The 57671-nt window shown below is 67.0% G+C and carries 49 protein-coding genes and 1 riboswitch (2 of these 50 running past the window's edge); of the genes, 24 read left to right on the forward strand and 25 right to left on the reverse strand.

Translation table 11 applies throughout. The features are described 5' to 3' along the window. From Q9Q95_RS08375 to Q9Q95_RS08390, 4 genes are all read left to right on the forward strand, one after another. Nucleotides 1–523: the 3' portion of an alpha/beta fold hydrolase gene (locus Q9Q95_RS08375; RefSeq protein WP_306095917.1), read on the forward strand. 425 nt of this gene lie to the left of the window's left edge; the window shows 523 of its 948 coding nt (coding positions 426–948); the start codon falls outside the window, past its left edge; it ends in the stop codon at nt 521–523. Continuing rightward, a complete protein-coding gene (locus tag Q9Q95_RS08380; protein ID WP_306095919.1) occupies nt 520–1599 on the forward strand; it encodes an FAD-binding oxidoreductase in 1080 nt (359 codons plus the stop codon). Before Q9Q95_RS08375 ends, Q9Q95_RS08380 begins: the two co-directional genes overlap by 4 nt. A 38-nt stretch (nt 1600–1637) precedes the next feature. Continuing rightward, nucleotides 1638–1811, forward strand: coding sequence for a DUF1508 domain-containing protein (locus tag Q9Q95_RS08385; RefSeq protein WP_306095920.1), 174 nt, complete (start codon nt 1638–1640; stop codon nt 1809–1811). 120 nt (nt 1812–1931) lie between these two features. Next, entirely contained in the window at nt 1932–2342 is a 411-nt protein-coding gene (locus tag Q9Q95_RS08390; protein WP_306095922.1) for a thioesterase family protein, read from the forward strand. A 15-nt stretch (nt 2343–2357) separates the two neighbouring features. Here the strand turns inward: Q9Q95_RS08390 and Q9Q95_RS08395 are convergent, their stop codons facing one another. The 3 genes from Q9Q95_RS08395 to Q9Q95_RS08405 all read right to left on the reverse strand — a co-directional run bounded on the left by Q9Q95_RS08395 (nt 2358) and on the right by Q9Q95_RS08405 (nt 4435). Further along, the gene (locus tag Q9Q95_RS08395; protein WP_306095923.1) at nt 2358–2873 is read right to left on the reverse strand and encodes a GNAT family N-acetyltransferase; all 516 of its coding nucleotides are present in this window, start codon (nt 2871–2873) and stop codon (nt 2358–2360) included. Between the two features lie 34 nt (nt 2874–2907). Next, nucleotides 2908–3237: a hypothetical protein gene (locus Q9Q95_RS08400; protein WP_306095925.1), complete on the reverse strand. Its 330-nt coding sequence runs from the start codon at nt 3235–3237 to the stop codon at nt 2908–2910. Nucleotides 3238–3310: 73 nt separating this feature from the next. After that, on the reverse strand, nt 3311–4435 hold the full coding sequence (locus tag Q9Q95_RS08405; RefSeq protein WP_306095927.1) for an enolase C-terminal domain-like protein: 1125 nt from the start codon (nt 4433–4435) through the stop codon (nt 3311–3313). 86 nt (nt 4436–4521) lie between these two features. On the opposite strand from Q9Q95_RS08405, the gene Q9Q95_RS08410 reads away from it, so the two are divergent. Next, nucleotides 4522–6156 (forward strand): glycoside hydrolase family 28 protein, encoded by a 1635-nt coding sequence (locus Q9Q95_RS08410; protein WP_306095929.1) that lies wholly within the window; start codon nt 4522–4524, stop codon nt 6154–6156. A gap of 206 nt (nt 6157–6362) precedes the next feature. Here Q9Q95_RS08410 and Q9Q95_RS08415 read toward each other — a convergent pair whose 3' ends face one another. Then, nucleotides 6363–7103, reverse strand: coding sequence for a FadR/GntR family transcriptional regulator (locus Q9Q95_RS08415; protein WP_306095932.1), 741 nt, complete (start codon nt 7101–7103; stop codon nt 6363–6365). 174 nt (nt 7104–7277) lie between these two features. On the opposite strand from Q9Q95_RS08415, the gene Q9Q95_RS08420 reads away from it, so the two are divergent. The 6 genes from Q9Q95_RS08420 to uxaC are packed head-to-tail and all read left to right on the forward strand — an operon-like array spanning nt 7278 to nt 12949. Beyond that, nucleotides 7278–8579, forward strand: a complete 1302-nt coding sequence (locus Q9Q95_RS08420) for an MFS transporter (RefSeq protein ID WP_306095934.1) — start codon at nt 7278–7280, stop codon at nt 8577–8579. Next, nucleotides 8576–9229 (forward strand): RraA family protein, encoded by a 654-nt coding sequence (locus Q9Q95_RS08425; protein WP_306095935.1) that lies wholly within the window; start codon nt 8576–8578, stop codon nt 9227–9229. The genes Q9Q95_RS08420 and Q9Q95_RS08425 overlap by 4 nt, the downstream gene beginning before the upstream one ends. Beyond that, the gene (locus Q9Q95_RS08430) at nt 9226–9546 is read left to right on the forward strand and encodes an SAF domain-containing protein (protein WP_306095937.1); all 321 of its coding nucleotides are present in this window, start codon (nt 9226–9228) and stop codon (nt 9544–9546) included. Before Q9Q95_RS08425 ends, Q9Q95_RS08430 begins: the two co-directional genes overlap by 4 nt. Beyond that, a complete protein-coding gene (locus Q9Q95_RS08435) occupies nt 9539–10759 on the forward strand; it encodes a UxaA family hydrolase (protein WP_306095939.1) in 1221 nt (406 codons plus the stop codon). Before Q9Q95_RS08430 ends, Q9Q95_RS08435 begins: the two co-directional genes overlap by 8 nt. Then, the gene (locus Q9Q95_RS08440) at nt 10749–11519 is read left to right on the forward strand and encodes an SDR family NAD(P)-dependent oxidoreductase (protein WP_306095941.1); all 771 of its coding nucleotides are present in this window, start codon (nt 10749–10751) and stop codon (nt 11517–11519) included. Before Q9Q95_RS08435 ends, Q9Q95_RS08440 begins: the two co-directional genes overlap by 11 nt. A gap of 5 nt (nt 11520–11524) precedes the next feature. After that, on the forward strand, nt 11525–12949 hold the full coding sequence (uxaC, locus tag Q9Q95_RS08445; protein WP_306095943.1) for a glucuronate isomerase: 1425 nt from the start codon (nt 11525–11527) through the stop codon (nt 12947–12949). A gap of 109 nt (nt 12950–13058) precedes the next feature. Here the strand turns inward: uxaC and Q9Q95_RS08450 are convergent, their stop codons facing one another. Further along, complete coding sequence (locus Q9Q95_RS08450) at nt 13059–14426, reverse strand: glycoside hydrolase family 28 protein (RefSeq protein WP_306095944.1); 1368 nt, start codon at nt 14424–14426, stop codon at nt 13059–13061. A gap of 124 nt (nt 14427–14550) precedes the next feature. Between Q9Q95_RS08450 and Q9Q95_RS08455 the strand changes: the two genes are divergently transcribed. Further along, nucleotides 14551–17448, forward strand: coding sequence for a TonB-dependent receptor (locus Q9Q95_RS08455; RefSeq protein WP_306095947.1), 2898 nt, complete (start codon nt 14551–14553; stop codon nt 17446–17448). A gap of 79 nt (nt 17449–17527) precedes the next feature. Next, nucleotides 17528–18943 (forward strand): alpha-L-fucosidase, encoded by a 1416-nt coding sequence (locus Q9Q95_RS08460; RefSeq protein WP_306095949.1) that lies wholly within the window; start codon nt 17528–17530, stop codon nt 18941–18943. Between the two features lie 571 nt (nt 18944–19514). Here the strand turns inward: Q9Q95_RS08460 and Q9Q95_RS08465 are convergent. Both Q9Q95_RS08465 and Q9Q95_RS08470 read right to left on the reverse strand, forming a co-directional pair. After that, nucleotides 19515–21872 carry a glycoside hydrolase family 95 protein gene (locus Q9Q95_RS08465; RefSeq protein ID WP_306095951.1) on the reverse strand — a complete coding sequence of 786 codons (2358 nt, stop codon included), beginning with the start codon at nt 21870–21872 and terminating at the stop codon, nt 19515–19517. Beyond that, complete coding sequence (locus tag Q9Q95_RS08470; protein WP_306095952.1) at nt 21869–23266, reverse strand: hypothetical protein; 1398 nt, start codon at nt 23264–23266, stop codon at nt 21869–21871. Before Q9Q95_RS08470 ends, Q9Q95_RS08465 begins: the two co-directional genes overlap by 4 nt. Nucleotides 23267–23435: 169 nt before the next feature. On the opposite strand from Q9Q95_RS08470, the gene Q9Q95_RS08475 reads away from it, so the two are divergent. Beyond that, a complete protein-coding gene (locus Q9Q95_RS08475) occupies nt 23436–24662 on the forward strand; it encodes a S9 family peptidase (RefSeq protein ID WP_306095954.1) in 1227 nt (408 codons plus the stop codon). A 14-nt stretch (nt 24663–24676) separates the two neighbouring features. Beyond that, complete coding sequence (locus Q9Q95_RS08480) at nt 24677–27313, forward strand: glycoside hydrolase family 2 TIM barrel-domain containing protein (RefSeq protein ID WP_306095956.1); 2637 nt, start codon at nt 24677–24679, stop codon at nt 27311–27313. 244 nt (nt 27314–27557) lie between these two features. On the opposite strand, the gene Q9Q95_RS08485 is transcribed toward Q9Q95_RS08480, so the two are convergent. Genes Q9Q95_RS08485 through Q9Q95_RS08505 form a run of 5 tightly spaced genes read right to left on the reverse strand, consistent with a single transcriptional unit; the run spans nt 27558 to nt 31293 of the window. Beyond that, nucleotides 27558–27911, reverse strand: a complete 354-nt coding sequence (locus Q9Q95_RS08485; protein WP_306095958.1) for an L-rhamnose mutarotase — start codon at nt 27909–27911, stop codon at nt 27558–27560. After that, the gene (locus Q9Q95_RS08490) at nt 27908–28636 is read right to left on the reverse strand and encodes an SDR family oxidoreductase (protein WP_306095960.1); all 729 of its coding nucleotides are present in this window, start codon (nt 28634–28636) and stop codon (nt 27908–27910) included. Before Q9Q95_RS08490 ends, Q9Q95_RS08485 begins: the two co-directional genes overlap by 4 nt. A gap of 10 nt (nt 28637–28646) precedes the next feature. After that, on the reverse strand, nt 28647–29657 hold the full coding sequence (locus Q9Q95_RS08495) for an aldo/keto reductase (RefSeq protein ID WP_306095962.1): 1011 nt from the start codon (nt 29655–29657) through the stop codon (nt 28647–28649). Nucleotides 29658–29704: 47 nt separating this feature from the next. Beyond that, nucleotides 29705–30532: an amidohydrolase gene (locus Q9Q95_RS08500; RefSeq protein WP_306095964.1), complete on the reverse strand. Its 828-nt coding sequence runs from the start codon at nt 30530–30532 to the stop codon at nt 29705–29707. 20 nt (nt 30533–30552) lie between these two features. Further along, on the reverse strand, nt 30553–31293 hold the full coding sequence (locus Q9Q95_RS08505; RefSeq protein WP_306095965.1) for a FadR/GntR family transcriptional regulator: 741 nt from the start codon (nt 31291–31293) through the stop codon (nt 30553–30555). A 149-nt stretch (nt 31294–31442) separates the two neighbouring features. Here Q9Q95_RS08505 and Q9Q95_RS08510 point away from each other — a divergent pair, with 149 nt between their 5' ends. The 3 genes from Q9Q95_RS08510 (at nt 31443) to Q9Q95_RS08520 (ending at nt 36722) form a co-directional block, all read left to right on the forward strand. Next, nucleotides 31443–32597 (forward strand): mandelate racemase/muconate lactonizing enzyme family protein, encoded by a 1155-nt coding sequence (locus Q9Q95_RS08510; RefSeq protein ID WP_306095967.1) that lies wholly within the window; start codon nt 31443–31445, stop codon nt 32595–32597. An 8-nt stretch (nt 32598–32605) separates the two neighbouring features. Then, entirely contained in the window at nt 32606–33850 is a 1245-nt protein-coding gene (locus Q9Q95_RS08515) for an MFS transporter (RefSeq protein ID WP_306095969.1), read from the forward strand. A gap of 76 nt (nt 33851–33926) precedes the next feature. After that, a complete protein-coding gene (locus Q9Q95_RS08520; RefSeq protein WP_306095970.1) occupies nt 33927–36722 on the forward strand; it encodes a TonB-dependent receptor in 2796 nt (931 codons plus the stop codon). A gap of 118 nt (nt 36723–36840) precedes the next feature. Here the strand turns inward: Q9Q95_RS08520 and Q9Q95_RS08525 are convergent, their stop codons facing one another. After that, nucleotides 36841–38463, reverse strand: coding sequence for a glycoside hydrolase family 28 protein (locus Q9Q95_RS08525; protein ID WP_306095971.1), 1623 nt, complete (start codon nt 38461–38463; stop codon nt 36841–36843). Nucleotides 38464–38580: 117 nt separating this feature from the next. On the opposite strand from Q9Q95_RS08525, the gene Q9Q95_RS08530 reads away from it, so the two are divergent. Continuing rightward, nucleotides 38581–40599 carry a right-handed parallel beta-helix repeat-containing protein gene (locus Q9Q95_RS08530; RefSeq protein WP_306095972.1) on the forward strand — a complete coding sequence of 673 codons (2019 nt, stop codon included), beginning with the start codon at nt 38581–38583 and terminating at the stop codon, nt 40597–40599. Between the two features lie 70 nt (nt 40600–40669). Here the strand turns inward: Q9Q95_RS08530 and Q9Q95_RS08535 are convergent, their stop codons facing one another. The 12 genes from Q9Q95_RS08535 to ispH all read right to left on the reverse strand — a co-directional run bounded on the left by Q9Q95_RS08535 (nt 40670) and on the right by ispH (nt 52458). Further along, a complete protein-coding gene (locus Q9Q95_RS08535; RefSeq protein ID WP_306095973.1) occupies nt 40670–41473 on the reverse strand; it encodes a kinase in 804 nt (267 codons plus the stop codon). Continuing rightward, nucleotides 41457–42413: a D-glycerate dehydrogenase gene (locus Q9Q95_RS08540; protein WP_306095974.1), complete on the reverse strand. Its 957-nt coding sequence runs from the start codon at nt 42411–42413 to the stop codon at nt 41457–41459. The genes Q9Q95_RS08535 and Q9Q95_RS08540 overlap by 17 nt, the downstream gene beginning before the upstream one ends. Beyond that, nucleotides 42410–43576 carry a fumarylacetoacetate hydrolase family protein gene (locus Q9Q95_RS08545; RefSeq protein WP_306095975.1) on the reverse strand — a complete coding sequence of 389 codons (1167 nt, stop codon included), beginning with the start codon at nt 43574–43576 and terminating at the stop codon, nt 42410–42412. The genes Q9Q95_RS08540 and Q9Q95_RS08545 overlap by 4 nt, the downstream gene beginning before the upstream one ends. A 3-nt stretch (nt 43577–43579) precedes the next feature. Further along, a complete protein-coding gene (locus tag Q9Q95_RS08550) occupies nt 43580–44350 on the reverse strand; it encodes an enoyl-CoA hydratase/isomerase family protein (protein WP_306095976.1) in 771 nt (256 codons plus the stop codon). Next, entirely contained in the window at nt 44347–45465 is a 1119-nt protein-coding gene (locus Q9Q95_RS08555; protein ID WP_306095978.1) for an extracellular solute-binding protein, read from the reverse strand. Before Q9Q95_RS08555 ends, Q9Q95_RS08550 begins: the two co-directional genes overlap by 4 nt. Continuing rightward, nucleotides 45462–46652, reverse strand: a complete 1191-nt coding sequence (locus Q9Q95_RS08560) for a CaiB/BaiF CoA-transferase family protein (protein WP_306095980.1) — start codon at nt 46650–46652, stop codon at nt 45462–45464. Before Q9Q95_RS08560 ends, Q9Q95_RS08555 begins: the two co-directional genes overlap by 4 nt. Before the next feature lie 14 nt (nt 46653–46666). After that, nucleotides 46667–47413 carry an SDR family NAD(P)-dependent oxidoreductase gene (locus tag Q9Q95_RS08565; RefSeq protein ID WP_306095981.1) on the reverse strand — a complete coding sequence of 249 codons (747 nt, stop codon included), beginning with the start codon at nt 47411–47413 and terminating at the stop codon, nt 46667–46669. Then, nucleotides 47410–48591 (reverse strand): aldose 1-epimerase family protein, encoded by a 1182-nt coding sequence (locus Q9Q95_RS08570; RefSeq protein ID WP_306095983.1) that lies wholly within the window; start codon nt 48589–48591, stop codon nt 47410–47412. The genes Q9Q95_RS08565 and Q9Q95_RS08570 overlap by 4 nt, the downstream gene beginning before the upstream one ends. Nucleotides 48592–48794: 203 nt before the next feature. Then, complete coding sequence (locus Q9Q95_RS08575; protein ID WP_306095985.1) at nt 48795–49277, reverse strand: hypothetical protein; 483 nt, start codon at nt 49275–49277, stop codon at nt 48795–48797. A 706-nt stretch (nt 49278–49983) separates the two neighbouring features. Then, complete coding sequence (gene rnhA / locus Q9Q95_RS08580; RefSeq protein WP_306095986.1) at nt 49984–50427, reverse strand: ribonuclease HI; 444 nt, start codon at nt 50425–50427, stop codon at nt 49984–49986. Continuing rightward, on the reverse strand, nt 50424–51380 hold the full coding sequence (thrB, locus tag Q9Q95_RS08585; RefSeq protein WP_306095988.1) for a homoserine kinase: 957 nt from the start codon (nt 51378–51380) through the stop codon (nt 50424–50426). Before thrB ends, rnhA begins: the two co-directional genes overlap by 4 nt. A 124-nt stretch (nt 51381–51504) precedes the next feature. Next, nucleotides 51505–52458 (reverse strand): 4-hydroxy-3-methylbut-2-enyl diphosphate reductase, encoded by a 954-nt coding sequence (ispH, locus tag Q9Q95_RS08590; protein ID WP_306095990.1) that lies wholly within the window; start codon nt 52456–52458, stop codon nt 51505–51507. 143 nt (nt 52459–52601) lie between these two features. On the opposite strand from ispH, the gene Q9Q95_RS08595 reads away from it, so the two are divergent. The 5 genes from Q9Q95_RS08595 to gcvPB form a co-directional block, all read left to right on the forward strand. After that, nucleotides 52602–53210, forward strand: coding sequence for a hypothetical protein (locus Q9Q95_RS08595; protein WP_306096351.1), 609 nt, complete (start codon nt 52602–52604; stop codon nt 53208–53210). A 199-nt stretch (nt 53211–53409) separates the two neighbouring features. Beyond that, nucleotides 53410–53505, forward strand: a riboswitch (glycine riboswitch). Between the two features lie 162 nt (nt 53506–53667). Further along, on the forward strand, nt 53668–54882 hold the full coding sequence (gene gcvT / locus Q9Q95_RS08600) for a glycine cleavage system aminomethyltransferase GcvT (protein ID WP_306095993.1): 1215 nt from the start codon (nt 53668–53670) through the stop codon (nt 54880–54882). Between the two features lies 1 nt (nt 54883). Next, entirely contained in the window at nt 54884–55255 is a 372-nt protein-coding gene (gcvH, locus tag Q9Q95_RS08605) for a glycine cleavage system protein GcvH (RefSeq protein ID WP_306095994.1), read from the forward strand. Between the two features lie 149 nt (nt 55256–55404). Further along, on the forward strand, nt 55405–56763 hold the full coding sequence (gene gcvPA / locus Q9Q95_RS08610) for an aminomethyl-transferring glycine dehydrogenase subunit GcvPA (protein WP_306095996.1): 1359 nt from the start codon (nt 55405–55407) through the stop codon (nt 56761–56763). Continuing rightward, a protein-coding gene (gcvPB, locus tag Q9Q95_RS08615; protein ID WP_306095999.1) for an aminomethyl-transferring glycine dehydrogenase subunit GcvPB crosses the window boundary here: on the forward strand, nt 56760–57671 show its 5' portion. 717 nt of this gene lie beyond the right edge of the window; 912 of the gene's 1629 nt are visible here — the first part of the coding sequence; its start codon is at nt 56760–56762; the stop codon falls past the right edge of the window. The genes gcvPA and gcvPB overlap by 4 nt, the downstream gene beginning before the upstream one ends.

Genomic DNA, 57671 nt, shown 5'->3' on the forward strand with positions numbered 1-57671 from the left:
GGATGCGGCGGTGCTCGTCGCGCCGATGCTGGGGTTCAAGCCCGGCATCTTCGGCCCGTTCGCCGAACGCGCCGCGCGGCTGCTCGGCGGCCTCGGCGATCCCGCCCGCCCGGCATGGAAGGGAAACGAGAAGCCCTATACCACGGAGACCCGCGCCTCGCTGCTCACCCATGATCCCGATCGCTATGCCGACGAGATCTGGTGGCAGACGCACGATCCGTCGATCCTCACCGGGCCGCCGAGCTGGCGCTGGGTGATCGAGGGCTTTCGTTCGATCCGCGAGCTTGCCGCCGATCCGCGGCTCGCCGAGATGCGCGTGCCGACATTGATGCTGGTCGCCGAGCATGACGGGCTGATCGACGGCAAGGCGGCGCTGGCACTCGCGCCGCGCCTGCCCGACCTGCATCTCGTCCGCTTCGGCAAGGAGAGCGCGCACGAGATCCTCCGCGAGGCCGACGCGGTGCGCGATCGTGCGCTGGCCGAGATCGACGCATTCCTCGCGAGGCGGGCGCCGCAGGCGTGAACCGTTGGGACGTCGCGATCGTCGGCGCGGGGATCGCCGGCGCCAGTCTCGCGGCCGAACTGGCGCCGCATGCGCGGGTGCTGCTGCTCGAGGCCGAGGACCGGCCCGGTTATCACGCCACCGGTCGCTCGGCCGCCTTCTGGTCGGAAACCTATGGCGGCCCCGGCATCCAGCCGCTCACCACCGCCTCGGGACCTTTGCTGGCGGCGGGCGGCTTTCTCGAGCCGCTCGGCTCGCTCCACATCGGTCGCGCCGCCGAACGGGTGAAGATCGAGGCTTTGCTCGCCGAGTTCGAAGGCTCCGGGGTCGCGCTCGAGGCCGTGGATCCGCGCGCGTTTCTCCCCGGGCTGCGGCCGGAATGGACGCTCGGCGTGTACGAACCGAGCTGCGAATATATCGACGTCGCCGGGCTCCACGCCGCCTGTCTCGCCGCCGCGCGTCGTGCCGGGGCCGAATTGGTCGTCTCGGCGGCGCTGGAGGCGGCGGCGCGCGCGCATGGCTGCTGGTCGCTCGATACGCGCGCCGGCCGGTTCGAGGCCGACATCCTCGTCAACGCCGCCGGGGCATGGGCCGATCGGGTGGCGACGCTGGCGGGCGCGCGGCCGCTCGGCATCCAGCCCTATCGTCGCACGATGGTCCAGCTGCGCACCGATCCTGCGCCGCCGCCGCGCTGCCCGCTGGTCGCGCATATCGGCGGGAGCTTCTACTTCAAGCCCGAGGGCGGGCGGCTATGGCTGAGTCCGCATGACGAGAGCCCCTGTGAGCCCGGTGACGCCGCGCCCGAGGAACTGGACGTGGCTATCGCGATCGACCGGTTCGAGCAGGCCATGGACTGGCGCGTCGCCGCGCTCGAACACAAATGGGCGGGGCTCAGGAGCTTCGCGCCCGACCGGCTGCCGGTCTATGGCATGGATACCGCGGTCGAAGCGCTGTTCTGGTGCGCCGGGCAGGGCGGTTTCGGCATCCAGACCGCGCCCGCCGCGGCGAAGATGGCGGCGGCGATGCTGTTGGGGCAGGCGCCCGGCGCAGAAGTCGCGCAGATCGACGCAGCGCGATATTCGCCGCGACGTTTCTGATCTATGTTGCGGTGTCGCAACGAGTCCGGAGAGGTTTGATGGCGCACAAGTTCGTGATCGAGCAGAACAAGGCGGGCGAATATGTCGCCAAGTTCAAATACAACGCCGAAGTGATTTTCTGGACCGAGGGCTATACGTCCAGGGCTTCGGCGAGGAACGCGATCGAATCGATCCAAAAAAACGGTCCCGGTGCGCCTGTCGAAGAGGGGTGATGCCCGCCGGGCGGGAAATGCCGTTACGGAAACTGCGGCTTGATCGGAAGCTGAGGATTTCTGCGGTTTCCGGAGGATTCCGCTCGCCGCGAATCGCTTGCGGTGATAGGTTCGCGCATCATGCAAGGCACTGCCCGTCCCTATCGATTTCCGATCGACGTCGCCCGCGAGGACATCGACTTCATGGGGCATGTCAACAATGCCAGCTATCTGAAGTGGGTGCAGGAAGCGGTGATCAGCCACTGGCGCGGGCTCGCCCCGCCCGAGGCGGTGGCGCAGCATCTCTGGGTCGCGCTCAAGCACGAGATCACCTATCGGCGCCCGGCCTTTCTGGAAGATGACGTCGTCGCCACGGTGCTGCTCGAAAAGGTACAGGGCGCGCGCGCCTTCTACGAGACGGTGATCAAGCGCGGCTCCGAAGTGCTCGCCGAGGTCAAGTCGAGCTGGTGCTGCGTCGATGCCGAGACGCTGCGCCCGGCGCGGGTGGCGCAGAGCGTGATCGATCACTTCTTCGCGAAGACGGACGACTAAAGGCGAGCCCGGGCGTCACGCACCTTCCCGGCGGGCGCGGTAATAGACATGCGTGTTCGCATCCTCGCCGGGGTTTCCGCGCGCCCGCTCGAAGCTGCTCGAACGGAGCAAGTGGATCGACGTTGCGTTCGCCGGGTCGACCGTCGCCTTGACCGGATCGATGCCCCGCGCCTCGGCGAAGCGCAACAGCGCGTCCAGAAGTTCGCGGCCATAGCCGCGGCCCCAGCGATCGGCGGCAAGTCCGTAGATGATCTCCTGTTCGCCGCCTTCCGGACGGGCGAAACCGGCCCAGCCGATCAGGGTGCCCGAGGCGCGTTCCACGACTGCCCCGGTGCCGTATCCGTGCCGCGCGAGATTGGCGCGCGATCGGACGATCCACAGCTGGGCGTCGGCCGCGGCGAGCGGCTGGCCGTCGTCGACATGACGCGCGACGCGCGGGTCTGCGAACAGCGCCACGAGGGCATCGCGGTCGTCCATTGCGAACGGGCGGACGCGCAGCCTGGCGGTGGCGAGTTCCGAGTGGTGAATCATCGGAACCGCGCTATCCGATTTCCGGCCGAGGTGGTTACGATATGATCTGGATGGCGGTGGCCTGATGGAAGCCGAACGCGCCGCAGCTCCCCGAGAACCAGAACTTGATCTTCTTGCCCAGCGAGAGCGCCGTCAGCGCGGTGGCCCATGCACGTGCACGCCGGTCCTCGTTCGTCGCGGCGAAGACCCATGAATTGGCCACGCAGCCGTTGTTGCCGCCGCCGGCGGTGTAGATCACGATGGCGTCGCTATCCTCGACAAAGGCCGATGTGACCGTCATCTCGACGGTCCATTGGGCATTGGCCGATGTCGGCACCACCAGCGCCGCCGCCATGCCCACCGCCCCGAAAATAGCTGCTTTCATCCCGATCCCCTGGAAATTCGGTTCTTCGCCCGACGCAGCGATAGCTGGTATTTTCGAGGGCGTCACTCGCCGATCAGGCCGTGAATTTCCTGTGGGACACGCAATTGTCGTCGACGAGGTCCCAATTCACGTCCACGCCGAGACCAGGCCCGGTCGGTGCATGGATGTTGCCGTCGGCGTCCATGAAGTCGCGCAGGCTCTGCTTCATCGGGACCTGGAACGTGTCTTCGGGCACGAACAATTCGAAATATTCCGAATTGCGCACCGCGCAGGCGACATGGACATTGGCGATGTCCATCGGGCCCATGGTCGTGGTGTGAAGCTCGCAATTCATGCCGTGCGCCTCGGCGAGATGGCAGACCTTGAGCGTGCCGGTGATCCCGCCCTTCCACGACACGTCGGCGCGGACCATGTCGACGGCATTGTCGCGGATCGCCTGCGCCACGCCCCACGGGCCGCCGCGGGTGGTTTCGGTGCCGACGATCGGGATGTCGACCGCCGCGGCGAGCTTGGCATATTTGTCGAGCTCATAGTCGCGGAACGGCTCCTCCAGCCAATAATAATCGAGGCTCTCCATGTGCCGCGCGACCTTGATCGCCTCGTGCAGCGTATATTCGGAGACCGGATCGCTCATCAGCACCATCTCCGGCCCCACCGCGGCGCGCACCGCGGCGTGGATTTCCATATCCATGCTGCTCGGGCCGCAGGGATGGACCTTGTACGCCTTGAAGCCGCGCGCCTTGTAGGCCAGCGCCTCGCGGACATAATCCTCGACGCCCGGGAGCCACAGACTGCTGGCATAGACGGGCAGGCTGGTGCGGTAGCTGCCGATATATTGGTGGAGCGGGAGACCGGCGGTGCGTGCCGCGGCGTCCCATAGGGCAACGTCGATCGGTCCGGGGAGGAAAACCGGGAAGAAGGCGCCATGGCGGTCGATGTTCCAGAAATCGTGCCAGATCTTCTCGCGATCATGAATGCTGCGGCCGAGGATCACCGGCGCGATCACGTCGGACAGATAGGCGTCGGTCACTGCGCCCGATCGCGCCGCCCAGAAAGTGGCGATGCCCTCTACGCCGTCCGAGGTGATGATCCGGCCGACGCCATAGCTCCACGGCATCGGCGCCGCGCCCTGCCGGTCCTCGTCGAACAGGCCCTTGGGGCGATTGCAGATCCACGTCTCGAAACTCTCGATGCGCATCGCGCCTTGGCCTCCCCGATAAAACTTGTCTTACAGGATAGGGCGGCTGTATCCGGGTCACAACATCAAAATCAGGGGAGGGACCAATGGGCGCATCGCCATTGCTGCTGGCCAATGCCGAGTTCGGCCGCCGTGCCGTGACCCTCGGGCTGGGCGCCGCCTTCGCCGCCGCGGCGCTGCCGGTCCGGGCGAGCGGGACGCTCCGCGGCTTCCACGACGTGCGCGATCATGGCGCGAAGGGCGACGGCAAGACGATCGACAGCCCGGCGATCAACCGCGCGGTCATGGCGGCGGCGAAGGCCGGGGGCGGCACGGTGATCGTCCCGCCGGGGCGCTATCTGTGCTTCTCGATCCGGCTGAAGGACAACATCACCTTGGTGCTATCGCCCGGATCGGTGATCGTTGCCGCCGATCCGGACACGCACGGCCGCAACTACGATCTGCCCGAAGGCGCGTTCGAGGAGCAATTCACCGATTTCGGCGTCTACCATAATCACACCAGCCTGATTTACGGCGACGGGGTCAGCAACGTCGCGATCGTCGGCAAGGGATTGATCCACGGGCTGGGACTCGAGCGCGAAGGGCCGGGGCCGCGCTGGCACGGCATGCCCGGCTTTCGCTCGCCGCAATCGCTGGGCCTGACCCCGGAACAGGCGCGGCTGACCGATCCGGCCGAGCGCGAGCAGCAGGGCCGCGGCAACAAGGCCGTGGCGTTCAAGGAAAGCCGCAACGTGCTGCTGCGCGACTTCACGATACTGCAGGGCGGCCATTTCGCAGTCTATGTGCTGGGCTGCAGCAACGTGACGCTCGACAATCTGACCGTCGATACCGATCGCGACGGCATCGACGTGGATTGCTGTCGCAACGTCCGAATCGCCCATTGCATCGTCAACGCGCACAAGGACGATGCGATCTGCCTGAAGAGCTCCTACGCGCTCAACCGGCGGATCGTCTGCGAGGACGTGACGGTGATCGGGTGCAAGACCAGCGGCTATGCGTTGGGTTCGGTGCTCGACGGCAGCTATCGCAAGTCCGACTATGTTTCAACCGACAAGGTCGGGGTGCTCGGCCGGATCAAGCTCGGCACCGACAGCGTCGGCGGCTTCCGCAACGTGCTGGTGACCGACTGCATTTGCGAGAACAGCCGCGGGCTGCAGATGGGTGCGATCGACGGCGGCACGCTGGAGGACGTCACCTTCTCGAACATCACGATGCGCAACATCGTCAATCACCCGTTGTTCGTCCGCCTCTCCGCCCGCCAGCGCGCGCCCGCGGGGGCGCCGGTGGCGACGGTGCGGCGGGTACGATTCTCGGACATCAACGTGTCGGGCGCCGACGGACGTTATCCGTGCGGGATCGTCGGGATCGAGGACAAGGCGATCGAGGACGTGACGCTCGCCGACGTCCATGTCCGCTGCTCGGGCGGCGGCACTGCCGAGGATGCCGCGCGCGTGCCCCCCGAGCGGCGAAATTCGAGCCTTGAGCCGAGCTTCATGGGAACGCTGCCGGCGTTTGGGCTGTATGTGCGGCACGCGCGGGGGATTGCGGCGAAGGAGGTGAGCTTCACCACCGGGCAGCCCGACGCGCGGCCGGCAATCGTGCTGGACGATGTCGCGGGTGCGCAGATTGACGGAGTGCGCACATCGGCGCCGGTGGTGCGCGCGGTCGAGGCGACGCGCAGCAGTGAGGTGCAGGTCGGCAGTGTCGCATTGGTTGCGTAGGTCTGCCCTCAGTCATGGTCATCCCGGAAGCCGATTTTCTTCAAATCTCTGATTTGATCAGAAAGTCGAGCTGTCCGGGATCCACCGTGAGGCAGGTGCCCGGCGGCGCGGTGGATCCCGGACTGCGAGGCTTTCCGGCGGAAAACTTGCGGTTTTCCGGGAAAGCCTACCATCCGGGATGACGGGATGTGCTGTTCAGTAACCGCCTAGCCGTCCGGCCCCTCGTCGACGAGCGGACCGAGGATCGCGTTGATCGCGTCGTCGAAATGCCGCTCCATCGCCTGCGCGGCGCGGGCGGGGTCCTTGTCGATCACCGCTTCGGTGATCTCGACGTGCAGGTCCTGGACGCGCTGGAGCTTGGGGGTGGCGGCCCAGCGCTCGAGTCCTTCGAGCATCGACGCCTGGATCAGCTGGCGGAACGCCTCGATCAGCAGGGGATAGAGCGGGTTGCCGGTCGCCTTGGCCAAGGTCATGTGCAGTCGCATGTCGAGTTCGGCATAGCGATCGGCATCGCCGAGCAACCCGTCCATCTCGTCGATGATCGCCTGCAGCGCCGCGGCGTCGGCGTCGGTGCGGCGCGAGGCGGCGAGCGTGACCATGGTGATCTCGATCCCGCGGCGCATTTCGAGGATGTCGGGCGCGTCGGCTTGGCCGATCAGCAGCGCGTTTCCGATCACCCGCGAGATCATCTCGCCGTCGACCGACACGATCGTCGCGCGCTTGCCGACCGCCATTTCGACCAGCCCGGTCGCCGCCAGCGCGCGCATCGCCTCTCGGACCACGGGGCGGCTGACGCCCAAAGTGGTGCTGATCCATGTCTCGCTCGGCAGCTTCGCGCCAGGCCGCAGGCGCTGGGTCGCGACATGATCGCGGAGATATTCGATCACCAGATCGACCAGTCCGCTTTTCGACGGAATGGTCACGGATTCGTTCGCGATCGCCGGCAAATCATCTCTCCCCAGAGCGCGCCGTATGCCCAGCCTGTCTTACCGCATTAGCATCGGCCCGGCGCGGGCAAAGCAAAAACTGGCTTGCCTTGCCCATTCAAATGCTTCAAACCTGTAATACAGGATGGCAAACGCGTTGTGCGGAAATTGCGGTCCCGGAGAGGAAGCAGCCCCATGACCCCCATCGCCAGCGCGCCCGCCGCGACGGTCACGGTGCCGGTCGCGAAGCCCGTCGGGCGCTATCGCTGGGTGGTGGTGGCCCTGCTCTTCGCATCGACCACGATCTGCTACGTGGACCGCCAGATCTTCGGCCTGCTCAAGCCGACGCTCGATGCCGAGCTCGGCTGGTCCGAGACCGAATATGGCGACATCGTCGCGGTCTTCTCGCTGATGTATGCCTTCGGCTATCTGTTTGGCGGGCGGATGATGGACCTGATCGGCGTGCGCCGCGGACTGGGCCTCGCGGTCGCCGGCTGGAGCGTCAGCGCGGCGCTGCACGGGCTGATGTCGAGCGTGATCGGCTTCAAGTTCGCGCGCGGCGCGCTGGGGTTGGCCGAGGGCGGCAATTTTCCGGCGTCGATCAAGGCGGTGCGCGAATGGTTTCCGGCGAAAGAGCGCGCCTTCGCCACCGGATTGTTCAATGCCGGCAGCAATATCGGCGCGATCGTCACGCCGATCTCGCTGCCCTTCGTCGTCGCCGCGGTCGGCTGGCGTGCCGCCTTCCTGATCGCGGGCGCGCTCGGGCTGGTCTGGCTGCTGCTCTGGCTGGTCTTCTACGAGGTGCCCGAACGCCAGCGCCGCGTCTCGGCGGAGGAACTCGCTTACATCCGCAGCGACGATGCGCCGAGCCTCGAACGCGTGCCGTGGCTGTCGCTGTTCCGCTATCGCGGCACCTGCGCCTATGCGCTCGGCATGCTGCTCACCAGCCCGGTCTGGTGGTTCTATCTCAATTGGGTGCCGGGCTTCCTCCACGCCCGCTTCGGCATGAACATGATGGCGTCGATCGCGCCTCTGGTGACGATCTATCTGGTCGCCGATGTCGGCAGTATCCTCGGCGGCTGGATCTCGTCGCGGCTGGTGCAGGGCGGCATGCCCGCGGTGCGCGCGCGGATCGTGGCGATGGCGTTCATGGCGGCGTGCACCGTGCCGGTCGCGTTCGTCTCGGGCGTGTCGAGCATGTGGAGCGCGGTGTTGCTCATCGCGCTCGCCGCCGCCGGGCATCAGGGCCTGTCGGCCAACCTCTACACGATCGTCTCCGACACGCTCCCCGCGCGTGCCGTCAGTTCGGTGATCGGCATCGGCGGCTTCGCGGCCGGCATTTGCGGCATGTTCGTCGCGATGGCGGTGGGCCGCATCCTCGATGCGACCGGCGGCAATTACATGATCCTCTTCGTCGGCGCGGGGTGCGCATATCCCCTCGCCGTATTGCTCATGGCGCTGATCCTGCGCCGCTCCTTCCGCATGGAAATTCGATGACCGACGACGCGCTTTTCGACTTGTTCCGATCCGAGCTGTACACCCCGGTGGTCGGCGACATTCTCGACACGCTCGGGCTGGTGCATCAATTCCTGCCGCAGCCGGTCCAGCCCATGCTTACGGACATGAAGCTGATCGGCCGGGCGATGCCGGTGCTGATGATCGACGTTTACGGCGTGCAGGCACAGCCGTTCGGCAAGCTGACCGAGGCGCTCGACCAGCTCGAGCCCGGCGACATCTACCTCGCCAGCGGCGGCGCGATGCGCTGCGCCTATTGGGGCGAGATATTGACTGCGACCGCGCGTGGGCGCGGGGCCAATGGCGCGGTGATCAACGGCTATCACCGCGATACCCCGCAGGTGCTCGAACAGGATTGGCCGGTGTTCAGCCGCGGCCGCTACGCCGCGGATTCGGGGGTGCGGACCAAGGTGATCGACTATCGCTGCCCGATCGAAGTGGGGCAGGCGACGATCCAGCCCGGCGATCTGGTGTTCGGCGATCTCGACGGGGTGCTGGTCATCCCCCGCGCGGTCGAGGCGGAAGTGGTCGAGCGCGCGCTGGAGAAAGCGCGCGGCGAGAAACTGGTGCGGCGGGCGATCGACGGCGGCATGTCGAGCACCCAGGCCTTTGCGCAATACGGCATCCTGTGACCACCGCCTTCCAGATCCATGCGGCCGACAATGTCGCGACTCTGCTCGGCGACGCCGAGGACCGCGTGTCGCTGCGCGGCGAAGCGAGCGGCGATGTCGCGTTGCTGCGGCCGATCGCATTGGGCCACAAGGTTGCGGTCGCCGACATCGCGGCGGGCGCGGCAGTGGTGAAATTCGGCATTCCGATCGGCACCGCCAGCACCGCGATCGCGCGCGGCGACTGGGTACATCTCCACAATTGCACGAGCGGTTTCGACGAGCGCTCGGGCGATTTCGACGTGATCACCGGCGCCGGGAAGGACATGCGCTATGACTGAGCCGTTCGATCGGACATGGACCGGCTGGCTGCGCCCCGATGGACGCAAGGGCGTCCGCAACCTCGTATTGGTGATCTACACCGTCCAGTGCGCCGCGCATGTCGCGCACGCCATCGCCGCGGGCGAGGACGACGTCCAGGTCATCGGCTTTCCCGGCTGCTACGACAATCAATATGCCATCCGGCTGGTGCTGTCGCTGGCGCGGCATCCCAATATCGGCGCGGTGCTGTCGGTCGGGCTGGGATGCGAATATACCCAGCCGGCCCGGATCGCCGAGGCGGTGGAGAAAAGCGGGCGTCCGGCCGATGCCTTCTTCATCCAGGAAGTCGGCGGCACGCGCTCGTCGACCGAAAAGGGCAAGGCGATCGTGCGCGGCTTGCGCGACCGCATTCATCGCGAGACTCCGCGCGTGCCGATGGGGTTCGCGGATCTGATCCTCGGCGCCGAGTGCGGCGGATCGGACGGGACGAGCGGGCTGGTCGGCAATCCGGCGGTAGGACGGCTGTTCGACCGGGTCGTCGACGCCGGCGGCTCGGCGATCTGCGAGGAGATCGTCGAGATGATCGGGCTGCGCGACATCATCCTCGCGCGCGCCGTCGACGATCGCGCGCGCGGCGAGCTGGAGGCGGCCTATGCCAAGGCCGAGCGCTATTGCCGCGAGGTGCGGCAATATTCGGTGTCGCCGGGCAATTTCGCCGGCGGGCTGACCACCATCGAGGAAAAGAGCATGGGCGCCTTTGCCAAGAGCGGATCGCGCCCCCTGCAGGGCGTGATCAAGGTCGGCGAGACGCCGCCCTGGCCGGGCATGTGGGTGATGGATTCGGTGCCCGACGATCACTTCATGCAGTTCGGCTACACCAATCCCAACGATACCGAGGGGATCATGGATCTGATCTCGGGCGGCAGCCAGATCGTGCTGTTCATCACCGGGCGCGGCAGCGTGATCGGCTCGCCGGTGTCGCCGCTGATCAAGGTGACCGGCAACAGCCGCACCTATGCCCGCATGCACGAGGACATGGATTTCGACGCCGGCCGCGTGCTCGCCGGCGAGATGACGCTCGACCAGTGCGCCGACGAATTGGGCGCACTGGTCGCCCAGGTCGCCGCGGGCACGGCGAGCAAGCCCGAAGCTTTGGGCCACAGGGAGTATTTCGTGATGTACAAGCACCAGGACACGCCGGATCTCGATCGGGGGTGCCGAAGTGCCGCTTGATCCCGCATCGGCCTTTCGCCTCGACGGCGAAGTCGCCTTGATCACCGGCGGCGGATCGGGGCTCGGCCTCGGCATGGCGCGGGCGATGCACGGCGCCGGCGCACGGGTCGTTCTGGTCGGTCGGCGGCCCGACATGATCGAGAGCGCGGCGGAGGAGCTGGGCGAGGGCGCATATTGGGAAGTCGCCGACGTCACGGCCTATGACAGCATTCCAGCACTCATAGAACGGATCCGCGAGCGGGTCGGGCCGATCTCTGTCCTCGCCAACAATGCCGGGCACAATTTCAAGAAACTGGCGGTCGACACCAGCGTCGAGGAATTCAGCGGGATGCTCGACACCCATGTCCTTGCCGCGCACAATCTGACGCGCTGCGTGCTGCCGGGAATGCTGGAACGCCGGCACGGCAGCATATTGTTCACCGCATCGATGACCTCGCTGCTCGGCATGCCCGGCGTGATCGCCTATTCGGCGGCCAAATCGGCCTATGTCGGGATGGTCCGCGCGCTGTCGACCGAAGTTGCGGGGCAGGGGGTGCGGGTCAATGCGATCGCGCCCGGCTGGATCGAATCGGCGATGCTGCGCAAGGCGCTCGACAATGACGCGCCGCGCTCGAACCGCATCCTCCAGCGCACGCCGATGCAGCGCTTCGGCGAGCCCGAGGATATCGGCCTTGCCGCAGTCTACCTTTGCTCCCCCGCCGCGAAATTCGTCACCGGCGTCCTGTTGCCGATCGACGGCGGCGCATCCCAGGGATTCTGACAATCATGACCAAGGAAGCGCCGCTGGCGCCGCATCCCGATCGCCTGCTCCCCGCCGATCCCGAGACCCGCGCGATCGCGCGCGAACTCTATTTGTCGGTCAAGGACCTGCCGATCATCAGCCCGCACGGGCACACCGATCCTTCGTGGTTCGCCGAAAACCGGCCGTTCCCCGATCCGGCGACTTTGTTCATCATCCCCGATCACTACATCTTCCGCATGCTCTACAGCCAGGGCGTGCCGCTCGAGGAATTGGGCGTGCCGCGGATCGACGGCGGCTGGACCGAGACCAATACGAGGAAGATCTGGCGCCGGTTCGCCGAGAATTTCCATCTGCTGCGCGGCACGCCCAGCCGGATGTGGCTCGATTACGCGTTCCACGAGATACTCGGCATCACCGAGCGGCTGTCGCCGACCAATGCCGACCGGATCTACGACCAGATCGACGCCCAGCTGAAGCGGCCCGAATTCCTGCCCCGCGCCCTGTTCGAGCGGTTCGGGATCGAGGCGATCGCGACCACCGAGAATCCGCTCGACGATCTGCGCCACCACAAAGCGATCAAGGCGAGCGGGTGGAGCGGCCGGGTGATGACGGCGTTCCGCCCCGACAACGTCACCGATCCCGAGCATCCGCGCTTTCGCGAGGATCTGCCCGAGCTTGGCCGGATCACCGGCGAAGATGTCGGGACATGGGACGGCTATCTCGCCGCGCTCCGCCAGCGCCGGCGCTACTTCATCGAACATGGCGGTGCGACCTCGACCGATCATGGCCATCCGACCGCGCATACCGAGGATTTGCCGCAGGAAGAGGCGGCTGCCTTGTTCCGGCGCATCGTCTCGGGCAATGCCGGCGCCGGCGATGCCGAGCGTTTCCGCGGGCAGATGCTCACCGAAATGGCGCGGATGAGCATGGACGACGGGCTGGTGATGCAGATCCACCCGGGCGCGCTGCGCAGCCAGAACCCCGCGGTCACCGGCATTTTCGGCGAGGCCAAGGGCGACGACTGGCCGTCGCCGACCGAATATGTCCGTTCGCTCAAGCCCTTGCTCAATGCGTTCGGCAACGAGCGCGGCCTGACGATCATCCTGTTCACGCTCGACGAGAGCACCTATGCTCGCGAAATCGCGCCGCTGGCCGGCCATTATCCGGCGCTGCGGATCGGGCCGGCATGGTGGTTCCACGACAGCCCCGAGGGAATGATGCGCTTCCGCGAGCAGGTCACCGAGACCGGCGGCTTCTACAACACGGTCGGCTTCAACGACGACACCCGCGCCTTCTTCTCGATCCCCGCGCGGCACGATCTCAGCCGCCGCATCGACTGCGGGTTTCTCGGCCGGCTGGTCGCCGAACACCGCCTCGACCGCGACGAGGCATTCGCGGTGGCGCGGGATCTGGCGTACAATCTGGTGAAGGCGGCGTATCGGCTCTGAACTTTCCCTCTCCCCTCCGGGGAGAGGGAGGGAGCCGGCGAAGTCGGCGGAAGGGAGAGGGGCAGTTGGATCGAGACACACTGCCCCTCTCCCCGGAGGGAAGAGGGAACTAGGCCTCCACGACCACCGGCTTCCCGTTCACCCGGACATTGTCCAGCTTCAATCCCGGCACGCCCCTGGCGATCAACTTCGTCCGCTTCGGATCGGTCAGCGTCACGTCCACGTCGCGGAGGGTGAAGTTCGAGATCGCCGTGGTCGCGTTGCCGCTGATGTTGCCGAAGCCGCGCGTGATGCCCTTCACGTCCTCGATCACGATGTCGCGGATGATCCCGCCCGGCGGCTTGCCCGGGACCTTGGTGCCATGGGTCAGGCGGGCGTTGACGATCAGGCCGATCGCGGGGTCGTCGGCGCCGAAATTGGGCTTGTTGTAGCCGTAGAAGACTTCGCCGCGGTGCCAGAAATGGACCGGCTGCGGCGCTTCCTGCAGCCGGACGCCGCGGACGTGGAGCCGCTCATAGACCTGGCCCGGGGTGTCGGGGCGGATCTTGAAGCGGATCGTCGGGATGTCGCCGACATTGGTGATCCGCTCGACCTTGATGTCGCGCATCACCGTGCCGTTGCTGCCGAAGGTGACGCAGCCCAGGCCATATTCGAAGATGCAGTCGTGGATGTGGATGCGCTCGACCGGCGGCGCCTCGCTGTACGCCGCGGCGCCCGGGCCCTGGGTTCCCTTGAGCGCGATGCAATCGTCGTCGACCGAGAAGCGGCAGAAGCGGACGGTGATGTCCTGGCAGCTGTCGAGGTCGATCGCGTCGCTGCTCGGCGCGCGGATGACGTGCGGCACTTCGAAGCTGCAACGTTCCACCACCGAACGGCGGCAGCGGTACATGTGCAGATTCCAGAACGCCGCGTCCTTGAAGGTGACGCCGCTGACCAGCACGTCGTTGCAGTCCTGGATGAAGGCGATCTGCGGGAAGGGATAATAGACCTTGGTCGTCCCGACATGCTCCTCGGGCGCATCGAAGAACATCCGCCAGAACGGCTCGCCATTGCCGTCGAGCGTCCCCGGACCGGTGATGCGCAGGCCGTGATTGCCGGTCGCGTTGATCAGCGCCATGCGCAACGCTTCGGGATATGCCTCGCAGAAGCGGCGCAGCACCAGCGGATAATCGGCGAGGTTGGCCGACCCCTTGAGCACCGCGCCCTTGCTCAGCTCGAGCCCGACGCCGGGCTTGAGCACGATCGATCCGCTGACGAACACGCCGCGCGGCACCACGATCGCACCACCGCCCGCCGCGGCGCAGGCGTCGATCGCCTTCTGGATCGCGACGGTGTTGACCGTGGTTCCGTCCGCTACTGCGCCGTGGCGGCGGATGTCGACGCGGCGTCCGGGCGCCGCCACTGCCGGAAGCGCCGGCAGCGCGCAGAGCAATGCGCCCGAGCCAAGTTGCAGCGCTTCGCGACGCGTCGGACCCATGATTTTCTCTCCTGGCGAGCACCTTTACCAAGGTGCGAATTTGTATGTTGTCTTACAGGTTAATCTGTCTTACAGGTTTGTCCACCGACAAGTTGATCAAAACAACGACGGGGGAGGATATCGTATGATTTCGCGTAAGGATTCTGTGCGCGCAACGGTCTCGGCGATGGCGCTGACGATCGGGCTCGGCCTGTCTTTTCCGGCGCTTGCGCAAACGGATGCCACGCAGACGAGCGCGGGCGACGGTCAGGCGGTCGAGGAAGCGCAGGACGAGATCGTCGTCACCGGCTTCCGCGAATCGCTGAGCGACGCGCTGGCGATCAAGCGCAAGGAAACCGGCGTGGTCGACACGATCACCGCCGAGGATGTCGGCAAGTTTCCGGATTCTAACCTGGCGGAATCGATGCAGCGCCTGCCCGGCGTCGCGATCACCCGCGGCGACGGCGGCGAAGGCAAGACGATCTCGGTTCGCGGCCTCGGCGCGCAATTCACGCGCGTCAAGCTGAACGGCATGGAAGGCAACAGCTCGGCGGGATCCTCCGACATCCGCTCGGGCTATGTCTCGTCGCGCTCGTTCGACTTCAGCACCTTCGCGTCGGAATTGTTCAGCTCGCTGACGGTGCGCAAGACCATGTCGGCGGACATCGAGGAAGGCTCGCTCGGCGCGACGGTCGATCTCCAGACGCCGCGACCGCTGGCAGCCGAGCAGGACTTCACCCTCGCCGCCAGCGCGCAGGGCACCTATGACGATCTGCGGCGCAAGTTCAGCCCGCGCGTCACCGGGCTGATCTCGAAGAAATTCCTCGACGACACGTTCGGCGTCGCCGCCTCGGTAGCCTGGACCAAGCGGTACACGCGCGAGGAGGGCTGGTCGGCGGTCGACGTGATCAGCGGGCGGCTGAACCGGTTCTGCTCACCCGTCGGTTATAGCGATGGCAATCCGTTGACCAATGATCAAAGTCCCGGAACTAATGCGCTCAACGGAAGCAACGCCGCGAATTGTTCTACCGGCAATCCGCGTCTCCCGAACACGCCGACCAATGTCGCCAATTACGAATTGCTGGATAATACCGGCACCTTCATCCCGCGCAGCCCGCGGCTCGTCCGCTCGGACCAGGACTATTCGCGGTTCGGCGCGACACTGACCTTGGAGGCGCGGCCGGACGACGTGACGCGCTTCGCGCTCGACGGCCTGTTCTCGCGCTATGACGTGACCCGCAGCGACCAGACGATCACGGCATTGTCCTTCTCGCGCAACGCCGGCCAGCACGGCAGCGCCGAAACCTCGGTACTGGAGGCGGAGCGCGACCCGAACGGCACCTTGCTCTATGGCCGCTTCAACGGCGTCGATCTGACCAACGATCTGACCTACAGCAAATACACCACGACGTTCAGCCAGGTGAATCTGTCGGGCTCGCGCGATTTCGGCGGCTTCCTGCTCGACGGCTATGTCGGCATGTCGCGCACCATCTATGACAAGCCGGTGCGTACCCAGATCGCGACCTTCGCGAACAATGTGAACGGCTTTTCCTTCGATTTTCGGGGCGACCGCCGCTTCCCGACGATCGATTGGGGCGTGGATGTCGACAATCCGGCGAATTTCGTGTTCGGGCCGCCCTCCGCCGACGGCACGGTCAACGGCACGCTGGCGATGCAGCGCAGCCGCGACGAATCGAACAATCTGACCGCCGAGCTCAACGGCACGCTGGATCTGGTCGAGGGCGTCAAGTTCCGCGCCGGCGGATCGTATCGCGAGGCGGAGTATCAGCGCTGGAGCCGCGACCGCGTCACCCAGAATCTCGCGCCGAGCGTCCCGGCCGGTACGACGATCGCCCAGCTGACCACGCCGATCGGCGATTTCGGCCGCTCGCTGCCGGTGGACACCATCTCGAGCTGGGCCGCGCCGGACTATGCCAAGTTCAACGCGGTGTTCAATTTCGAGAACCAGACCGGCGCCTATGCGCTCAATCCGCCGCAGACGGGATCGCTGAAGGAGACGGTGAAGGGCGGCTTCGCGATGTTCGACTTCACCGGCGACCTGTTTGTGCCGGTGCGCGGCAATCTGGGCGTGCGCTACGTCCACACTACGCAGCGAGGGTTCGGTGCGATGAACGGCGTGCCGACCACGCTGACCCGCAATTACGAGGATTGGCTGCCCTCGGCGACTTTGACCTTCGACCTGACCGACAAATTGATCTTCCGCCTCGCCGCGGCGAAGGTGATGACCCGGCCCGAGCTGGGCGATCTGATCCCCGGCAACGTATCGATTGCGCTAAACACACACACCGTGTCGGCGGGCAACTTCCTGCTCAACCCGATCCGCGCCAAGACCGCCGATGTCAGCCTGGAGTATTATTTCGGCAAGACCGGGATCATCGCGATCGGCGGCTTCTACAAGGACATCGACAGCTTCATCCAGACGCGACAAGTCCAACTTCCCTTCCGCGAGACGGGCCTGCCGCTGTCGCTGCTCGCCGGATCGAACAATAACGGCGATACCGAATTCACCTTCTCGACCAAGAACAACACGCCGGGCGGCCCGCTGAAAGGCGTCGAGATCAACATCCAGTCGGGCTTCGACTTCCTGCCCGGCTTCCTGTCGAACTTCGGGGCATTGGCGAACTTCACGTACGCCGATTCCGACATTTCCTATTGCAACAATGCCGCGTGTCTTGCGCCGATCCAGGCGGCGTTGGTCAACCTGTCCAAATACACTGCCAACGGCACGCTCTATTACGAGGACAGCAAGTTCAGCATCCGGGCCAGCGGTTCGTGGCGCGACGATTTCCTGTTGCGCGTGCCGTCGGGTCGTGAAGGCAGCGACGTGCAGGGCAATATCTCGGCCTTCTTCGTCGACGCCACGGCTTCGTACCAGATCACCCCCGGCATCCAGCTGCGCCTCGAGGCGCAGAACCTGACCAATCAGGAGCTCGGTTTCTACCAAGATTCGACCCGCCAGGACTCGCTCTACAGCACCTATAGCGGACGCAAATTCTCGGCCGGCGTCGCAGTCAAATTCTAGGCCCTCGGGAAGCGCCAGAAGAGCAGAGCCCGGTCCGTTCATCGGGCCGGGCTTTGCCAATTCAGGGACGGAGAATGGGATGGACTATCGGGTCGGGCGTCGAAACTTCCTGAGCGGCGCGACCGGCGCGACCGGCGCGGCTGCCGCGTTGCCGTTCGGCGCTGCCGCGCTGGCGCAGGAACATGCCGCGCCGCAGACGACCGGAGGCCCGGCCTTGCTCCCCTATCAGGAACGCACGCGGGCCGAGCGCATGCGCTGGTGGCACGAGGCGCGGTTCGGGATGTTCATCCATTGGGGGCTGTACAGCCTGATCGGCCATCAGGAATGGGTGATGGAATCCGAAGGGATCCCGATCCGGCAGTATGAGAAGCTGGCGCGGCACTTCAATCCGAAGCCCGGCTGCGCCCGCGAATGGGCGCGCCTCGCAAAACGCGCCGGCCAGAAATACATGGTGCTCACCACCAAGCACCACGAGGGCTTCTGCCTGTGGGACAGCAAGCTCACCGATTACAATGCGGCGAAGCAGGGCCCGCGCCGCGACCTTGTCCGCGAGTTCGTCGAGGCGGCGCGCGCCGAGGGGCTGAAGGTCGGGCTCTATTACTCGTTGATGGACTGGCATCATCCCGACGGCGAGACCTGTGCGACCGACCCGGCCGCGCGCGAGCGCTTCGTGACCTGGACCCACGGGCTGATCCGCGAGCTGCTGACCAATTACGGCAAGATCGACATATTGTGGTACGACGTGACCTTGCCGCTGACCCCCGGGCAATGGCGCGCCGAGGAAATGAACGCGATGGTGTTCGACCTTCAGCCGCAGATCATCGTCAACAACCGCAACGGCCTCGCCGGCGACTTCTCGACTCCCGAGCACAAGGTGGCGGCGGACAAGCGCGCATGGGAGACGTGCGAGACGATGAATCTCGGCTGGGGTTATCAGCGCAGCGACGACGAATGGAAGAGCGCGAAGCGGATCGTCAACGACCTGACCCTGTGCGTCCAGCAGGGCGGCAATTATCTGCTCAACATCGGTCCCGATGCGGCGGGCGACGTGCCGGCGGAATCGGTGCGGGTGCTCGAGCAAGTCGGCGACTGGCTGAAGACCAACGGCGCGGCGATCTATGGCGCGCGCGGCCGCGCGGCCGATGCGTTCGGCAATTACACCAATTTCACCGCGGCGGGGAACACGCTCTACGTTCACGTCTATTTCTGGCCGTCGAAGACGCCGGCGGCGGCGTGGCTCGATTTCTTCGGCCCCGAGACGGTGGTCGCGGTGGGTGGGGTTAGGGCGAAGGCGCTGTCGGCGCGACTGCTCAAGACCGGCGAGGCGGTGCGCTTCACCCAGGACCGGGTGTCGCTGCGGCTGACCGGTCTGCCCGCGGCCGCACCGGATTCGCCGACCACGGTGATCGCGATCGAATGCGACGGGCCGGCGTTCGTCGATCACCATCTGATCCGGCCGGAGTGGAAACGATACGGAGTCGCCGTCGGCGCCTGAGGTCCGGGATGACGGCGGAGTCGCCGGTGTCGATGGTCACTTGTCACGGTTGACACGCAAACGCGGTTTTTGCCGGAATGCACTTCGGAGGAGTGGAGCGATGCGCCCGCGATGCGCCCGCGATGCGCCCGCGACGCGCCTGCTACGCGACTTGCAGGCGACCGGTACGCGCCGCCGACGCGACACTGTTGCAACGCCACGCGACATCGAAGCGGCATGCACGCGGCACGCACGCGCCGGCCAGCAACTTCCGGGAATTGCCGGGCGCAGTGCGAGCGGTTCGACGATGCGAAAGAGCGGCGGGCAATCCCGACCGCCCGAGGCAAGCAGACGAAATCCTACATTGCAAGCGTGGGGCGGCGGGGCCGGACTCACTCATCGTCATCCCGGAAGCCGCTTTTCTCCAAATCTTTGATTTGGACAGAAAAGCGAGCTGTCCGGGATCCACCGTGAGGCAGGTATCCAGCGGCGCGGTGGATCCCGGACTGCAAGGCTTTCCAACGTAAAACCTGCGGTTTTCCGGGAAAGCCTAACATCCGGGATGACGTTATGGGCTTATCGGGTAAGGATCCTAACGCAGCCTGGAGGCGCGCAGCCCGGCGGAGCCGTGCGTCAGGCGAACCCGCTCGTTCCTGCGCAACGTGAGATCGACGACCGCGTCCTTCGACCGGACGCGGACTGCCCCGTCGCTGCCGGCGCTCAGCACCGCTTCCTCGAGCAGGCCGGCCGACCAGCTTATGTCGACGCCGACATTGCCGCGCGCGCGCAGCCCGGACGCGCGGCCGCTCGGCCAGAGGCGTGGCAGCGCGGGGAGCAGGTGGATCGTGCCCGAATGGCTCTGCACCAGCATCTGGCCGATCCCGGCCGCGCCGCCGAGATTGCCGTCGATCTGGAACGGCGGGTGGGCGTCGAACATGTTGGGATAGGTGCGGCCCGGCTCGAGCAGCATCTTGAGCACCTTGTACGCGCGCTCGCGCTGGCCGAGCCGCGCCCATAGATTGATCCGCCACGCGAGGCCCCAGCCGGTGGCGTCGTCGCCGCGGATCTCGAGCGAGCGCATCGCCGCCTTCGCGAGCTCGGGGGTCCGCTGCGGCGAGATCTGGTCGCCGGGATAGAGCGCATAGAGATGGCTGACATGGCGGTGGTTGATCTCGGGCGCCTCGACATCCCAGTCATCGAACCATTCCTGCAGCTGGCCGGCCTTGCCGATCCGGTCGGGCGGCAGCTTCGCCAGCGCGGCGGCGATCTCGGCGCGCAATGCCGCGTCCTTGCCGAGCAGCTTCGACGCGGCGATCGTCCGGGCGAACAGGTCGCGCAGCAACTGGCTGTCCATTGCCGGGCCGGCGCAGATCGACACGCCGGGCCGGTGCGAATTCTCGGGCGAGTTGGACGGGTTCATCACCAATTCGCCGGTGCGCGGATGCGGGGTCAGCGCGTCGAGATAGAAAAGGCACGACGACGTCATCAGCGGGTAGAGCCGCGCGAGGAACGCGGGATCCCGCGAATAATCCCAATGGTCCCACAATGTGCTGAGCAGCCACGCGCCGCCCATCGGCCACATGCCGTAGAGTGCCGCCGAATTGACCGTCGCCTGCCGGAACAGATCGGTGTTGTGATAGGTGACCCAGCCGCGGGCGCCCCAATCGTTGCGCGCACTGCGCTGGCCGGTGACCGCAAGATCCTCGGTCATGCGCAGCAAAGGCTCGATCAGTTCGCTGAGATGGGCACTGTCGGCGAGCCAGTAATTCATCTCGGCATTGATGTTGAGCGTCCATTTGGACTCCCATGGCGGGGCGGTGCGCTCGTTCCAGATGCCTTGCAGATTGGCGGGCTGGGTGCCGGGGCGTGACGAACTGATCAGCAGATAGCGGCCATATTGATAATAGAGCGCCGCAAGGGCGGGGTCGTCGAGATCGGCGGAGCGGGCGATGCGCTGGTCGGTCGGCAGCTCGGCCGCGGGGCTGCGCCCGAGATCGATCGACACGCGGCGGAACAGCCGCCGATGCTCGGCCTGATGCGCGGCGAGCAGATCGGGCCAGCTTTTGGCTTTGGCGGCCGCGATGTCGGTCTTTGCGATGGCCGAGGGATCGCCGGCAATATCGTCGAAGCGGCGGAAGCTGGTGGCGGTGCCGACCAGCAAGATCACTTCGTCGGCATCCTCGATGCGGATGCCGTCGCGCCCGAGCGTCTGGCGGCCGCCGGTGCGGCGGACATGGACCCGCGTCTCGAAGCGGATCCCGCCGGGCACGCCATGCTGCGCGGGCCCGACGCCACGCATCACGAGGGTGTCGTCGCCCTCGACAAGGATCTCGGCATCCTGCGGAGTGGACAAAGAGAGGGTGACGTTGACCGAGCCGGCCGGCGCGTCGGTGGTCAGGCGGAGTGCGACGACGCGATCGGCGGCGGAGGCGAATGCCTCGCGCAGATGGGTGACGGTGCGGACCTTGAACCGGGTAGCCGCGATCGCGCCGTCGAGATCGAGCGACCGGCGATAGCTCCGGGCGTTCTCGATGCCGGGGAACAGCAAAAGCAGATCGCCGATCGGTTGGTACGACATCTGGCGCGCGGGCTTTGCGACGAGGACCTCGTCGGCAAGGTCCTGCGCTTCCCTGTAGCGGCCCGCCCAGATCAGCTCGCGCACCCTGGGAAGGCCGGCGCCGGCTTTGGGATTGATGCTGTCATAGGGCGAGCCGGCGAAGAAGCTGTCCTCGTTGAGCTGGATGCGCTCATTGGCGATCCCGCCGAACACCATCGCGCCGAGCCGGCCATTGCCGAGCGGCAGCGCCTGTACCCATTCGGTGGCGGGCGCATCGTACCAGAGCAGATTCGAGTCCTCGGCGGCGGCGGTGGCGCGCGCGGGCAGGGTGCTCGCCAGCGCGACGCCGGTGCCCGCCTTGATCGCTGCGCGGCGCGAGAGACGCGGAGTCATCGGCCGCGGCCGAGCGTGAGCAATATCGCGGTCAATGGCGGGATCGTCATGTTGCGCTCCGGACGTTGCGACCGCTGGGTCAAGGTCGTCGCATCCCGCGCCGAGGCCGAGGGACCGGTCAATATTGTCCGTTTCGGCTCGGGCACGCCAGGCAATTGCACCTGGACCGGTGTGTCGCTTTTGTTGATCACTGCGATCCGCGTCCGGCCGGCGTGGCGCAGCGCGTAATAGCCGAGATAGGGATCGTCGGGCGTCGCACCGGTGTCGAGGAACGTCGCGCCGTCGAGCGCCTGGGCGAACCGGGTGCCGAAATAGAGCGGGCGCCGGGTGAAGCCCTTCGACGGCGTGCCGACGATCGGCGAATAATTGCCGTTGCCGCCGCCGTGCCAGTTCACTCCGATCCAGCCGCGCCGGGCAAAGCGCAGCATCGTGTCCGCCCCCCAGATCGCCGCGGCATGGACGTCGGAGACGCCGATCTTGCCGCCGTCCCAGCAGCTGTTTCCCTCGGCCATGCGATAGGGCAGGCCGGCGGCGCGCACGGCCGCCTGCACGGTCTCGACGCCCGCCAATTTGAGCGTGGTGGTTTTGGGGTCGGGCTCCATCAGCTGGTCGAGCGTCGCGTCGGGCGAGCCGGCCGGGCCCATCGCGTAATAATGGCCGGTCAGCATGATCACGTCGGGATAGCGTGGCGCGGCTTGGGCGAAGGCGGTGAGATAATCGAGCTTGTTCGAGATGTCGGGGCCGGCGAATTTGACCCCGGGCGCGGCGGCGGCGATCGCGCTGTGGAAGCGGTCCCATTCCGCGAGGAAATCCCGCGGTCCCCATGCGGCGGGGCGGAAGCGGTTGCGGAAGGCGTCGGGCTCGTTGCCGATCTGCAGCGCGCGCAGTCGCGGCCCGAGGATGCGCTGGACGTCCGCCGCCTCGCGCGCCGCCTGCTCGGGCGTCGCATGGGCCAGGTTGAGCCCGTACAGGCAGCTCCAGCCGGTGGCGTCGAGGAAGCCGCGCAGGGTGCGCAATGCCGCAGTCGATACGAACATGCCGTGCTTGATCGACTTGTTATGCTCGGGGCCGAAAATCTCGAACGGCAGTGGGCGATCGGTGTCGCCGATATAGTCGGTATGCTCGCCCGAGGACCCGCCGAGGCGCAGATTGCCGGCGGGGGACAGGCCGCGGACCAGCGCGACGAGCTGCTTGTTGTCCGCCGAGAAATAGCCGGGGTTGGAGAGCTGGGCGCGCTCGAAGGAGAGGCCGATAAAATCGCGCGGGATGGTCGCGCCGGTGCGGTTCGGGTCGAAGCCGAGCTGGATTGCCGAGCCGCCGGCGAAGGCGGCGCGCGGCAGGGTGGAGGCGACGCCCGCAGCCGCCATCATCCGGACGAGATCGCGACGCCGCATGCTTCCTCCCTTGTGCTAATTCGTATGATCATCGTATGAATACCCGGCGGCAATGACAACGAGATTAATCGATAGGCATGCCGTCAATCCTGTATTACAGGTTGCGCGAGAGGATGAAAAGCTGAAGTTCGGGACAAGCCCTTTCGCGTTCGGCCTGTGGCTGGGCGGCATGGCGCTGGGTGCGATGCCGGCGTCCGCCCAGCTCGACGGCAATGCGGACGAAGCGCGGGTCGGCACCATTGCGCTGCCGCCGGTGCTGACCCTGGCGAACGGGCGGCCGGCGTCCGATGCGCGCGGCTGGCGCGAGCGGCGCGCCGAGCTGGTGCATCTGTTCGAACAGTGGATCTACGGCGTCGCGCCGGCGCCGCTGCGGCAACAGCGTTATGTGATCGACGAACAGGGACCGGCGTTGGGCGGGCTGGCGGTGCGGCGGCAAGTGACGATCCTGCTCGACGGGCGCCGCGACGGGCCGCAGATGCGGGTGTTGCTCTATCTGCCGGCGCGCGCGACCGGCCGCGTGCCGGTGTTCGTCGGGCCCAATTTCCATGGCAATCAGGCAGTCAATGCCGATCCTGCGATTGCGATCACCCCAGGCTGGGTCACCCCCGCGGCCGGCATCCGCAAGGGCAGCGCCACGATGCAGTCGCGCGGGATCGACGCCGGCGAATGGCCGATCGCGACGATCCTCGCGGCCGGCTATGGCGTCGCGACATATTTCACCGGCGACCTCTATCCCGACGACGAGAGCAAGCGCGGCGACAGCATCCAGCCGTTCTTCCGCACCAATGCTTCCGATCCGGCGCATTGGGGGGCGATCGCGACCTGGGCGTGGGGGCTCAGCCGGGTGTACGACTATCTCGCGACCGATCGCGCGGTCGATGCGCGCCGGGTCATCGTGTTCGGCCATTCGCGCTATGGCAAGGCGGCGCTGTGGGCCGGGGCGCGCGACGAACGCTTCGCGATGGTGATCGCGAATAATTCGGGCGAGGGCGGCGCGGCGCTGTATCGCCGCAATTTCGGCGAGACGATCCGGGTGATGAACACTTACTGGTTCGCGCCGCGGTTCAAGACCTTTGCCGAGCGCGAGCGCGACTTGCCGGTCGACGCGCACGAGCTGATCGCGCTGGTGGCGCCGCGCCCGGTCTATATCGCCAGCGCGAGCGAGGATTGGTGGGCCGATCCCAGGGGCGAATTCCTCGCCGCCAAAGGCGCCGACCCGGTCTATCGCCTGCTCGGCGCGGGCGGGCTCGACAGCGCCGAGATGCCGCCGCCCGACCGCTCGATCCAATCGCGGATCGGCTACCATATCCGCACCGGACCGCATGCGCTGACCGCGTCGGACTGGACGCATTTCCTCGCATTCGCCGACCGCTGGCTCGGTCCCGCGCGCCCATGAACAGGAGTAGAGTGATGCTGAACCGGATCCTCGCGGTCGCGATACTGCTGCTGGCGGTCTGGGCGTCGCCTGCGGCGGCGCAGGGCCGCGCCGAGACGGTGCTCGCCGAGGGCTGGCGCTTCCACAAGGGCGAGGCCGCCGGCGATGCGACCGTAGCGGGGTTCGACGATGCGAATTGGCAGCGCGTCGCGGTGCCGCATACGTGGAACAAGGTCGGCAATTACGACGTCAAGCGTCGCCCCGACGCCGATACGACGCGCGGGGTGGGCTGGTATCGGCTGCGCTTCACTTTGCCGGCGAATGCGGCTGGCAAGCGGGTGCACTTGCAGTTCGACGCGGCGAGCATCGTCGCCGACGTCTGGGTCAACGGCCGCAAGCTCGGCCGCCACGAGGGCGCGTTCAGCCGCTTCCGCCTCGACGCGACCGATGCGGTGCGCCCGGGCGAGAACGTGCTGAGCGTGAAGGTCGACAATTCGAAGCCCGAGCCGGGCAGCACGACCGAATTCGTCGTGCCGATCTCGGGCGATTTCTTCATGTATGGCGGGTTGTATCGCCCGGTGTCGCTGATCGTGACCGGGCAGGCGCATATCGACCTGCTCGATCATGGCGGGCCCGGAATCTATGGCCGGGTCACCAAAATCGACGATGCCGCCGCCACCGTCGCGGTGCTGACCCGGCTGCGCAATTCGGGCCGGGCGGGGGCAGTGACGCTGCGCACCAGCATCGCCGATGGCGACGGCAGGCAGGTCGCGCGCAGCGAGCAGAAGCTGCGCCTCGCCGCGGGCGCGACGGTCGGCCGCGAGACGGTGCTGACCATCGCCAATCCGCGGCGCTGGAACGGGCGCGACGATCCCTATCTCTATCGCACCATGGTCGAGCTGATCGGCCGCGGCGGCGATGTGCTCGACCGGGTCGAGCAGCCGCTCGGATTGCGCACCGTCGCGGTCGATCCGAACAAGGGCTTTATCCTCAACGGCCGCCCGATGCGGCTGAACGGCGTCAATCGGCATCAGGACCGCCAGGAGAAAGGCTGGGCGCTCAGCCAGGCCGATTACGAGCAGGACATGGCGCTGATCGAGGAGCTCGGCGCCAATTCGATCCGGCTGGCGCATTACAATCACGCCACCCCGTTCTTCGATCTCGCCGACCGCAACGGCATGGTGCTGTGGGCCGAGCTCGGGCTGGTCAATCTCGCCTCGATCCCCGGCAAGGCGGATACCCCGCCGGCGATGAAGGCCAGTGCCGAGGCGCAACTGATCGAGCTGATCCGCCAGAATTACAACCATCCCTCGGTCGGGGTGTGGTCGATCGGCAACGAGATCACCAATTGGTCGTCCAAGGGGCTGACCCCGTCGAACGCGCGGCCGCTGATGAACGCGCTCGACGCCCTCGCCAAGCGCGAGGACCCGGCCCGGCCGACGACGATCGCGGCGTGCTGCGAAGTGCTGCCCGGCGACAAGGACGACGGCCGCGACCGCACCGCGGGGACCGCCGACACGGTCGCCTACAACCTCTATTATGGCTGGTACACGTCGGGTCGGGTCCAGGATGCGACGCGGCTCGGCCCGGTGATGCAGGGCTATCACCGCGAGAATCCGACTTTGCCGGTCGGGGTCGGCGAATATGGCGCGGGCGGCGCGATCACCCAGCACACCGACAATGTCCATGGCGGCAAGATCGAGAGCATCTATCGCCCGCAGGCCGAGGAGATCCAGGCGGTGGTCCACGAGCTTTCGTGGAAGGAACTCGCGCCGCTCGATTTCCTGTGGGGCACCTGGGTGTGGCAGATGTTCGACGCGACCAGCGACCTGCGCGAGGAAGGCGACAGCAGCGACATCAACACCAAGGGACTGGTGACCTTCGACCGCAGCGTCAGGAAGGACGCATTCTGGTTCTACAAGGCGGCGTGGAGCAAGGCGCCGGTGCTGTATCTGGCGGGTCGCCGCTATCTCGACCGCGCCTATCCGGTGATCGACGTCCGCGCTTATTCGAACGCGTCCGAGGCGCAATTGAGCGTCAACGGACGGGCGCTGGGCAGCGCGAAATGCGTGGACTTCGTCTGCGTCTGGCCGCGGGTGCGGCTGGCGCCCGGCGAGAATGCGGTGGTGGCGACGGCGGGAGGGCAGACCGACCGGATCGCACTGCGCTATAGCGGTCCCGAGCGCGCGCTCCATGTCCGCACCGGCACGCTCGAGGGTGTCACGCTGGCCGACGGCACGCGCTACGGATCGGACGATTTCTTCGACGGCGGGCTCGGCTTCACGCTCAATCCGTATCAGCGCGAGCTGTATGCGGCGGGGCAGCAGCGCAAGCCGGCCAAGGTGGTCGCGGGCGCGCGCGAGCCGCTTCTGTATGCGAGCTGGCGGGCGGGCAAGGCATTCCGCTACAAGCTGCCGCTGCCCGACGGGCAGTATCGGGTGACGCTGCATCTGTTCGATCCGGTCGAGACCGCGCCGGGCAAGCGGGTGTTCACCGTGACGGCTGGCGGCGGCGCGCCGGTGCGCGTCGATCCGGTGGCGCGGGCGGGGGCTGGGCTGACCGCGACCACGGTCGAGCTGCCGGCGACTGCGAAGGGTGGCGTGTTGACGCTGGATTTCGCGGGGGTGACCGGCGAGGCTCTGGTGTCGGCGATCGATGTGGTGGCGCGGTAGGGTCGCTCAGCTGCTTCGACCTGAATTCCCCTCTCCCCTTGATAGGGGAGAGGATAGCGAAGCTTGCCAGCTTGCTGGCTAGCGCAGCTTGGTGAGGGGTAGAGCGGCGCGCAGCGCCGCGCGGCTGCTGTGCAGCCGCACCCCCTCACCCAGCTCCGACTAAGGCTTTGCTTCGCAAACCCAAGTCTGCGCAACCCTCTCCCCCTTGCAGGGGGCGAGGGAAGGTTAGGGCGAGCCGATTACTCTAGAGCCCCGGATGCTCGGTGAGGCGGAAGATGCGGTCCATCGGGTGCCAGGTGCCGTCGGGTCCGGCTGCCGGGATGGGCTGCTGGAAACGCTGCATCTTGGCGACCCACGCCACCACCGCGGGGTTCGCCGCATCGGCGGCCGCCTTGCGCTCGGCCGAATAGGCGGCGCTCGCGTCGATGATCATGAACAGCCGGTTGTCCGCGCGGTAAATCTCCATATTGTCGATGCCGGCGTCGCGGATCGATTGGGTCACTGCGGGATCGGTGTTGCCGACGCGATGCCAATGCTCGTACTCGGCGATCAGATCCGCATCGTCGACCAGATCGAGCGCGAGGCAGATGCGTGTCATGCGTTGCTCCAGCCGCCGTCGATGACGTTGATCGTCCCCGTCGTGTACGAAGACAGGTCGCTGCCGAGATAGAGCGCGAGCTCGGCGATTTCCTTGCTCGATCCGATCCGGCCCATCGGCTGGCGCGCGACGAATTCGGAACGCGCCTTGTCGGCATCGCCGGTCGCGGCGAGCCGCTCGTCGAGCGACGGCGACTGGACCGTGCCGGGGCAGATCGCGTTGCAGCGGACGCCGTTGCCGACATAGTCCTGCGCCACCGACTTGGTCAGCCCGATCACCGCGGCCTTCGAGGCGCCGTAGACGAAGCGGTTCTGGACCGCGATCACCGATCCGGCGACCGACGACATGTTGACGATCGATCCGCCGCCGCGCGCGATCATGCCCGGCAGGAAGGCGCGGATCATCCGATAGGCCGACTTGACGTTGAGATCGAACGAGAAGTCGAAATCCTTCTCGTCGGTGGTCAGGATCGTGCCGGCATGGACGAAGCCCGCGCAGTTGAACAGGATGTCGACTTCGCCGATCTTCTCGCCGAATGCGGCGATCGCATCGCCGTCGAGCAGGTCGAGGACATGGGTTTCGCAGCCCTCGAGCGTGGCGAGCGCTTCGGCGTTGATGTCGGCGGCGATGACGCGGGCACCTTCGCGCGCGAACAATTCGGCACTGGCGCGGCCGATGCCCTGGGCGGCGGCGGTGATGATGGCGGTCTTGCCTGCGAGGCGCATCTGTCTTTCCTCAAATGGTGGGAATGGGGGTGTCGGCGCGGATCAGTCCGCGGTCCTTGAGATCGCGCCACAATGCCGGCGGAATATGAGTCTCGATCAGCTTCACTGCCTGTGCGACCTGGCGCGGACTGTTCATGCCGGGGATCACCGAGACCACCTGCGGGTGGGCGAGGGGGAGCTGCAACGCCGCCGCGGCGAGCGGCACGCCATGTTCGGCACAGAGATCCTCGATCGCGGCGACCCTCGCGACGATTTCGGGCGGGGCGGGCTGGTAATCGTAATGCAACTCGCCGCCGCCGCGGACGCCCTTGGCGAGGATCCCCGAATTATACGGGCCGCCGAGCACGATCTTGACATGGCGGCGCGCGCACAGCGGCAGGAAGGTTTCGAGCGCGTCCTGCTCGAGCAAGGTGTAGCGCCCGGCGAGCAGGACCAGGTCGATCTCGCCGACCGCGAGCACTTCCTCGCACACCTGCGTCTCGTTGACGCCGAGTCCGATCGCGCCGACCGCGCCGCTATCGCGCAGCTCGCGCATCGCGCGATAGCCGCCCTCGATGAATTCGGCGAAGCGGCGGGGATGGTCGTCGCCATGCGTCATCCGGCCGACGTCATGTGCATAGAGGATGTCGACGCGGTCGCGCCGCAGCCGCGCACGGCTCGCTTCGTACGAGCGCATCACCGCGTCATAGCTGTAATCGAACACGCTCTCGAACGGCTCGGGGGTGACGAACGCCTGGCGCGGGACGGAGAGATCGGTATCGGGCGCGACGGGATCGAGCCGGCGCCCGACCTTGGTCGAGACGATCGCACGCTGATCGGAGTCGAGCTCGGCGAGCGCCTCGCCGAGCCGCTTCTCGCTCAGGCCGAAGCCGTAATGCGGGGCGGTGTCGTAATAGAGCAGGCCGGCGTCCCACGCGCTGCCGATGGTCGCCGCGGCGTCCTGGTCGGGCATCGCGCGATAGAGATTGCCGATCGAGGCGGCGCCGAAGCCGAGCCGCCCCAAGGCTGTGAGATCGACCATGACGTTCCGCTCCGGCTGATTGCGCGTCAGCTAAAGATCATCATACGTCATACGTCAATGGCATAGAAGTGCGTCGCCGCACCTTCGAACAGCCGGGCCAGCGTTTCGGGCGTCGAGGGGCCGATCAGGTCGCGGGTCGCGTGGATCCAGTCGGCATAAGTGTCGCCGGCGTGGCGCAGCACCGGCCAGTCGCTGCCCCACATCAGCCGTTCGCCGAAGCAGGACAGGAGGTGCGCGACATAGGGACGCAACGCCTCGTACGGCTGGCCCTCGGCCTGTTCGGTGCGCAGTCCCGACAGCTTGCACCAGATATTGGGGAGGGCGGCCAGCGCGGCGATCTCGTCGCGCCACGGATCGAGTTCGCTTTTGGCCGCGTGCGGCTTGGCGGCGTGATCGACGACGATCGGAAGCGCGGGCCAGCGCGTGGCGAAGCGGTGGAGCGTAGCCAGATGGCGCGGCTCGATCAGCGCGTCGAAGCGCAGGCCGTGCGCCAGCATCGCCTCGATCGCCGGGTCGAGGCCGGGCTGCAGGATCCATCCGGTATCGGGAATGCCCTGGAGCATCGGCCGCAGGCCGCGGATCTTCGGATGGCGGGCCAGTTCGGCGATGCGGCGCGGCGCATCGGGATGGGCGAGATCGACCCAACCGACGATCGCGCGGATCAGCGGATCGTCGAGCCCGAGCATCCAGTCGGTGTCGCGGTCGTCGGACTGCGACTGGACGAGCACGCCGCCGACAAGGTCGAGGTTCATGGCCTCGGCGCGCAGATCCCCGGGCAGGAAATCGCGATGGATGCGCGGCCATTCGGCATCGGGCCACGCATGGCCGGGTCCGCCGATCCGCCAGAAATGGATATGCGAATCGAGAATGCGCATCACGACCTGCCGGGGTTCGATCAGCCGCGCGGCTTGCGCGCGGCGCGGCGGCGCGCCCAGGACGATTCGATATGGTCGCGCATCGCGCGGCACGCGCGCTCGCCGTCGCCGTCGACGATCGCGGCATAGATCGCCTCGTGCGCGGCATGAGTCTCGCGGACGTGCTCGACGTTGAGCTTGCCGCTATAGCCGTGGTTGCGCAGCGCCTCGGCCTGCACCCCGTCGATCACTGCCTTGCTCAATTTGTCGCCCGACATGCGCATCAGGATGTCGTGAAAGGCGATGTCCTCATGGACATAAGCGGCGGGGTGGGGGATCAATTTCTGGAGCTTGGCCATCTGCTCGCCGAGCTCGGCGATCGTCTCGGGCGTGCGGCGCTCGGCAGCCTTGGCGGCCATCGCGCCTTCGAGCAGCGAACGGATCTCCGAAAGATTGTCGAGATAGGACAGCCCGTCCTCGCGCTTGAACAAAGCCGCGAGAATCATCGGGTCGAGCATGCCCCATGCGCTCGAATCGCGGACGATCGTGCCGCGGCCCTGCTGGGAGACGACGAGCCCCTTTTCGGTGAGCGCCATCGTCGCTTCGCGGATCACGGTACGGCTGACGCCATACATCTCGCCGAGCATGCCTTCGGGGGGCAGCGCGGTGCCCGCCGGATAGGTTTCGGTGACGATCGCATTGACCAGATCCTCGACCACCGCCTCGGCGAGGCGCGGGCGGCGGCGGATGCGCATCGGCTCGGGGACGGGGTGATCGTTCATTGCGGATGCGTCTCGTCGATAAGGGCGTTTCGAATATCGGGCACGTTGCGCGCGAACCACGCGCTTCGTCAACGCCTTGCCAATGAGAAAGATAATACATAATACGTATTCTGGATCGCAGGAACGCGCGGTCGCACGGAGGGGCGTGAATGAAAGTCACCGGCTATCGCAGCCTGGTCACCTCGCACGATTGGGGGCGCCCGGTCGGCGATGCCAACGGCGTCGTCGCTTCCGGCGTCACCGAAGTGCCGATCCTGATCCTCGAAACCGATTCGGGGCTCGAGGGCGTCGGACTGGGCCAGCATGCCGATATCGCCCGGGTATTCTCCGCGGTCGAGGGGCAGGATCCGCGCGCGGTGCCGGCCCTGTACGACAGCATGCTGTCGCACGTGTTCAAGAGCGGCCATGCCGGGCTGACCTATGGCGCGATCGCCGCGATCGACATGGCATTGTGGGATTTGAAGGCGAAGATGGCCGAGGAGCCGCTGTGGCGGACGCTCGGCGCCGCCGACCGCTTCGTTCGCGGCTATGCTTCGGGGCTGTGCTACGGGCTCGACGACGATGCATTCGATGCGCTGTATCTGCGCTGGGCGGAGCGCGGCTTCACTTCGGCCAAGATCAAGGGCGGCAAGCACGTCGCGCGCGACATCGGCCGGCTCAGGCGCGTGCGCGAGATCCTCGCGCGCAACAGCGAGGCGCCGGCGCTGATGCTCGACGTCAACGAGAGCTGGAACCGCAAGCAGGCGATCCGCCATCTCGCCGAGATCGAGGCGGCGGGGATCGACCTGACCTGGATCGAGGAGCCGGTGCGGCGCTGGGACGCCGCGGGCCTCGCCGCGATCAGCCGCGCGGCGCGCTGCGCGGTGGCGACGGGCGAGAATCTGACCGGGCTCGAGCAATTCGCGCCCTTGCTCGATGCCGCCGCGGTCGACGTCGTCCAGGCCGGCAGCGTCTGGGGAATCACCCATTTCCAGCGGGTCGCGATCGCCGCGCATGTCCGCGACCTGCCGGTGTCGCCGGTCGGCTATGACTGCAATCCGATCGCGCATGCCGCGGCGGCGGCGCCGAACATGATCGGCATCGAGGTGCAGGACATGAACTGGCCGCTCGGCCTCTATGTCGATCAGGAGATCGCCGATGGCGGGATCGTGCTCGGCGACCGGCCGGGGCTGGGGATCCTCGTCGACGAGGCGAGGATCGATCGCGAACGCATCGACGGCGGCTGGGCGTCGCGCGAAGGCCCGCACCGTCGTCCGCGCGAGGCGGGGCTGCGGCTGGTTCCCGAAGGCGGACCGGTGCATTGAGCGCGACGATGAGTGCACCGGATTATGTGGCGGGAAGCCAGCGGACCCGGCTGCAGGTCTCGCTGATGGTCAATTTCTTCCTGCTGATGGCGCTGTACAGCGGCGTGCTCGGCGTGCTGCTGCCCAATCAGATCGCCGAGCTCGATCCGGGCAACAAGGCGAACAATCTGGCGCTGCTGTTCGCGATAACATCGATCTTCTCGACCCTCGCGACTCCGATTTCGGGGGCGCTGTCCGACCGGACGCGGAGCCGCTGGGGGCGGCGCACGCCGTGGATCGCGATCGGATCGCTGATCGGCTCGCTGGCATTGTTCGGCGTGTCGCTGATGACGAGCTTCTGGTCGCTGATCGTTTTGTGGGTGATGGCGGCGGTCGCGTACAATTCGATGCAGCCGGCGATGACCACCCTGATCGCCGACCGCTTCGCGCCGGAAGTGCGCGGCGGGATATCGGGGATCGTCGGCGCGGGGATGACCGCGGGGCTGACCGCCGGCACGGTGGTCGCCGGCTATCTGGCGGGCGATGCGATGCTCGCTTACGGGCTGTTCGCCGCGGCGATCGCGGTATCGTGCCTCGCCTTTGTCGGGCTCAATCGCGAGCCGTCGAGCGAAGCCTTGCCGCGGCGGCCGATCGCGTGGGGCGAGTTCCTGCGCGGCTTCTGGATCAGTCCGCGCGAGCATCCGGACTTCGCCTGGGCGTTCCTCAGCCGGTTCACCATTTACATGGGGTATCAGGCGGTCGCGGCGTATCTGCTCTACATCCTGCGCGACTATATCCGGCTGAGCGACGGCGCTTCCAACATCGCGATCGCCAACATGGCGATCGTCACCTTGATCTGCCTCGTCGCATCGTCCTTGCTGTCGGGCTGGTGGTCCGATCGCATCCAACGCCGCAAGCCGTTCGTCATCGCCGGCAGCCTGATCATGGGCTGCGCGATGGTCGCGCCGCTCGCTTTGCCGTCGATGGCGGGGATGTGGGTCTACGCCGCGGTGATCGGCGTCGGCTACGGCATGTTCATGTCGATCGACATCGCGCTGATGACGCAGGTGCTGCCGCAGAGCGCGCTGGGCGACGAGGGGCGCGACCTCGGCGTGCTGACCACCGCGGTGAACATTCCCCAGATCCTCAGCCCGGTGATGGCCGCGGCTTTGCTCGGCGCGACCGGCGGCGACTATCGCGTCATCTTCGGGGCGGCAATCGTCTTCGTGTTCGGCTCGGCTCTGTGCATCCTCCCGATCCGCTCGGTCCGCTAAACATAATACGTATGATCATCATTTGACATGCGGCATATTTTATGATGGACAGGGGAAAATAATCGGAGAGGACATCATGGCGTTTCTGGCCCGTAATCTGCGCGTCGCATTGCTCGCGACTCCCGCATTGGGTGCCTTGTTGTGGAGCGGCGCGGCAGCCGCCCAGACGGCCGATCCGGCCGCACAGACCGCCGCCGAGGCCGCCGATCCCGCGCTCGAGGAAACCGACGAGATCGTCGTCACCGGCATCCGCGCCGCCGAGCGCGCAGCGATCGACATCAAGCGCAATTCGGTCGCAGTGGTCGATTCGATCGTCGCCGAGGATCTCGGCAAGCTTCCCGACGGCAATGTCGCCGAATCGCTCCAGCGCGTCACCGGCGTGACGATCGAGCGCAATCGCGGCGAAGGGCGCTTCGTCACCGTCCGCGGCTTCGGACCCAAGTTCAACGCGGTCACCGTCAACGGCCGCACCCTGGCCACCGACAATAATGGCCGCGAATTCTCGTTCGACGTGCTGCCGTCCGAGATCATTTCGGGCGCCGATGTCTACAAATCGCCGCAGGCCAACATCAACGGCGCGTCGATCGGCGCCACCGTCGACGTCCGCACCTTGCGCCCGCTCGACCAGAAGACCGGGTTCAAGTTCGCGGGCTCCGCGGCGGGAATGTGGTCCGAACTGGCCGATAGCTGGAACCCCGAAGTCTCGGGCGTGGCGAGCTGGAAGAATGATGCCGGCACCTTCGGCGTGGCGATTTCGGGCGTCTATTCGAAGCAGGACAACCGCATCGACGAATTCACCATCGGTGCGGGCCATGTAAAGCGGGGCAGCCTGGCCGCGAACCCGGCCGAGGGGCGCAACGCCAACGAGTATTTCTTCGGCCGTCTCGGCGCCGGGGTCACTCCGTTCACCGGCGTCGATATGCCGTCGAACCTGTCGCCCTTCTTCTTCGAGCGCGAATTGACTCGCTGGGGCGCGAACGCCTCGGTCCAGATGCGGCCGAGCGACAAGTTCACCGTCACGATCGACGGCCTGTATTCGAAGGCGCGCTTCGTCGAGCAGCAGACCGGTCTGGCCTATGACTTTTCGGGCGGCACGGTGGTCGAGCAGGTGGTGACGGGCGGCAGCCTCGTCGGCGGCGTCCAGACCGGCGGTGCGGTCCAGTTCCAGCGCGTGCAGGGTGGCTTCGTCGACCAGATCATCCAGTATGACGATCGCGACGTCACCACCGATCAGTTCGGCATCAATGTCGACTGGCGCCCGACCGACGATCTGCGGATCCGGCTCGACGGGTCGGTTTCGGATGCGCGCCGCCGCGGCAAGGAGAACAATCTGTTCACCACCATCCGGCGGAAGAACATCAATTACAGCTATGATCGTCGCAGCGGCAGTCCGATCTATGATTATACGTTGAGCAGCCCCAATTATGCGGACGCCGCGACCAATCCCCAGGGCGTGACCGCGCATTATTACATCTGGGGCGGCGGCGCGGATATCGACGACGAGATCGAGGAATATCGCAGCGACGTGGAATGGAAGCCGGGCGGTGGGCCTTTCACGCTGAGCGCCGGCGCGATGGCGCAGAGCCGGATCAAGACGATCACTGCGAACGAGACCTCGTTCGGCGAACAATGCGCCTATTGCAATTCGGACCGCGTGCTGCCGGCATCCTTGTTCCAGCCGACCGATCGCAACTTCTTCTCGGGCGGCGGCGGGGATATCCTTCGCGACTGGCTGATCTACGATCCGCTCGCACTGGTGCAAACCGTCGACCAGTTCGCCGCGCAAGACGGCAAGGCGTTCAATCCCGGGGTGTTCTCGCCGGCGGCCTCGTCGGTGGTGAACGAGAAGGTTCGGGTCGGCTATCTGATGGGGTCGCTCGACACCCAGGTCGCCGGCATGCCGCTCGCGATCAATGTCGGCCTGCGCTACGAGAATACCGATTACACCTCGTCGGGCGCATCGCGCACCGTGGTCAGCGCCCGGCCGAACGGCGCGGGCCAGAATATCGTCGTGGTGTCGCCGGTGATCCCGGTCAGCTTCCGCGGCAAATATGACGACTGGCTGCCGTCGCTCAACGCACGGCTTTCGCTGACCGACAATCTCCTGCTGCGCTTCGCCGCCTCGAAGGTGATGACCCGGCCGACGTTGTCCGATCTGTCGCCGCGCCAGTCGATCCAGACCAATCCGGGCAATGAGACGATCAGCCGCGGCAATCCGGATCTCCAGCCGTTCCGCGCGAAGCAGGTCGAGTTCGGCGCCGAATGGTATTTCACCCAAGATTCGCTGCTGAGCGGCGCGGTCTTCTACAAGGACATCGAATCCTTCGTGACATTGGTCACCACCCCGCAGGTGGTCGATCAGGTGAGGTTCCAGGTCACCGTGCCGGACAATGGCAAGGGCGCGACGGTGAAGGGCTTCGAGATCGGCTATCGCCAGTCGTTCGCGTCGTGGCTGCCGGCGCCGTTCGACGGCTTCGGTGTGCAGACCAGCTTCAATTACACCGACTCGAACGCGAACTATACCAACGCGGTCGCCAATGTGTCGTTCGGGCTCGAGGGGCTTTCGAAGACGTCGTACAGCCTTGTCGGCTTTTACGAGAAATACGGCTTCTCGGCGCGCGCGGCCTATACCTATCGCGACAATTTCCTGCAGGTCGCGTCGGGGCGCAACGGCGAGCCCGAATATTTCGATGCCTATGGTCAGCTCGACGTCAGCCTGTCCTACGACGTGGGATCGCACTTCACCGTCTTCGCCGACGCGGTCAATCTGAACAACGCCAAGGAGTTCATCTATTCGGTGAGCGCGGACCGGACCAAGGAGTTCCGCCAGACCGGCAGGCGCGTTTCGGCGGGGGCGCGGGTTCGGTTCTAGACGTGTTAAGCCCCTCCCCTTCAGGGGAGGGGTTGGGGTGGGGCATGTCCGCGGGCTTCGGTCTCAGTGAGACATCCCCCACTCCCAACCCCTCCCCTGAAGGGGAGGGGCTATTTGATCAGCTTCCATAAGTTGTCACATCGCCCAGTGCGACATCGCGGCTGTCGCGGCTGTCGAGCACCGCGTCGCGGCGCATCGGCGAGGCGATGCGATCGACGATCGCACCCTCGACGTTGCGCAACGCGACGACCGGGCGGGCGTCCGGAGCGGCGGTGCGCAGACTGACGTCGCGGATGGTGAGGCGGCGGGCATGGCGGGCGTAGAAGCCGGCAGCGGGCAGGGTGCCGAGATAGCTGACCTCGAGGCTGGTCTCGCGGCGATATTCGGGCACGCGGGCGGCATCCTCGCGCGTGCCGCCGCCGGCAGCAGCGATATCGATGTTGCGGAAGGTCACGTCCTCGACCGGGGAATCGGCAATGCCCTCGACCCCGCAGGGAAAGCGCGGCTGCGCGCCCGATACCGCGACGTCCTCGAAGCGCACGCCGCGAATCCGGCCGACCGGCGTGCCGCGCGGTGCGCGCATCCGCGCGGCATGGTGGACGAATAACGGATGATTGACCGGATCGCGCAGGATGATCCCCGATACCGACACGTCTTCCAGCGTCCCGCCGTCGACGATCCCCATCAGGATTCCGCGGCTATGGGTGCAGATGCAGTCGCTGATCCGGACGTTGCGGAAGCCGCCATTGGTCTCGGTGCCCAATTTGATCCGGCCGAGCGGGCCCAGCTTGTCGGGGGCGGGATAGTCCGATGCGCGGTAGCTGCCGTCGAGCAGCGATCCCATCGCATAGCCGCTGGTCTTGCAGCCCGCGATCAATATGTCTTCGCAGATCACCGCGCGGCCGAGCGCGTAGCTGCTCTTGAGGACGATCGCATCGTCCCTGGGCGCGTTGACCGTGCAATTGACCACCCGCACGTCGCGGCACGCATCGATGTCGATGCCGTCGCGATCGGTGTCGATCACGAGGCCGTCGAGTTGCATATTGGTGCAGCCATGCGCGATCACGCCGAAATGCCCGGCCTGCAGGATAGTGAAGCCGTGGAGGCGGACGTTGCGGCAGTTCATCAGCCCGATCGCCTTGTTGGCGCGGCCGATCGGCGCGCGTTCCTTCGCATCGCGCAGCGCCAGTTCGCGCGGCGTGATGCCGAGCGCGGCGGCGGACTGCCAGCCCGGGCGGGCATGCCAGCGATCGCCCGGACCCTCGCGGTCGAGCCCCAGCCCGTGGAGCATGCCCGGGCCGAGGATCGCGACGTTGGACACCCCGTCGCCGCGGATCAGGCTGTTGTGGACATGGGTGATCCCGAAATCCTGGAACTGCTCCTCCCGGTAATTCTCGGGCGGATCGTATTGCGCGCCGTGGGTGTCGGGATCGGCGGCGACGATCGTCGCGCCCGCCGAGAGCACCAGCGCGATATTGTCGCGCAGCCGCAGGGTGAAGCAGAGATAGCGGCCCGCCGGGATCACGACGGTGCCGCCGCCGCGCTTCGCCGCCGTCTCGATCGCGCGATTGATTGCCGGGCTGTCGATCGTCTTGCCGTCGCCGCGCGCACCGTGGCGGCGGACATCCTCGAACACGCCGGCGGCGACCGCCTGCGCCTGATCGGTCAGCCCGGCGGCGAGCAGCAAGGCGCCGGTGCCGAACAGCGTGGCGCGGCGATCGATCATGGCAGCTGTAAACAATGCGCTCTCCCGCAACAGCGCGCTTGCATGCGCGTCAAACATAAGACATCATACGTATATCGCGAGCGCTGTCCATCGGCGTTCCGCTTCAACGACAAGCATTTGGGAGCAGGATCGATGAACGCTGGCGCCGCTAGATCGCCGATCCGCGCGACCGCGCGAACCGCGATGACGGTGGCGGCATTGCTCGCAGCGACGAGCGCCTTTGCCCAGGCAGTGATCCATGTCGCGCCGAACGGCGACGATCGCGCGCCGGGCAGCAAGGCGCGGCCGGTGCGCTCGCTCGAACGCGCGCAGGCGCTGGCGCGCGCGGCCAATGCGGGCGGCGACGTCACCGTGATCCTCGCCGACGGCAGCTACAGCCTCGAGCGGCCGCTGCGCTTTGGTGCTGCGGACGGAGGGCGGCGCGGCCACCGGGTCGAATGGCGTGCGGCCGACGGCGCGCAGCCGATGCTGTCGGGCGGACTGAACGTCGGCGGCTTCCGCCTTTATGACGAAGAGCGGCGGATCTGGGTCGCCGACGTGCCCAAGGGCGTGGATTCGCGCCAGCTCTGGGTCAACGACCAGCTCGCCGAACGGCCGTGGATCGAGATCAAGGCCACGGATCTCGCCTTCACCGCCACCGGCTTCGACATCGTCAATCCCGACCTCGCTTATGTCGCGGCGATCAAGCGGGCGGACCGGCTCGAGCTCGAGGCGACCGGCTTCTTCACCGATCGCTATTCGCCGGTGCAGTCGATCGCGGGGCGCACGGTGACGATGCAGCAACCGGCATGGGACAATAACAGCTGGGGCTATGACACCATTACCAAACCGATCTTCCCGGCGGATTCGCGGCTGTTCCTCGTCAACGCGCTCGAATTCATCGGCAAGGCCAATGACTGGCACGCCAGGCCCTATCAATGGTTCCTCGATCCGCAGGCCGGCAAGCTCTATCTTCGGATCGCGCAGGACGACGATGTCAGGCGGCTGAAGGTGGTGCTGCCGCGGCTCGATGCATTGGTCTCGATCGCGGGTACGCCGGCGGCCCCGGTCGAGCGGCTGAGCTTCCGGGGCTTGCGCTTCTCCTACACCAGCTGGATGGGGCCTTCGCAGCCGACCGGCTATGCCAACCAGCAGAGCGGCGCCTTTCTGTCCGAAGTCTCGCCGATCCGGCCGCAATCGGCGTGGCAGAGCTGCGGCTGGGGCTGCGTCGAGTTCGAATCGATGCGCCAGCGCTGGAACCAGATGCCCGCCGCCGTCCAGGTCGCCGCGGCGCGCGACGTGACGTTCGAGGGGAACCGCTTCACCCAGCTCGGCCAGATCGGGCTCGGCATCGGCAACGACGCCAACGCCAATCTGAGCGGCGCCGGCCTCGCCACTGCGCGGATCCGGGTGGCACGCAACCATTTCGCGGTGCTTTCCGGCAGCGCGATCATGGCAGGCGGCATCCGCGCCGACGCGCATCATCCCGGCGACGCCGCCTTGGTCAATCGCGATCTCGTCATCGAGGACAATGTGGTCGCGACGGTGAGCCAGGATTACAAGGACAATGCCGCGATCCTGACCACCTATGTCAGCGGCGCGCGGATCGCGCACAACGACGTCAGCGACGCGCCCTATGACGGCATCGCGGTCGGCTGGGGCTGGGGGTATAACGATGCCGGCGGCAACCCGAATTACGACGAGAACCAGAAGGGCTACGTTCACAATATCCGCTACACCACGCCGACGACCTTGCGCGATACCGTGGTGGAGAATAACCGCATCCACGGCGTGAAGACGTGGTTCATGGACGGCGGCGCGATCTACAATCTGTCGGCCAATCCCGGCGCGGTCATCCGCGGCAACCACATCTTCGATATCGACGACAAGATCGCGATCTATCTCGATGAAGGCAGCAAGCATTTCCGGGTGACCGGCAACGTCGTCGAGACGCGCGGCAAATGGCTCAACATCAACACCGCCGGCAAGATGTTCCGCCGGCGGATCTCGACCGACAATCTGGCGACCGGCAATTGGCACAGTTCGTCCACCACCGGCGGGCGCTGGCTGGCCGAGATCGGCAATACCGCGCGCGACAATGTACTGGTGCCCGACCGCGATTGGCCCGCCGAGGCCAAGGCGGTGATCGATAACGCAGGCGTGCGCCGCTGACTCCATTCGCATACCGGCCCCCTCCCCGGTCTTCGGCCGCCGCACCTGAATGGCGCGGCGGCCGATTTTTTCAGGCAGGGCGGCGGTCGGTGTCGAGGCGCAGGAAGAGGTCGGCGCGGGCGGGCATCTCTTCGAGAATCCAGCGCGTCAGCCGCTCGTAATGCGCGATGAAGCGGGCGAGGGTAGGGGCGTCCATCAGGCCCGCCGTGTCGCGGCCCTGCGCTTCGAGGGTTCGGCGCAGCGTGTCTTCCTGTTCGCCGCGCCAGCGCGCGACGATCTCGAAACCGGGCGCGGCGAGGAGGACGAGGCGGTCGATCCGCGCGAACAGATCGGCATAGCTGGTCCGCAGCGCGGCGTTGACCGCGCGCCGCCACACGCCCTCGGGATCGGCGTCGCGCTCGAGCGCATTGACCGGCACTGCCAGGACGCGGTCGTCCTCCGCGCGGGCGCCGACGCACCAGCCTTCGAAGATCAGCAAGTCGAGATTGGCTGGAACCGGCTGCCAACGTGTTTCAGGCTCGGGTTCGTCGCGCGCCTTGTCGAAGCGAGGGAGAACGGTGGCGTGCCCGGCGCGGATCGCGTCGAGCGATGCGATCCCGTACGCCACGTCATGCGTCAGCGGGACGCCGCGGGTCCGTAGCAAGGGGTGGACGTCCCGCGCCAGCGCCGCGCGTGCCTCTCCAGACAGATAGAGATCGTCGAGCGACAGGATCGCAGTGGCGATGCCGCGCGCCGCCATCCGGTCGCGCAGACCCTCCGCCAGCGTCGACTTGCCCGATCCCTGCGCGCCGCAGAGGCCGAGGATCAGCGGCCGGCGCGCGCCCGCGAGCCAGCCGCGAACCGCGGTCTCTACCCGGTCAAGCGACCCGGTCACGCGGCGGCTCGCCCGCGAAAAAGGCGTCGAGATTGTCGGCGACGCGCATCCCCATCGCGATCCGCGTCTCGCGCGTCGCGCTGCCGAGGTGCGGCAGCAGCACCGCATTAGGGCAGGCGAGCAGCGCCGGCGCCACTTGCGGCTCCTGCGCATAGACGTCGAGCCCCGCCGCGGCGATGGTCCCGTTCGACAGGGCGTCGGCGAGAGCGGTTTCGTCGACCAAAGTGCCGCGCGCGGTGTTCACCAGCACCGCGCTTGGGCGCATCGCCGACAGGAAATCGGCATCGACCATGTGGCGCGTCGCCGCGCCGCCGGGGGCGTGGAGCGACACCACATCCGAATCGGCGGCGAGCGCGGCGGGTGTCGCGCGATAGGCTTTAGCCGGCATGTCGTCGGCACGGCTGCGGCTGTGATAGATTATGTGCATCCCGAACGCCCGCGCGCGCTCGGCGGTGGCACGCGCGATGCGGCCATAGCCGATCAGCCCGAGCGTCTTGCCGCCGAGGCTGGTGCCGAGCAGATGCGTCGGCCGCCAGCCGGACCATTTCCCCGCGCGCAATTCGCGCTCGCCTTCGGAGGCGCGCCGAGTGGCCATCAGGATCAGCAGCATCGCGATATCGGCAGTGGCGTCGGTGAGCACGTCGGGGGTGTTGGTGACGATGATCCCGGCGGCGCGCGCGGCGTCGAGGTCGATATGCTCGAAGCCGGCGCCGTAATTGGCGATGATCCGGGCGCGGCGACCATCGACCGCGACGATGTCCGGCGGCAGCCGGTCGGTGACCGTCGGGCACACCGCGTCATGGTCGCGCATCGCCGCGGCCAATGCGGGGGAGTCGAGCGGGACGTCGTCGAGGTTGCGCGTGACATCGTAGCGTTCGGCCAGCCGCTCCTCGACCGGCTGTGGCCAGCGCCGGGTGAGCAGGATGCGGGGACGGCTCACAGCAGCCCGCGCGCGGCGAGATTACGCATCAAGGCCGCCGTGCCGAACGTCCATGGCGCACAGGCGTCGGTCGCGGTCACGCGGTTGACCAGCGCGCCGAGCGGATCGCAGCTGATCCGCACCGTGTCGCCCTTGTGGTGCGTGAAGCCCTTGCCCTCGGCATCGCGATCTTCGGTCGGTGCGAACATGGTGCCGAGATAGAGCACGAGCCCGTCGGGATAGCGATGGTGTTCGTTGATCGCCTGCGCGACGATGTCCGCGGGCGGGCGGCTTATCGCCGACATCGCCGATCGTCCCTGAAGCACGAACCCGTCGGTGCCGGTGACCGTCAGGCCGACCTCCGCCGCCTCGACATCGGCGAGGCCGAAGCGGCGGTCGAACAATCGCACGAACGGCCCGACCGCCGCGGCGGCATTGTTGTCCTTGGCCTTGCCGAGCAGCAGCGCCGATCGCCCCTCGACGTCGCGCAGATTGACGTCGTTGCCGAGCGTCGCGCCGACGATCCGGCCGGTCGAGGCGATTACCAGCACGATCTCGGGCTCGGGGTTGTTCCAGCTGGAGGCGGGGTGGACGCCGATCTCGGCGCCGACGCCGACCGTCGACAGCGGCTGGGCCTTGGTGAAGATCTCCGCGTCGGGCCCGATGCCGACCTCGAGATACTGGCTCCATGCACCGGCCGCGATCAGCGCCCCCTTGAGCGCCATCGCCTCGGGCGAGCCGGGGCGCAGCCGTCGGAGATCGTCGCCGACGAGCGCGCGAACCTGCTCGCGGATGCCGGTCGCGGCGTCGGCATCGCCGCGGGCGCGCTCCTCGATCACGCGTTCGAGCATCGACGTGGCGAAGGTGACCCCCGCTGCTTTCACTGCCTGCAGGTCGATCGGAGAGAGCAGCCATGGGCGGCTGTCGTCACGCGCGCGCGGATCGGTGTTGGCAAGGATTTCGGCAAGCTGCCCGATGTCCTCGCCCGGCGCATCGCGCAGCGCTGCAGCGGGATCGGCGGTTTCGCAGAGATCGCGTACGGTGGCGAAGGCGGCGCTGACATCGGTCAGACGATCGCCATCGACGCGGACCGGCGAGGGGCCGCTACGGTCGGGGCGCCAGACGCGGCCGAGCAGCAGAGCGTCGCGGTCGTCGGGCAATATGTCTTCGGGAAGCAGCGGCATGGTTCAGCGCCTCCTGAAATCGGCTGCGCGCTTCTCGGCAAAGGCGGCGCGGCCCTCGCGGGCGTCCTCGGTCGCGAAGCAGATAGCCTGCAAGTCGCGTTCGTACTCGATCGCCTTGTCCCACGGCATGGTGAAGGCGGCGCGCAGGTTGAGCTTGGCGGTTTCCGCGGCGATCGGCGCGCGCGACGCGATCACGGCGGCGATCTCGTGCGCGCGCTCCGCGAGGCGATCCGGCGCCAGCACCTCGCTGACCAATCCCCAGGCCAGCGCGCGATCGGCGTGGATCATGTCGCCGGTCAGCAGCATCATCGCGGCGTTCGACGTGCCGACCGAATAAGCCAGCCCCGCCGCCATGCCGCCGCCGCCGATCCAGCCGAGCTTGATCTCGGGCGCGGCGAAGCGCGCGTTGGTCGAGGCGATGCGGATGTCGCAGGCCATCGCCGTCTCCAGCCCGCCGCCCAGCGCATAGCCGTTGATCGCGGCGATCACCGGCTTGCGGCAGGCGCGCAACGCGTCGCAATAATCGGCGCGGTTGCGGAAATCCCACGCCGTCGCATAGCCGTCGAGCGTGGTGATGTCCGATCCGGCGCTGAACGCCTTTTCGCCCGCGCCGGTGACGACCACGGCGCGCACCGCATCCGAACCGTTGCACTCGGCGACCGCCGCGACCAGCGCGTCGGCCATCGCCGGAGTCATCGCGTTCAACTTGTGCGCGCGATCGATCAGGATCGTCGCGACGCGATCCTGAATGGTGAACCGCAGGTCTTCGCTCATGTCTCCGCTCCGGGCGTGTGATGTCGGGAATAGGCAGCCTCGACCGCGTCGAGCACCGGATCGGCGGGCGCGCCGTCGAGCAGGCCGGCGCGCAGCAGCGCCGATGCTTGGGTCTGGAAGGCGATGGCGTGGTTGTGGCGCGGGCGGACCAGTGCCGCCTCGATCGTCGCGCGCGTCGCGCTGTAGAAGCCCATGGCCGCGGCATCGACCTGCGGGTCGGCCCAGGCGGATCGCAGCGAGGGTTGGCCGTCATGCGCGGGAATGAAGCCGCGCTGCACCGAATCGGACATCAGCCGGCGGAGATGGTCGAGCAATTGCGGCGTCACCTTGGCGCGGCGCGAAACGGCGATGCCGGTGCCGCCCAAGGTCGAGCCGATCCGCCCGCCGGGGCCGCGTGGCGCATCGGCATAGGCAATCGCGCCCTGCGCCGAATAATTCACATAGCCATAGATCAGCGGGCACAGCACCGGGCCGTCGCCCGATGCCATCGCCTCGAGCATCGCGATCGGATTGAGTCCGGCGGCGCGGCGCGAGGCGTCGCCGGCGAGGCGCGTGAGGATCGTCCAGGCTTCGCGCGCGACCCTGCGATCGATGAAGCTGTCGCGTGGCTGTGACGATTCGGCACCAAGCGCGCCGCACAACGACTGGAAGCTGAGCGCGGCATGCGGACCGGCGAGCGACAAGGCAACCGGCGCGCGTTCGGCGAGCGCGATCACTTCGTCCCAACTGGCGGGCGGGGCTTCGGCCATGTCGCGGCGGCAGGCCATAACCTGCGTCGCCGCATCGAGCGGCAGCGCCCAGTGGCGCCCCGCATAACGATAGCTCGCCAGCGACGGGCCGATCGCCGCCGCATCCAGCCGCGCAAGCTCGTCCGCCGCGAACAGATCCTCGAGCGGGACGAGGCACTCGGCGGCGACGGCCTCGCCGACATGCGGATGATCGAGCACGACGAGGTCATAGAGCGCGCATTGCTCGCCGATCGGCCGCGATTCGAAGCCTTCGAGCGAATGCTTGTCCCACGCGATCCTGACATCGCGCGCGGCCTCCGCCGCCGCGGCGAGCGCATTGTAGCCGCGCGGGTGTTCCCAGGTCAGGCCGCGATATTCGGGGATCATGCGTGCTGGCGGACCACGCCCGATTCGACCAGCCGGTCGATCGCGTCGCGATCGAGGCCCAATTCGGTCAGCACCTCGCGACTATGCTCGCCGACCAAGGGCGCGCCGCGGTCGATCCGCGACGGGGTTTTCGAGAAGCGGATCGGGAAGCCCGGGGTCTTCACCCGGCCCTCGGTCGGATGGTCATATTCGACGAAGGTGCCGTTGTGCCGGATCTGGGGATCGTCGACCAGATCGGCATAGCCATAGACCGGGCCGGCCCAGATATCGGCGGTGCGGAAGCGCTCGAGCCATTCGGCGCTGGTCGCCGTCAACAGCCTGGCCTTCACCGCGGCGAAGATCGCGTCGCGCTCGGTCCAGCCATGGGTCTGGTCGTCCATTCCCGCGAAAGCGGGCTCGTCGAGCAATTCGCCGAGCTTGGCGAGCGGCGCCATCGCCAGCGTGATATAGCCGTCTTTGGTCTCGAACACGCCGTAGGGCGCGCGGATATAGCTGTGGGCGTGCGCCTCGGTCGAGCGCGCCTGCGGCTTGCCGCCGACGGTGAACACCGACAATTCCTGCATCTGGATCGTGGCGATCGCGTCGAGCATGTTGATCTGGACCAACTGGCCCTCGCCGGTGCGCTCGCGGTGGAACAAGGCGGCGAGCGCGCCCTCGAACGCCGAATAGGCGGTCACGGCGTCGACCAGATATTGCCCGGCGGGCGAGGGCGGCTGCCCCTCCGCGCCGGTCGACAGCATCGCGCCGGACATGCCCTGCAGCAGCAGATCCTGCCCCGGATAGAGGCGATAGGGGCCGTCCTCGCCATAGCCCGACATCGAGATGTAGATCAGCCGCGGATTGATCGCCGACAATGTCGCATAATCGACACCCAGCCGCTCGGCGACGCCGGGGCGGTAATTCTGCAGGAAGACGTCGGCGGTCTTGACCATCTCGACCAGCAGCGCCTTGCCTTCGGGCGCCTTGAGATCGACTGCGAGCGAACGCTTGTTGCGATTGAGCGAGAGGAACGAGACGTTGATCTGGTTGCCGGTCGCGCCGCCGGCGGCGGCGTGGCGCTGCCATTCGCCGGTGATCGGCTCGACCTTGATGACGTCGGCGCCGAGATCGCCCAGCCGCTGCGCGGCGAACGGGCCGGCCATCGCGATCGAGCAATCGAGCACGCGGATGCCGCTGAGGATATTCATGATTGGCTGGTCCTTCAGGCCATGATCCAGCCGCCGTTGACGTGCAGCGTCTGGCCGGTGATGAAGCTCGCCTCGTCGGCGGCGAAAAAGGCGATCGCCGCGGCGATGTCCTCGGCCGATCCGCGCCGCTTGATCGCCTGCGCGTCGAGGACCATGCGGTTATAGCCTTCGGGGTCGGGATGGATCTTCTCGGCGTCGGTCGGGAAGGCGCCGGGGGCGATCGCGTTGACGGTCACGCCATAGGGGCCGAATTCGCGCGCCCAGGCGCGGGTCAGGCCGATCAATGCCCCTTTTGAGGCGACATAAGGCGAGAGGTTCGCCCAGCCGCCCGAGATGGTGATGCTCGAAATGTTGACGATGCGGCCGAAGCCGCGGTCGCGCATTCCCGGCAATGCCGCCTGCACCGCGACGATCCCGGCGTCGACGTTGACCCGCTGGACGAGCTGGTGCTCCTCGATCGAATAGTCCTCGAAGGGTTTCGACGGATAGATCGCGGCATTGTTGACCACGATGTCGAAGCCGCCGGTCTCGCCGGTCAGCCGGTCGAGTTCGGCGCGGAAGCCGGCGAGGTCCGAGAGGTCCGCGGTCGACACGATCAGCCGTCCGGCGTCGATCGCGGCGGCGGCATCGCGCAGCTTCGCCACCTTGGCCGGATCATTGTCGACCGCGACCACGGTCGCGCCGCGCCGCATCAGCAACAGGCTGGTGTCGAGGCCGAGCCCGCCCGCCGCACCGGTGTAGAGGATCCGGCGGCCCTTCATGCGCCGCGTCCGGGGATGGCGGGGAAGTTGCCGCTGGGCTGCGGATATTCCTCTTCCGGCTGGCGGGCGACGCGCTCGATCCGGGCGACGGCGTCGGCCACCGCCGCCGCGTCGGGCAATATCCGCAACACGGTGTCGTAGCGACGCTCGTCGCCATGCTCGAGCCAGATCAATTCGCCGCGCTCGCGGGCGAAATCCTTGCCGAGGACATGGTTCGTCGAAGGCTCAATGCCCATCGCGTAATGACCGGCGTGAAAGTTCTGCCACTGATACATTGCCGGGAACTGGCGCTTGAGCGTCTCTACCTCGAAGCCGAAGCCGAGCGCCTCGTTGACCAATGCGACATTGACCCGGCCGTCGCCGTCGGCGGCCATGTCGTGCTGCCAGACCTGCTCGTGGAAATTCAGGATCGGGGCGGGCATGGTGCGATAGCCGACGCCCTGCGCTTCGTATTTGTCCGCATGCGCCGCCCACAGCACCTCGCGGATCGGTGCGACGTAGCGCGATCCTTCCGCCAGCACCGGATGGCCGGCGTTGATGTGATAGCAATACATATGCGGGGTGCGGTAGAAACCATGATTGACCACGCGATCGTGCATGCGGATTTCGTCGCTGCCGACATTCGCCTCGATGCGGCGGATCAAATGCAGATCCTCGCCGAACACGGTCGATTGCTGGACCACGCCCTCGGCCCACAGCACGCATGCGTCGCCGTCCCAGCGCTCGCCATAGCCGGTGAGGCGCGCGGGGATCGTGCCGACGCGGCCGTGGAGCGACGACGACACGGCCTTGCGCGGGCCGTAGAAATAATGGCCGGCGGGATCCTCGTGCATGAACAAAGTGTGGTCGAGGCCGCAGGTGATGTTGAGCCCGGACATCGAGCGGAACCAGCCGAGCCCGCCTTCGCCTTCATAGTCGTGGAGACTGGGATGGCGGAACCCCGCGGGCGAGTGCCAGCCGACCGCGCGGCCGGAATGCTCGCACTCGGCGATGTCCATCGCGCGATCGACCAGCACGGTGAAGCGCAAGCCGGTGCCGGTGCGGAATTCGAGCCGGCGGACGCCGCGCTCCACCCCGTCGCCGAGCGTCGACAGCTGGACGCCGGCGAATTGCGACAGGCTGCCGGTGCGCTCGGCAAGCGCCCGCCGCGACAATGTCTCGCCGAACAGCGCGACCACCAGCCCCTCCACGTAGAATTTATAAGACGTATGATGTCTAACCGGTGATTTGGGCTTCGTCAAACGCTACGCGGGAGCGGACCGTATTCAGCGCAGGGGCAAGGATCGGCCGCTGGTGTCACCTCGGGGGCCATCGGAGCCGAGGGGCGCGGCCTCGATGCGGAGTCGGGCGTGACCGGGGCATAGGGCGGGGCGCTTCCCGACTAGCGCGCCCGATTGAAGTAGCTGGTGGTGATTTCGGGCTGGCCGTTCAGATTGAGCCAGACGACGGTCTCGGTCATCGTTTTGCCGTCGGCAGCGACCACATAGGTCCGGGTCGTGCGGGGCATATGGTCTTTGTAAAAGGCAGCGACCATCACGTTCGATGCGGGCACACGCGTGGCGAGCATGTCCACGCCCGGATAGCCTTGGCTAGGCGCTGCCGTGCCATCCAGCGGATAGGTGCCTTCTGCCCGGATCGGCGAACCGTCGCCACCGGTCACCTCGAGAGTCGTCCGCCATTTGCCCTGGCCGGCATCACTATAGGTGATGGTTACCGCCTTGGGACGCTTCTCGGGGGGAAACGGCATTCGAGCGACGTCGAGCTGCCAGGTGCCGAGGAGCGGCGAGGGCGCTTGCGACTGCGCTGCGGCGGGGAGCGCCAGGATCACACCTGCGAACATCAGGGACGAAAGAAGTCGCGTCATCGCATCTCTCCAATATCGGCACGGTCGGTCAGGATCGAATCTTCGCAAGCGCGCCGGTCTTGCGGCGCAGGCATGGATTCCAGCGGCGCCGCATCTGCCTCGAACGCTTTCGATTTCGAGCCGCGATTAAAACAACATATGTAGACTTAAGAGTCAATCACGGCCCCGGAGGGCATCGCGCGGATCGCACCGCGGTATAGCGGGGAGGCATAGGGCTATTAATGCAAGCTCTCGCAGATGTCGCATTTGTCCAATCGGACAATCGGACTCGCGGTTAAAAGGGATGGGCGAGCAGGTTCCGCAGGCGGGGGCCGGGGAGCCCGGACGAGACTCCGTCCGGGCTCCAGTTCGCAATTATGGTTTTCCGAGCTGGATTGTTCACAAGCCACGCAATGCGGGATGCTCCGCGTCGTTGGCGCAACCGGGAGGTCTGAAACGTGCGAAATGCGCCACTGACGGCCCCCGGGGCACGTATGCTGCGTGCGGCTCGGGGCGAACTGGCCCGTTGGCTGAGAGGCTTGGGCGAGATGAGCCGAACCCTCTTCCCGGAAGAGTTTGCAGGGCAGGGCCCTCGCACGCCCGCACCCAAGCTCGCAAATAAGGTCGCCGGCGATGGCCGGGCGCCCGGGCTATTTCGGCAAGAGATCCGCTGAAGCGATAGCCGCGCGACACCGAAACGGGGCGGCAATCTCGAGACTGGCATAGTCTAGCGCTGCGCGAGCGCGGCGTCGCTGGCGAGCCTGTCGGCGCGCTCGTTGTCGGGATGGCCGGCATGACCCTTGACCCACACCCATTCGACGCGGTGCGGTTTCACCGCCGCCAGCAATTCCTGCCACAGATCGGCATTCTTGACCGGCTTCTTGTCCGCGGTCCGCCAGCCATTTTTGAGCCAGCCATGGATCCACTTGGTCAGTCCGTCCATGACGTAGCGGCTGTCGGTCGACAGCGTGACCCGGCACGGCCGCTTGAGTGCCTTGAGGCCCTCGATCGCCGCCATCAGCTCCATGCGGTTGTTGGTGGTGAGCGGCTCGCCGCCAGACAGCTCCTTCTCGACGCCGCCCATCCGCAGCACTGCGCCCCAGCCGCCGCGCCCGGGATTGCCTTTGCACGCGCCGTCGGTGGCGATTTCGACATGCTGAAGTTCGGTCATGCGAAAAGCGCGTCGCCGTTCGCCGCGTAGAAGTCCAGCCGTCGCAGATAAGCGAGTGGATCTTTCCGGGTGACGAGCGCGCCGGCGGGGGTGTTGAGCCAGTCCCAGGCGCGCGTGAGGAAGAAGCGCAGCGCCGCGCCTTCGGCGAGAATCGGGAGGGCGGCCCGCTCGGCATCGGAAAGTCCGGCACTGGCGGCATAGCCTTCGACCAGCGCAGCGCCGATCGCCGGATCGTAGTTCTCGCCGCGCGCGTCGAATGCCCAGGCGCCGTGCATCACTGCGAGGTCATAGGCGCGGATATCGGTGCAGGCGAAATAGAAGTCGATCAGTCCGGTCACGCGATTGCCGAGCATCAGGACGTTGTCGGGAAAGAGGTCGGCGTGGATAGCGCCACGCGGCAGATCGGCGGGCCAGCCGGCGAGGATCGTGTCGAGCGCCTTGCCGGCGCGATCGTAGAGGCCGGGCTGGATCGTATCGAGGTCGCGCCCGCAGCGCTCGAACAAAGGTTGCCATGCCTCCACGCCCATCGAATTGGGCCGATCGCGCACGAAATCCGCAGTCGCCTTGTGCATCTTGCCCATCGCCTCGGCGGCGGCGCGGGCCTGGGCCGGGGAGGGGTGCGAGACCGAGACGCCCGACAGGAACTGGATCAGACAGGCGGGCCGGCCCTCGAGCTGGTGGATCAGCATGCCGGCGCGATCGGGCACCGCGGGCGGGACCGGCAATCCCTTCTCGGCGAGGTGATCGAGCAGCGCCATGAAATAAGGCAAGTCATCGGCCGCGACGCGCTTCTCGTAGAGCGTCAGGATGAAGCGGCTCTTGCTGGTGTCGACGAGATAGTTCGAATTCTCGACGCCCTCGGCGATGCCCTTGGCGGAGACGAGCTCGCCGACGTCGAACTTCGCGAGGAAGTCCGTCAGCGCTTCCGCCGATACCTGCGTGTAGACCGCCATGTTCGCCCCTCGTCATCCCCGCGAAAGCGGGGACCCATCTCCCGGATGGACCGCGCGCGCAACTGCAGTTGTGCTTGGGGAAGCGATAGGAGACGGGCCCCGGCTTTCGCCAGGGTGACGCGAATCAGGCCGCTTCCAACCCGCGCGGCAGCTTGAAGGCGATATTCTCGGCGACCGTCTCGACTTCGCGCTCGGCCACCGCGAAACGCGTGCCGATCCGCTCGACGACTTCGCGCACCAGCAATTCGGGGGCGGAGGCGCCGGCGGTCAGCCCGACCCTGGTGACGCCGTCGAACCAGGCGAAGTCGATATCGTCGGCGCGCTGGATCAGCGTGGCGCAGGTGCCGCCGCGCACCGCGACTTCGACCAGCCGCATCGAATTGGACGATTTGGGCGAGCCGATCACCAGCACCAGATCGACCTGCTCCGCGAGCGCCTTGACCGCGCCCTGACGATTGGAGGTTGCGTAGCAGATGTCGTCGGCGCCCGGCGCGAGGATCGCTGGGAAGCGCCGCTTGAGCACCGCGAGCATCGCCGCGGTATCGTCGACCGACAAAGTGGTCTGGGTGAGGAAGGCGAGGTTCTCGGGATCGGCGATCGCCACCGCCTCGGCGTCTTCCACCGTCTCGATCAGCGTCATCGCGCCTTCGGGCACCTGGCCGAAGGTGCCGATCACTTCGGGGTGGCCGGCATGGCCGATGAACAGGATGTGCCGCCCGGCCGCGACCAGCCGCTCGGCCTGGCGATGGACCTTGGAGACCAGCGGGCAGGTCGCGTCGAGATAGGAGAGGCCGCGTTCGGCCGCCTTGGCCGGAACCGCCTTGGGCACGCCGTGCGCCGAGAACACCACCGGTACGCCGTCCGGCACCTGATCGAGCTCCTCGACGAAGATCGCGCCCTTCGCCTTCAGGGTGTCGACGACATATTTGTTGTGGACGATCTCGTGGCGCACATAGACCGGCGCGCCGTATTTCTCGATCGCGAGCTCGACGATACGGATCGCGCGGTCGACCCCGGCGCAGAAGCCGCGGGGGGCGGCGATGAGCAGTTCGAGCGGCGGTTTGGCGGTCGCATCCATGGCAGGCGGGCTCTACGCGATTGCTTGCGCGGGCGAAAGCCGGTTCCTATGGTGCCGCGGTTTCCGGGCTGCGCGTGCGCGGCCCGTTGTTCCGTCTGAAAGGTGTACCGCCCGTGTCGCTCGCCAAGCTCGCCGTCCCCGCCATGATCCTGCTGGCCGCCGGCGGCTGCTCCCGCACCGGCGAGATCGCCGAGGGCGGCATCACCGCGGTGCGCTCGGCCTGCCCGCATATCGGCGTCCCGGCCGGCACCGGCGACGTCACCTTGTTCAATCCGGCGAACAGCCGCGAGGCGAGCGCGATCGACGTGACCGCGGTGCTCACCAACGTCCAGTCGACCTGCGACGAGACCGGCCCGCAGATCCTCGCCAACGTGACCTTCGACGTGCTGGCACGCCGCAATCAGCCGGGCCCGGCGCGCGACGTGACCTTGCCCTATTTCATCACCGTCGTCCGCGGCGGCACCAACGTCACTGCCAAGCGCATCGGCCAGGTCACGGTCCGCTTCGCCGAGGGCCAGCTCCGCGCGCAGGTGAGCGGCCAGGCGAACGCCAGCATCGATCGCGCCGCGGCGACCTTGCCCGAGGAAGTGCGCCAGCGGCTGACCGAGAAGCGCAAGGCCGGCGATCAGGCGGCTGCGATGGACCCGCTCGCCGATCCGACGATCCGCTCGGCCGTGCTCGCCTCGACCTTCGAGGCGCTGGTCGGCTTCCAGCTCACCGAAGATCAGCTGAAGTACAACGTCACGCGCTGATTGTTCCTCTCCCGCTTGCGGGAGGGGCCAGGGCGGTCGCGACGGGGAGGTCGGCGCGTCTCACGCACGTCGGACCCTCCCCCGACCCCTCCCGCAAGCGGGAGGGGAGATTTTCGAGCAGGGCCGAGCCGCCGTTTCGCGATTGACTCGAATCACCCGCCCGGCCAAGGCTCGCGGCGTCGATGGCGGGGAATCGCCATAGGCACGCGCGGGAGAGTGGCGGTCCTTCGAGGAGCGCCCGCCGAAGGAGCAACCGCCCCGGAATCTCTCAGGCATCAGGGACCGCGCGCGCTGTGACACTCTGGAAAGCGCCGCCCGAAAGGGTAGGCCACCGAAGGGGTAACCCGGGACTGCGGTCCGGGGGAAAGCTCTCAGGTTCCGTGACAGAGGGGGCGAGGGACTTTGCGCACGATCGGTGCGTTCGGTCGCTCGTTTATCCTTGTGCGGAGTGCCCCCGATGAGCCGAGACGTCCATAATGGCCCGACCGACGAAACCCAGGCCCGCGGCACGGCGTACAGCCATGACGCCGATGCGGGGGAGGAAGCCGTCGCGCTCCAGCAGCTTCCGCTCGACGGCTGGCACCGCGCGCGCGGCGGCCGGATGGTGCCGTTCGCGGGATATGAGATGCCCGTCCAATACGAAGGCATCATGGCCGAGCATCTCTGGACGCGCGAACATGCCGGGCTGTTCGACGTCAGCCATATGGGCCAGCTGCTGTTCTCGGGTCCCGGTGTCGATGCCCAGCTCGAGACGCTGCTGCCGGGCGATCTCAAGGGGCTGAGCGAAGGGCGGATGCGCTATTCGCTGCTGCTCGCCGAGAATGGCGGGATCCACGATGATCTGATGGTTACCCGATTGCCGGCCGATAATGGCTTCGAGACCGAGGCGGGCGACTTCTACATGGTCGTCAACGGCGCCTGCAAATGGGACGATATCGGAGTGTTTCGCGAATTGCTGCCCGACGAGGTCGGGATCAGCCATCTCGACGAGCAGGCCTTGCTGGCGCTGCAGGGCCCCGAAGCAGCGGCTGCGCTCGAGCGCATCGTGCCGGGCGTCGCCCGCCTCGTGTTCATGACCGCCGCCGCATTCGAATGGAACGGCAATCCGCTCTGGATCAGCCGCTCGGGCTATACCGGCGAGGACGGGTTCGAGATCTCACTGCCCGGCGACGCTGCCGAGGCGTTGGCGGAGGCTCTGTGCGCCCAGCCGGAGGTCAAGCCGATCGGGCTCGGCGCGCGCGATTCGCTGCGGCTCGAAGCGGGGCTGCCGCTCTACGGCCACGACCTCGACCTGGAGACCACCCCGGTCGCCGCCGATCTCGGCTTCGCGCTGTCGAAGCGCCGGCGCGAGGAGGGCGGTTTCCCCGGCCATGCCCGGATCATCGCCGAGCGCGAGGGCGCCGCGATCGTTAAGCGCGTCGGTCTGATCGTCGAGGGCCGCCAGCCGGTCCGCGAAGGCGCGGCGGTGGTCGATTCCGACGGCACCGAGGTCGGCAAGGTGACCAGCGGCGGGTTCGCACCGTCGGTCGAGAAGCCCATCGCCATGGCCTATGTGCCCGTCGCGCTCGCCGCGTCCGGCACCCGGATCACGCTCGCCCAGCGCGGCAAGGTTCATCACGCGGAGGTCGTGGCGATGCCCTTCGTCCCGCATCGCTATGTCAGAAAGGGGTAATATGAGCCGCTATTTCACCGAAGATCATGAGTGGATCGAAGTCGACGGCGATACCGCGACGGTCGGGATCACCGAATATGCGCAGAGCCAGCTCGGCGACATCGTGTTCGTCGAGACCCCCGAAGAGGGCAAGACCGTGAGCAAGGGCGACGACGCCGCGGTGGTCGAGAGCGTCAAGGCCGCGTCGGACGTCTACGCCCCGGTCGCCGGCACGGTGATCGAAGGCAATGCCGCGCTCGCCGACAACCCGGCCCTCGTCAACGAGGATCCCGAGGGCGAAGGCTGGTTCTTCAAGCTCACGCTGGCCGATGCGGACGAGCTCGACGGCCTGATGGACGAGGCCGCATATCAGGATTTCGTGAGCAAGCTCTGAGTTCCAACCGTCATGCCGGACTCGTTCCGGCATCCACGGTGCCGCGGCGGCAGGGCTAAAGGTTCGAGACCAGCCCTTGCCGCACGGTGGACCCCGGCACTTCGGCCGGGGTGACGATGATTGTCATGGCCGCCGGCCGGAGATGTAAATTGCGCTATCTGCCCCTTACCCCGTCCGACCGCACGGCGATGCTCGCCACGATCGGCGCCAATTCGGTCGATGATCTGTTCGTCGACGTGCCCGAGATCGCGCGGCTCGACGGGCCGGTCCATGGTCTGCCCCTTCACGCCAGCGAGCTCGCGGTGGAGCGGCACATGACTGCGCTGGCGCGGAAGAACCTCGCCGCGGGCGAGGTTCCCTTCTTCCTCGGCTGCGGGGCGTATCGCCATCATGTGCCGGCGTCGGTCGATCATCTGATCCAGCGCGGCGAGTTCCTCACCGCCTATACGCCGTACCAGCCCGAGATCGCGCAGGGCACCTTGCAGGTGATGTTCGAGTTCCAGACCCAGGTCGCGCGGCTGCTCGGCTGCGACGTGGCGAACGCGTCGATGTACGACGGCTCGACGGCGTGCTGGGAAGCGATCGTGATGGCGCGGCGGGTGACGAAGCGCGGCAAGGCGATCCTCTCGGGTGGGCTGCATCCGCATTATGTCTCGGTCGCCAACACGATGGCGAAGTTCACCGGCGACCAGCTGGTCACGTCGCTGCCGACGCTGTCACCCGAGCCCGACACGCTCGACCTGATCGATGCGATCGACGACGACACCAGCTGCGTGGTGGTCCAATATCCCGACATTCTCGGCCGGATCGAGGACATGAGCGCGCTCGCCGAGGCATGCCATGCGAAGAAGGCGCTGCTGGTCGCAGTCGTGACCGAACCGGTCGCGCTGGGGGCGATAAAGTCGCCGGGCGAGATGGGCGCGGACATCGTCGTGGGCGAGGGCCAGTCGCTGGGCGTCGGTCTGCAGTTCGGCGGGCCCTATGTCGGGCTGTTCGCCTGTTCGGACAAGCTGGTCCGCCAGATGCCGGGGCGGCTGTGCGGCGAAACGGTCGACGCCGAAGGCAAGCGCGGCTTCGTGCTGACCTTGTCTACGCGCGAGCAACATATTCGCCGCGAGAAGGCGACCTCGAATATCTGCACAAGCTCCGTGCTGTGCGCGCTGGCGATGTCGGCGCACATGACCTTGCTCGGCGAGAAGGGGTTGCGCCGGCTCGCCGGGATCAACCATGTCGCCGCGAGCGCCGCTGCCGACCGGCTGACCGAAGTCGCCGGCGTCGAACTGGTCACCGATCGCTTCTTCAACGAGTTCACCCTGAAGCTGTCGAAGGAGGCGCGTCCGGTCGTCCGCGCGCTGGCGGACAAGGGCATCCTCGCCGGCGTGTCGCTCGGCCGGCTCTACCCCAATGCCCCCGATCTCGCGAACGGGCTGGTCGTCGCGGTCACCGAAACCACCACCGGGGAGGACGTCGAGACGCTTGCCTCCGCGCTCGAGGAGGCGCTGGCATGAGCAACATCAATCAGTCGGGCTGGCGCCCCACCACCCCGCAGGCGGGCGAAGCTTCGGACGGGACCTTCACGGGCAACCGCGCGCTGATGCTCGAAGAGCCGCTGATCTTCGAGATCGGCTCGACCGAAACCACCGGCGTCGATTTCGATCCTCCCCGTGCTCCTGCGAAAGCAGGAGGCCAGGGTGAGTCTGCCCGTGGCTCCGGGCTCCTGCTTTCGCAGGAGCACAGGTTGGGCAATCTGACGCGCGAAAAGAAGATCGGGCTTCCCGGCCTGTCGGAGCCCGAAGCGGTGCGCCATTACACCCGGCTCAGCCGCCAGAATTACGCGATCGACCTCGGCCTCTTCCCGCTCGGCTCGTGCACGATGAAGCATAATCCGCGGCTCAACGAGCGGATGGCGCGGCTTCCCGGATTCGCCGATCTCCACCCGCTGACCCCGGTCGATGCGTGCCAGGGCGCGTTCGAAGTGATCCATCAGCTCGCGCACTGGCTGGTGACGCTCACCGGCATGCATTCGGTGGCGATGAGCCCCAAGGCGGGCGCGCATGGCGAGCTTTGCGGCGTGCTCGCGATCCGCGCGGCGCTCGATGCCAAAGGCGAGCAGGCCCGTAAGGTGCTGCTGGTACCCGAGAGCGCGCACGGCACCAATCCGGCGACCGCGGCGTTCGCCGGCTTCTCGGTCGAGGACATCCCCGCGACCGAGGCGGGCCGGGTGAACCTCGAAGCGCTCAAGGCGCGGCTGGGGCCGGACGTGGCGGGCGTGATGATCACCAACCCGAACACCTGCGGGCTGTTCGAGCCGGACATGAAGGCGATCTCCGACGCGGTCCATGCGGCCGGCGGCTTCGTCTATTGCGACGGCGCCAATTTCAACGCGATCGTCGGCCGGGTCCGCCCGGGCGATCTC

It is taken from the genome of Sphingomonas sp. DG1-23 (assembly GCF_030730875.1).
In the GTDB taxonomy this organism is placed as follows: domain Bacteria; phylum Pseudomonadota; class Alphaproteobacteria; order Sphingomonadales; family Sphingomonadaceae; genus Sphingomonas.

What these genes read in the sequence shown, in the direction of transcription:
- Q9Q95_RS08385 (WP_306095920.1), top strand. Translation starts at nt 1,638, where the DNA reads ATGGCGCACAAGTTCGTGATCGAGCAGAACAAGGCGGGCGAATATGTC.
- Q9Q95_RS08390 (WP_306095922.1), top strand. Translation starts at nt 1,932, where the DNA reads ATGCAAGGCACTGCCCGTCCCTATCGATTTCCGATCGACGTCGCCCGC.
- Q9Q95_RS08395 (WP_306095923.1), bottom strand. Translation starts at nt 2,873, where the DNA reads ATGATTCACCACTCGGAACTCGCCACCGCCAGGCTGCGCGTCCGCCCG.
- Q9Q95_RS08400 (WP_306095925.1), bottom strand. Translation starts at nt 3,237, where the DNA reads ATGAAAGCAGCTATTTTCGGGGCGGTGGGCATGGCGGCGGCGCTGGTG.
- Q9Q95_RS08405 (WP_306095927.1), bottom strand. Translation starts at nt 4,435, where the DNA reads ATGCGCATCGAGAGTTTCGAGACGTGGATCTGCAATCGCCCCAAGGGC.
- Q9Q95_RS08410 (WP_306095929.1), top strand. Translation starts at nt 4,522, where the DNA reads ATGGGCGCATCGCCATTGCTGCTGGCCAATGCCGAGTTCGGCCGCCGT.
- Q9Q95_RS08420 (WP_306095934.1), top strand. Translation starts at nt 7,278, where the DNA reads ATGACCCCCATCGCCAGCGCGCCCGCCGCGACGGTCACGGTGCCGGTC.
- Q9Q95_RS08425 (WP_306095935.1), top strand. Translation starts at nt 8,576, where the DNA reads ATGACCGACGACGCGCTTTTCGACTTGTTCCGATCCGAGCTGTACACC.
- Q9Q95_RS08435 (WP_306095939.1), top strand. Translation starts at nt 9,539, where the DNA reads ATGACTGAGCCGTTCGATCGGACATGGACCGGCTGGCTGCGCCCCGAT.
- uxaC (WP_306095943.1), top strand. Translation starts at nt 11,525, where the DNA reads ATGACCAAGGAAGCGCCGCTGGCGCCGCATCCCGATCGCCTGCTCCCC.
- Q9Q95_RS08450 (WP_306095944.1), bottom strand. Translation starts at nt 14,426, where the DNA reads ATGGGTCCGACGCGTCGCGAAGCGCTGCAACTTGGCTCGGGCGCATTG.
- Q9Q95_RS08455 (WP_306095947.1), top strand. Translation starts at nt 14,551, where the DNA reads ATGATTTCGCGTAAGGATTCTGTGCGCGCAACGGTCTCGGCGATGGCG.
- Q9Q95_RS08460 (WP_306095949.1), top strand. Translation starts at nt 17,528, where the DNA reads ATGGACTATCGGGTCGGGCGTCGAAACTTCCTGAGCGGCGCGACCGGC.
- Q9Q95_RS08465 (WP_306095951.1), bottom strand. Translation starts at nt 21,872, where the DNA reads ATGACTCCGCGTCTCTCGCGCCGCGCAGCGATCAAGGCGGGCACCGGC.
- Q9Q95_RS08470 (WP_306095952.1), bottom strand. Translation starts at nt 23,266, where the DNA reads ATGCGGCGTCGCGATCTCGTCCGGATGATGGCGGCTGCGGGCGTCGCC.
- Q9Q95_RS08475 (WP_306095954.1), top strand. Translation starts at nt 23,436, where the DNA reads ATGGCGCTGGGTGCGATGCCGGCGTCCGCCCAGCTCGACGGCAATGCG.
- Q9Q95_RS08480 (WP_306095956.1), top strand. Translation starts at nt 24,677, where the DNA reads ATGCTGAACCGGATCCTCGCGGTCGCGATACTGCTGCTGGCGGTCTGG.
- Q9Q95_RS08485 (WP_306095958.1), bottom strand. Translation starts at nt 27,911, where the DNA reads ATGACACGCATCTGCCTCGCGCTCGATCTGGTCGACGATGCGGATCTG.
- Q9Q95_RS08490 (WP_306095960.1), bottom strand. Translation starts at nt 28,636, where the DNA reads ATGCGCCTCGCAGGCAAGACCGCCATCATCACCGCCGCCGCCCAGGGC.
- Q9Q95_RS08495 (WP_306095962.1), bottom strand. Translation starts at nt 29,657, where the DNA reads ATGGTCGATCTCACAGCCTTGGGGCGGCTCGGCTTCGGCGCCGCCTCG.
- Q9Q95_RS08500 (WP_306095964.1), bottom strand. Translation starts at nt 30,532, where the DNA reads ATGCGCATTCTCGATTCGCATATCCATTTCTGGCGGATCGGCGGACCC.
- Q9Q95_RS08505 (WP_306095965.1), bottom strand. Translation starts at nt 31,293, where the DNA reads ATGAACGATCACCCCGTCCCCGAGCCGATGCGCATCCGCCGCCGCCCG.
- Q9Q95_RS08510 (WP_306095967.1), top strand. Translation starts at nt 31,443, where the DNA reads ATGAAAGTCACCGGCTATCGCAGCCTGGTCACCTCGCACGATTGGGGG.
- Q9Q95_RS08515 (WP_306095969.1), top strand. Translation starts at nt 32,606, where the DNA reads ATGAGTGCACCGGATTATGTGGCGGGAAGCCAGCGGACCCGGCTGCAG.
- Q9Q95_RS08520 (WP_306095970.1), top strand. Translation starts at nt 33,927, where the DNA reads ATGGCGTTTCTGGCCCGTAATCTGCGCGTCGCATTGCTCGCGACTCCC.
- Q9Q95_RS08530 (WP_306095972.1), top strand. Translation starts at nt 38,581, where the DNA reads ATGAACGCTGGCGCCGCTAGATCGCCGATCCGCGCGACCGCGCGAACC.
- Q9Q95_RS08545 (WP_306095975.1), bottom strand. Translation starts at nt 43,576, where the DNA reads ATGCCGCTGCTTCCCGAAGACATATTGCCCGACGACCGCGACGCTCTG.
- Q9Q95_RS08550 (WP_306095976.1), bottom strand. Translation starts at nt 44,350, where the DNA reads ATGAGCGAAGACCTGCGGTTCACCATTCAGGATCGCGTCGCGACGATC.
- Q9Q95_RS08555 (WP_306095978.1), bottom strand. Translation starts at nt 45,465, where the DNA reads ATGATCCCCGAATATCGCGGCCTGACCTGGGAACACCCGCGCGGCTAC.
- Q9Q95_RS08560 (WP_306095980.1), bottom strand. Translation starts at nt 46,652, where the DNA reads ATGAATATCCTCAGCGGCATCCGCGTGCTCGATTGCTCGATCGCGATG.
- Q9Q95_RS08565 (WP_306095981.1), bottom strand. Translation starts at nt 47,413, where the DNA reads ATGAAGGGCCGCCGGATCCTCTACACCGGTGCGGCGGGCGGGCTCGGC.
- Q9Q95_RS08575 (WP_306095985.1), bottom strand. Translation starts at nt 49,277, where the DNA reads ATGACGCGACTTCTTTCGTCCCTGATGTTCGCAGGTGTGATCCTGGCG.
- rnhA (WP_306095986.1), bottom strand. Translation starts at nt 50,427, where the DNA reads ATGACCGAACTTCAGCATGTCGAAATCGCCACCGACGGCGCGTGCAAA.
- thrB (WP_306095988.1), bottom strand. Translation starts at nt 51,380, where the DNA reads ATGGCGGTCTACACGCAGGTATCGGCGGAAGCGCTGACGGACTTCCTC.
- ispH (WP_306095990.1), bottom strand. Translation starts at nt 52,458, where the DNA reads ATGGATGCGACCGCCAAACCGCCGCTCGAACTGCTCATCGCCGCCCCC.
- Q9Q95_RS08595 (WP_306096351.1), top strand. Translation starts at nt 52,602, where the DNA reads ATGATCCTGCTGGCCGCCGGCGGCTGCTCCCGCACCGGCGAGATCGCC.
- gcvT (WP_306095993.1), top strand. Translation starts at nt 53,668, where the DNA reads ATGAGCCGAGACGTCCATAATGGCCCGACCGACGAAACCCAGGCCCGC.
- gcvH (WP_306095994.1), top strand. Translation starts at nt 54,884, where the DNA reads ATGAGCCGCTATTTCACCGAAGATCATGAGTGGATCGAAGTCGACGGC.